Below are 57,671 nucleotides of genomic sequence, written 5' to 3' on the forward strand. Positions count from 1 at the left end.
ATCGCTGTACACGTGCAGCAAGGTGTACGCGAGCAGCTCGTCCGGCGCGAACGCGTGGCCGTATGCCGTGGCGAGGCGGGTCTGCAGCGCGGGTTCGCCCTGGTTGACGAATAGGCCGACGGCGACGAAGTCGTAGGCGCGGTCGCCGACCATGGCCGGTTCGAAGTCGAAGAGGCCGGTCAGTCGCCAACCATCCGCATCGACATCGACGAGCACGTGCTGGCGCATGACCTCGGTGTGCAGCAGGGAACGGCGCGGGGCCCGGGGCAGCGGGACCGAGTCCAGGAACTCCGGGATCTGCTCCAGCCAGGCCGCCGGCAGCCCGCGGGTGCGCTGCTGCTCCACGGCGCATTCGCGCCGGCGGTCCAGGAAGGCGCCCCAGTCCCCGGGGCCGAGCACGTCCTCCAGGGGGCCGGGATCGAGGGAGTGGAGCACGGCGAGCGCCTCGCCGATCCCGGCGACGAGCCGTTCGCGATCGGCCGGCGGTATGCGGTCCCAGCAGTGGGCCAGGCTCTCGCCGGGCAGCCGGGACATCAGGACGTACCGCCAGCCGTTCTCGTACGGGCCGCAGGCGCGCACGCGCGGCGTCGCGACGGGCAGCCGCCCTTCCACGTGCGACAGCACCCGCCCTTCGGCGACGCCGTCCCGGGCGGCGGCTCCGGGGAACAACTTGAGGACGTGCTCGTCGCCCACCGCATAGACCGGCTGCGTCCCTTCCGGGAACCGGACGAGCGGCGCGCCGGCCAGACCGAGGCGCCCGCAGAGGTCCTCCACCGCAGGCCGCATCACCGACTCGTCCGGCACGACCGCATCCCACTGTTCGTCTGTCTCCACCGGCGGCAGCATGGCCAGGACCGTACGGGGTGGGGCCGCGTGAGCACCATGGAATTTCGCCGGGCCCGGGCCCACCACGTGGATCCAGTGCTTCACCCAGCGAGACACCGCACCATTTGCCCCATGACCTCGGCCGGCAGGGATGGATTGGCCGCTGCGGTCTCGGCGGTCTCGCCGTCGCGCAGGAGCCGGCACAGGACGCGCGCGGGCAGGCGGGGGTGCAGCGCCGCCGCCCGGCGTACGGTCTCGCACGGGTCGTCGAGGAGCCACACCGCGGCTGCTGAGGTCAGGCGCGGATCTTCCGCCGCCCGCAGTCGCACCTCCTCGGCCTTGTCGCGGCTGAACCGTTCGACGAGTTCCGTGCTCGAGGCGGGGTCGTCGAGTGCCAGCCGGCGCGTGCGGGGATCCGGGTCGTCGACATACCGGAGGAGTCCATGACGGGGGAAGTTGGGGTGGCCGCGCGGCCGGTCGGGGTGGCTGAGGCTGCCGGTCCACCAGCGCCACACGCGCAGCAGCATGTCGGCTGGGGCGTCGTCGCAGGATTCGGCGAGGAAGAGCTGGACGACGCGGTCCTCGTCCCGGGCGAGCAGCGCCACGACGTCCTCGGGGAGCCGCTCGGCGCGGGCCACGCTTCTGCGCACGAGCGGGTGGGAGGAGGCGGCCAGGCGGCGCATGGCCTCGGGATCGTGGTGGAGCGCCACCACCCAGTCAAGGGCGTGGAACCGGGCACGCGGGTCGATTTCGATGCGGATGTCCGCCCGCTGTGCTTCGGTGAGGTCGGGCCGTAGGGAAACGCGGTACCGGACGTCGTCGTCGGGGTCGCGGGCGAGCAGGGCGGTGAGGTCCGGGTCCAGGTGGGGGTTGTCCGCGAGCATGCGGCGCTCGTCCGCGTGGCCCTGGCGGGCCAGAGTCTCGGCGAGGTCCCGGTCGAGGCGGCAGCGCCGCAGCGCCTCGGCCCCGAGGGCTGGGAGCTCCTCACTTTCGAAGGCTGCTCGGGTCAGTGGGTGTTCTTCATGATGTCGCTGCAGGGCTGCGGTGCGGGCTTCGGGGTTGGTGTCGTCGAGCAGACTCTGGCGGGCGGGGTCGTTCAGGTATGGCCAGGCCGGTCGGCAGGCCGATGCCCGGACGGTGGGCTCGGGGTCCGTGGCCAGGGCCGTCAGGAGATGGGCGGGCATGCCCTTGAGGCGGGCGGCTTCCGCGCGGGTCCGCGCGGCGGGGTCCGCGGCGAGCTGCTCGTATGCGGGGCCGGTGAGCTCTTCGCGGCGGTCCACTGCGAGCGTCGCGAGGATCCAGCGCCGCCTGGGGTCCTGTTCGATGAGGACGAGGCGCGTCCACTGCTCGGGCGTGACGGTGGGCCGGGCCTCCGCGAACAGGCCGCGCACCCGCCACTCCGGGTGCGCGAGCCCGGCGTCCACGACTGACGGCGGCAGGTCCCGGCGCCAGGGCAGGTGGTGCGAGTGGCCGAGCAGCCCCTGCAGAACGTCTTCGGAGGCCGCCGGGCTGCGGGAAAGGCCCAGCGCCCACAGCTGGGCAAGACGCTTCACGAGGCCGGGGCCAGGGCTGTTGAAGAGTGACGCCCAGGCCGCGTCCCGTTCCTGCGGAGTCTCCCGGGCCGCAGCCTCCGCGGCCGCCAGGCGTCGCCGACCGAGCCCCTCCACGGCGATGAGCCAGACCTCGTACTCCTCGGTCGTCACCCCCAGCAGGGTGTTCCTGTCGGCCGAGAGCGTGACGAACTCCGGCTGCCCGGGACGTTCGCCCAGCACTCCGGCCAGATCCCACCGCGCGGCGAGCCGGACGCGGGTCCAGCCATGAGCTGCGGGCCCTTGTCGGCTCCCCGCGACGTTGACCAGGAACGCACCATCGGTGCCGATGACGCCCCGCTCGGTCGCGAGCCGATGCCACTGGGCGTTGAGCTCCGCAACCAGGTCGGCGCGGTCCCGATGGACGGCGACGCTGGGAACGGCGTCCGCTGCGATGACGGGCCGCCAGGCGGCCCGGGGCCACAGGACGTCCTCGACGGGCTTTGCCTCCTCCGCCTCCAACCCGGCGCGGGCGAGCAACTGTGCGAATGTGGCGTCTTCTGTTCCCCCTGACATGGGAGGTCATTCTGCCTGAGGGCCGTGCAAGGCCCCGCACGGAAAATTCGTACGGACCGGGCGCCGCTGAATGGCAAGATCTCGTCGCATGCCCGAGATATTCGAGATATCCGCACTGTGGCCGCTTACATCGTCGAACGAAGCCGACTGGCTGGCTGAGCTGACCGGCGACGCGCACGGGGTGACCGGCTTCCACACGCCGGACCACCCCGACGGCGCATGGGTGCTGAACGCCATGTACGAGCACGAGCTCGGCCCCGGCAGCCTCTCCCACGACGAACTGCGCCGCATCGGTGAGGAAGCCCGCGGAGACACGGGTCCCGTCGTCATCGGCGGGCACGACCTGAGCTTCCTCCGGGGGCGGGGCGTGGCCACCGGCGGTGGCTTGGGGCACGCCGAGCGCCCGGGGCCGGAATACCGCCGGCTTCGCTGGGCGGAGCTCGCCCGGCGCACGGGCGGCCCGGTGGTCCGGGACGGATACCTCCCCTCGTACCGCAGCTCGCCGGACGGGCGGCTGCCGGACGGCAGCTGGCCCGTGGGCATCGAGCCGCCCACCGAAGGAGCCCTCGACCGGCCGACCTGGAACCGGCTGATCGAGCTCCTCGTCGACCACAGCCCGGCGGGCCCGGACACCGTGTGCTTCGCCTTCTACAACCCGCTGCTCACCGTGGAATACGACTTCGACAACCACCGGGTCCTTCGGGGCCGGCTGGGCGATGCGTGGCGCCTCTACGACCACCCGGACTACGAATCGACCCCGTCCAACCTCTGGCCGGAGGGACGGTCGTGGGCGACCTACACGGACTGGGATCTGTGGGGTACGAAGGTCTCGGGCCCGGCCGGGCTGATCGAGGCGCTGCTCGGCGACGAGGAGATCGAGGCGGTACGGCTCCCTTGGGACTCCTGAGGGCGGGGTTTACGCCTGAGCCGGGTTGTAGATGGTGAGGACGACCCCGCGCCCGGTCAGGTGTTCTTGGGGTCGCGGGCTCGCCGGCGAGTGGCTTCCGATCAGCAGACGGCGGCGTAGTTCGCGGGCGATATGCCGACGTCGTCGGGCAGGTCCGGGCCCGCTGCGGCGTGTGTGAGTACGGTGTGGGCCGGGTTTCAGGTACCGAGGATCGAGGCGCTCTCGCGGCGGAGCCAGTCCTTGCCGGTGTAGCGATGGGTGCAGGCTGCAGCGTATGGGGAGTCGGGTGGGGTCAGGGCGACGGCGTTGAGGTCGGGTCTGTGGTCGTCGCCGGGGCGGGTGTGGGCGTGCTTGGTGAACGGGCCGACCTTGATGGCGACGTCCCTGCCTTGGCTCGGTGCCCAGGGCTCGGGGTTCCTGAACGCGGTGAGTATGGTGCGGAGGTTGTTGACGGCGGCTTGGCGGCCATGGGCTGGCCCCGCGTCGGCGGGATATCGGCCCTACGGCAGGACTGTCGGTGATCCACAGGCGTTGTGTCGGTGGCCGCTGGAACTGTGGGTGTCGAGTTACCCAAGCAAACAGCCGCAGCCGCCTTCAACAGCAAGGGAGTCCCATCGCGATGTTGTCCATATCGCCCGCCCCACCTTGGAGTGTCCAACGGCTGCCCGGTGCCGATGGCCGCGTCTTCCTGGTCACCGGCGGCAACGCCGGCATCGGGTACTTCGTCGCGGAGCAGTTGTCGGCAACCGGAGCCACCGTCGTGCTCGGCAGCCGGAATCCCGCCAAGGCCGAAGTGGCCATGGCCTCGATCCGTGCGCGTGTCCCCGGTTCGCGGGTGCGGGCCTTACGGCTGGACCTCGCCGACCTCTCGTCGCTCGCAACAGCGGTGGAATCGCTGGAAGTGGAGCGCCTTGACGCGGTCGTCCTCAACGCAGGCGTCGCGCTCGACGACCCGCCGCGCAAGGAGACCGGGGACGGTCACGAGCTCATGTTCGGCACGAACCACCTCGGGCACTTCGCCTTGACCCAGTGGCTGATGCCGCTGCTGTCGGCCGCGCCGGCGGCCCGCGTTGTGACCATGGGCAGCTTCGCGGCGAAGTCCGAGCGGCTCGACCTGGACGACCTGCAGTCCCGGAAGGACTACCGACCCAAGCGCACCTACGGCCGCTCCAAGTTGGCACAGATGTACTTCGGCCTCGAACTCGACCGCCGCCTGCGCGCTGCCGGCAGTACGGTGGCCAGCGTGGTGGTCCATCCCGGCGGTGCGTTGGACTCCCTCACCCCGTCACGGCCACCGGTCCATGTGCGAACCGCTGGCGCACGGCTGAGCGCGGCACCCGCGGCCCTCCTCGTCCAGGGCAAGCACGCCGGCGCATGGCCCGCGGTCCGAGCGGTGCTCGACCCGGCCGTGCGTGGCGGCCAGCTGTGGGGTCCGCGCGTCTTCGGCCTGCGCGGCGAGCCCCGACGCGAACCGGTGTGGGACCACCTCGCCGATCCCTGCATCGCGGCGCGGTTGTGGGACGCGAGCTGCGATCTGACCGGCGCCGACCTCAGCACCATCTCCGGATAGCTCAGGCCCGCGTGTGTTGGTCAACAGCGTGGAAGGAGTGTGGATGCCAGTCGTCGAGACCGAGAACGTCACAGGTGACTGGGCTGCTGGGCCGTGCAGGCGATCGCGGACGTCCGGCTGGTGAGCTCGGCCATGAGGCGAGCACTCTCGCCGAGCCAGCCGTTGGAACGGGCCTCGGTGATGCGCTCACGGAGGTTGCGGATGATCTCGATGGGGCGGGGCCGCTGCTGCGGATCGAGCTGGAGCGCAGGGCAACAGGTGCGGGCGTGTTCGTGCCGGCAGGGGTCCCGTAGGGCTGCCGACCAGGTCCGCGCCCGCAGGTAGACGCCGGACAGCGAACGACGGCTGCGCCAACAGGGCTGGCGGCTCACAGAGCTGCGGGCTGTGGACGCCGAAGAGATCGCCTGGCTCAGGGGCCGATGTCGAGGAGCTGGTCGGCGCCCTGCACCAGTCAATGATGGAGAACCGGGTGCTGTGGCGGAAACTGTCCGAAGGCGCTGGTGTCATCCGGGTATTGCCGCAGCCGAGGAACGGCCACTCCACACAACCGGAGTCGTCCGCTTCAATCTGCTCGATGTCCGGGCTGTCGGAGGTGAGTTCGAGACTCGCCTTGCGCTGGGCGGCGGACAGGAACGCCATCGACTCCTGGAATGGATCAAGCCGCCAAGCGGGGCCGTCGGGGCCGCGCGCGGTGCTGTCGCCGGGAGCGGGGCCTGCGGTGTGACGGGCTGGAGTTGAGGAGCGTGCCTTGTGTATCGAGGGCGCGGCGGTGCAGTGCCGGTTGCGGCCGCGTGGGTATCACTGGGGTGTCGGTGGAGATTCCACGGGCGCACTGTCTCAAAAGGGGTTGACCATGCGTGTTCTGATCATCGGTGCCGGGCTGGCCGGCCCGTGTCTCGCTCATGGTCTGCGTCGGCACGGCCATGACGTCCGGCTCTTCGAGCGGGATGCCGCCATCGACGCCCGCGCGCAGGGTTACCGGATCCACATCAACGACGATGGCGATGCGGCGCTGCGCACGTGGTTGCCCGCGGAGGCGTACGAGCAGGCCGTTGCCACGTCCTGTGTGCCCGGTGGCGGAGTGAGTATGGCTGGGCCCGATCTGCGGGACATCGCTGAGATCGAACTTCCCCCGGGCGTCGCGGGCATCACTGTCGACCGGCTCACCCTCCGTCGGATCATGTTGCGGGATGTGATGGGCTCGACGCATTTCGGTGCCGGGTTCTCCCGCTACGAGCTGCTGGACGACGGAACCGTGCGGGTCTTCCTCACCGACGGCTCCACCGCCGAGGGTGATCTGCTGGTCGCGGCCGACGGGGTCAACTCCGGTGTCCGGCGGCAACTGTTGCCGGGCTTTCGGGTGACTGTGCAGGACAGTCGGCTGATCTACGGCCGTACGCCGCTGACCGCCCGGGCGCGGGAGTTGACGCCGCCGTCGGCGCTCGAAGGGTTCCTGGGCGTCATGGGCCCGGACGGCCGTCGCCTCGCGCTGGCCGCGCAGCGGTTCCGCCGCGACCCGGCCGGCTTCGGGCTGCCGGCGGCCGACGACTACGTCATGTGGGCCGTGACGGCACCGTCCCGAGTCTACGGTCCAGGGTTCTTCGGGCTCGATGCCGCGGACCTGCTGGAGTTGGCGGCGATAACCGTGGCGGACTGGCACCCCTCGCTGAGGGCACTGATCCGGTTGGGAGACCCCAGGTACGTCGTACCCGCGAGCATCCAGATCTCTGAACGCCCCGAGCTGTGGTCACCGGGGCCGGTGACCCTGGTCGGTGACGCGGCGCATCCGATGGCCCCCGCCGGCATCAGCGCAGGGGTTGCGATCCACGACGCGGGTCGGCTCGCTTCCCACTTAACCTCGGGCGCATCTCTGCTCGACGCCGTCCGGTCGTACGAGACGGAGATGCTTGACTACGGCTTCGCCGCGGTCGCCGCAGCCACCCGAAACCATGGAGGGTGACTCCTGAGTCGGCCGGCCCGCGTTCCGGGACAATGCCGCCGCCCTGCGCCCTCATCCATGTGGGGATCGGCCGTGCCCGTCCCGGCTCGAAGCACCACCTGGTCGTCGACCGCTACGGAACCCGCTCGCCGTCACGCTCACAAGTGGCGACCGGCACGACGTCACCCAGCTCCTGACGCTACTGGACGCCATCCCGCCGATCCGGGGCTGCGGGGACGCCCCCGCCACAAACCTCGGTGTCTGTACGCCGACCGGGGCTACGACTTCGACGTGTGCCGCCGCCTGCTGTGGAAACGCGGCATCAAACCCCTGATCACCCGACGAGACGTCGTCCACGGTTCCGGACTGGACAAGGTGCGCTGGTCGGTCGAGCGTATCTTCGCTTGGCCGCTCCAGTTCAAACGGCTCCGCACCCGCTACGAACGACTGCGCTGACCTCCACCACGGGCTGCTCGAACTGGCCTGCAGCCTGATATGTCTGCGCCGGTTCCAGCGGACAGCCAAACGCTGTGTCAATAGCGGAGGCGAGCCTCGGACCCATTGATACGCACCATGCAGTTCTTGAAGAGCTGCAACGGAGGCTGTCGACCGTCAACTGGAGCGAGGGCGAGCTCCAAGTCCTGCAACGGCTTGGCCAGGTCGACGAACCTGGCCCCATCCGGATCCGGGCCTCTGAAAGCTGCCCATGTCTCGTCCGGTCGAGGTCGCATCTTCGCAGCGCACACCCATCTGACCAAGCGTGTCATTCCGAAACGATCAGTTAATAGGCGCCGATCGACCAGAAGACGCCCACCTCGTTCTCGTTCACCGCGATCAGCCCCAGGTCGTCGAGCAGGTCGAGGCCGTTGAGGTATTCGCCGGTGAGAAAGCTGTGGGAGCGACTTCCCGAGAGACCCGACGTGAGGAAGTCCGGGGCCGGGCCGGAAGCGGCGGCCATGGCGTTGGTCCAGTAACACGCTGTGGGACCGTACCGGCCGAGAAGTGTCCGGGCATCCGCCAGCACGGCATCCCGGTCCGGACGTGAACGGACGGGCGCGGTTTCCGCCTGCCATTCCTCGGTCATGACGGCGAGCGCGGCGACCGCAGCCTCCTCGTCCAGGCGGTGCAGGATGTCGGGGAAATGCGAGGCGACCGGGGGATCGAAAGGGTAGGCGGGCATCGTGTGGCGGACGGTGTTGGTACGGTCCCAGTCGAGTCGTATCCACCCGCGGGGGTCGGGGGCTGACCGGTGCATGACGGCGAGTACGTCGTGCGCCCAGTCTTCGTGCCGGCGAGGACCGGTGGCCACAAAGGTGTAGTGGTCGTCGAGCAGCCGCAATGCCGCCGCGTTCCAGGGGCTGCGGCGGCTGCGGAACTCCGCCAGGAGGCTGCCGACCTCCAGCCGGAAGTCATCCTTCGGCTGGCGGGGGATGGTACGGAGCCGGCCGAGGGCCCAGGAAAGGAGTTCGTCGTCTTTTCCGTCGGCGTCTTCGCCGGTGGGAACGAGGGGCTCCGGGATGGGCAAGAGGGCATCCGTGCCGTCGCCGAGCGCGTCCGAGAGAGCCTCAAGGTAGGTATCGAGCAGGTCGAGTGGCGACTGGTCGGCATGCAGGATCATGGCGTCACTCTAGGCATCCGCGCTCTGGGCATCCGCCATGCCCTGATCGCTCGCGACCCGGGGAACGGGTCGGCCGAGCTTGCGTTTCGGGGCCCGGGAGTACGACGCGCCTCGAGTTGGAGCGGGGTCAGCTCTGGGCCGTGGGCCGGACGACGATCTCGTTCACGTCGACGGTCGCGGGCTGCTCGATGGCGAACGCGATGGCTCGGGCGATTGCCTCGGGCGGGATCGCGATCCGGTCCCGCATCTCCGTGATGCGTGCTCGGACCTGCGGGTTCGTCGATGCCTCGGCGAAGTCGGTCCCGACCGCGCCGGGCGAGACGGTGGTCACCCGCAGGGAGTCACCGGCCTCCTGGCGCAAGCCCTCGCAAATGGCACGGACAGCAAACTTCGTGCCTGCGTAGACTGCCATGGCTGGCACGATGCGAAACGCGGCAGTCGAAGCGATGGTGACGAAGTGACCCGTGCCCTGGGCCCGGAAGACCGGCAGCGCGGCGCCGATTCCATGCAGCACGCCCTTGACGTTGACGTCGACCATCCGGTCCCACTCGTCGACGCGTAGATCGTCCAGAGGCGAGATCGTGCCGAGCCCGGCGTTGCTGACCAGCACGTCGAGTCGGCCGAATCGCTCGCCGGCCAGTGCGACCAGGTTGTGCAGGTCATCCCGTCGTGTGACGTCCGTACGGGTCTGCACGGCCGTGCCACCCGACTTCTCGATCCGCGCCACCAGTTCCGCGAGGCGCTCGGACCGGCGCGCACCCAGGACGAGCCGCGCGCCTCGTTCGGCCAGCAGTAGCGCGGCCGCCTCGCCTATGCCACTGCTGGCTCCGGTGATCGCAACGACCTTGCCGTCGATTCCCGACATGATGTCTTCCTCATTTTCTTTCCGGATTACCGGTGGCCGGTGATGACGCAGGGCATCGGTGAAAGGCCGGGCCTCCCGCTCTGGATCCAGTCTGTGCAATGTTTAGCCTGGTATCCAGAGCCTGTTTATTCTGGAACCAGGAGTGCCATCCAGTGCCATCCACCATGCAGACGCAGCCGAATCGGCGCCGAGAGTTGGGCGCGTTCCTGCGCAGCCGCAGGGAGAGGATCACCCCTGACCAGGCCGGACTGCCGCACACCGGCCGACGGCGGACGCCGGGTCTGCGCCGGGAAGAGCTCGCGTTGCTCGCCGGGATCAGCGCCACCTGGTACACGTACCTTGAGCAGGGCCGGGACATCCGCGCCTCGGATCAGGTGCTCGACGCCCTCGCCTCGGCGCTGCGGCTCGACCGGCACGAGCGCCGTCATCTCTTCGAACTCGCCGGTCACACGGCCGCGGCCGAAACCGGAGAACCCGAGCAACTCGCCGCCGAAGTGGCAGCCGTACCTCTTCTGCTCCAGCCGCATCCGGCATACATCATCGATGGCAACTACGACGTACTCAGCCGCAATCAGGCGGCCGACGAACTGTTCCCGCACCTCACCACGGCGGTGGACCGGCCGGCGAATTTCGCCCGCTGGGTGTTCCTCGAACCTGCCGCCCGGACCGTGCTCGTCGACTGGGAGATCGAGGCACGCGGCCTGCTCGCGCGACTGAGAACGCTGGCCGGACGGCACTCGGGCGACCCCCGGTACACCCGGCTGATCGACGAGCTGAACGCAGGCAGCCCTGAAGCGCGTGCCTGGTGGCCGCAGTACGACGTGCAGGTCCGGCACGGCGGACGGAAACGGCTACGGCGCCCGGGACACGGGGTGACCGACTTCGCTTACACCGCCTTCCATCTGGCCGAACACCCGGAACAGACGCTGGTGGTCTACACGGACACGGACACGGACACCGTCACCGACCCCGACAACGGGAAATCGGCTGACTAAGCCATCGCCGGCCCCGGCGATATGTCTGCCGTGGGTCAACCGGCGGCCGGTCCGGCCCCCCAGCGGACGGCAGCAGCGGCATTGAGTACCGCGCGCTGGACGACATCACCTACCGGAGACAAGCTCGGCCAGGTGGCGCAGCGAATTGGTGAGATGCTCAGGGTCGAACGGCGGGAACTGGATGTACTCCCGGATGGACTGCGGCACTGCCGACCAGTCGTAAGTGAGTGTGACCTCGGTTTCGGACGGACCGAGCGGCACAAGGTCGTAACGCCAGATCCAGCCGCCGAACTCCAGCTGACCGTCGTCCTTCTCCTGTCCCGTCAGCCAGCCGATGGCGTGCGGCGGGTCGAGCACCTGAACCTTGTTGGCCACCTGGTAGTCACCGTTTGGGTGGTTGGCGTGGTACATGTTCATCCGGAAAATCTGCCCCACCTCGGTCAGCGGTGCCTGGTCGGCGGATTCCTGAATCCAGCCGGTGCCGTCGATCGCGGAATGGGTCGTCGGATCCGCCAGCACCGCGAACACCCCGGCGGCGGGCGCGGCGACAGTCAGGGTGGCTCTCACGTTCTCCTGGTCCACGGTGTGTGCTCCCTGTCGTCTCGTCTCGGGCTCCTCCCGTCGGCGCGGAAGGGCACGTCCCTAACATACGGACGACGCGGGCAGGTTCAAGGCGCGTGCGAGGGCCACGGTGACCGAGGCGGCGTGGTCGGGCAGGTACTGGGCGGCCCAGTCGGCAGCCAGTTGGAGGAAGTCGGCCATGTCGCGCTCCGCCGTGGCGAGCAGACGGCGCAGCTCGGAGAGGGGGAGTTCGATCACGGGGCTGTCGTCCTGCTCGGCGTCGACGGTCAGCCGGACCGTGTCGCCGAAGCGTTCGGCGAGCGGGGAGGGGTCGTGGCCGAAGGAGGCCCAGCCGTCGCCGTCGAGGATCTCAAGCCAGTCACGCCACTCTTCCAGCCCGTTGCAGCAGCCGGGCAGCAAGGTGGTGCCGGTGGTGGTGTCGGTGACCCGCAGGCCGCCGGGCGCGAAGAGGTCGTGCGTGGTGAGCAGTCCGTGCAAGAAGGATCCGAGCGGGTCGGCGGGCCGCGGCGGTCGGTCGTCGTCGGTCTCGACGTTGTTGCAGTCGGCGATGCGCATGATCGCCGTACCGAGCTCGGCCGGGCCGAGCGCGCCGCTGAGGGGCAAGAAGCCGTACGCCTCGAACTCGGCGACCGGCCAGAGGGCGAAGCCGTCGGGGGAACACATCTCCAGAACAGGTTGCAAAACGATCACCTGGCGAGTGTGCCGCAACCATCATGGGCACGGCCTCCTGATTATCCACGCGGCTTCGTGGGGAGGGTTGGCCGGAGTCGTTGGGCATGCGGTTTTCTGGTGTGGGTGGGCCCCCTTGATGCCGGCGCTCGCTGCCGATGCGGGCTGGGCCGCGTTTCCATTGGAAACGCGGCTCGGTGGGCGGGGCTGGGACCGTCCGGCCTTTTCGCGTGGCGCCCTGGCTACTTGACCTTCAGCTTGGTGAGTGCCGTGGTCCAGTCGGCGGCGATGGCCTGCTGGGCGTCGCGGAGCTGTACCTGGCCGGAGCAGATCGCGGTGTGGAGCTTCGACTCGACCTGGTCCTTCGGGTTGTTCGGGCCGCCGCCGGGCGTGTGCCCGGGGGAGGGCGGCTCGACCCAGAGGTTGCGGGGGTCGTTGGGGTCGCCGCCGAGCTCGAGGCTGATGAGGTGGTCGTACTCGGCGTCGTGCAGGGAGTCCTTGTCGCCGTAGGAGGCCGCGTTCGCGATCTTCTCCGGGCCGGTGACCGAGACCGGCGGGCGGATGCCCTTGGTGTACCCGGACGGGTTGCAGATCGTCTGCGCAAGGTTCGACTGCGTGACGGCCGGGCTCAGAGCGCCCGGCGTGCACGCCGGATCCGGCAGCGGCTCCTGGGCCTGGGTGTAGCGGAAGTGGCACGTGCCTGGCGCGGGCTGCTTCTGGACGGTGTATCGCGCTTGCGGTCCGGGGCCCGTCGGTATGCTCCCGTCGCTTGCCGCCGCAGTGTGGCCGGCGGGCTGAAGATTCGTTTCTGCGGATATGGCGGCGCTGGACGCGGGGCTGCTGGAGCAGCCGGCCAAGGCGAGTACGGCGAACGCGGCTGCCGGAATGTGACGACGAAGCATGGGTCCCCCCGTGAAGTGACTGATGCTGACGAAGCTATCCGTCCCACCTCGTCGAACTCGTGTCCGTGCGTGGAACTTGCACTGGGTTTGGCTTGAACTTTTATCCGGCTTGGTGCCCGAGCCCGAGCCCCGAGGGGGTCCGTTGCGCTCGGCACACATCACACGCATCACACGCATCAAGAGAGGAAGCCGTCAGCAGCGGACCAGGTCCTCAGTAGTCGAACGTCTCGAAGGTGACGACTGCGGTGTCCTCGCTTTCCCAGCGGACGTCCACCCTCACCTCATCGGCCTGAAGACTGCCCGGCGGCCTGAGGACGCCGAGGGCGAGTCCTTCCTTCCGTTCCACCGCGCTGTCGGATCCCGCCCCGCCCGGCCGATTCCGCTCTCCGGAGAGCGAAGCGAGCCAGGGGCGGGCATCGGCGCGCGCGATGCGAAAGGTGCCCGACTGCGTGTGGCCCGCAAGGCCGCCGCTGAGTTCGGTGCACCGTTGGTCGCTCGCGTGGTCGGGAAGCACCCAGCCCATGGCATACATGGCCTCCGAGCAGGCCATCGGGCGTTCTTGAAGACCCTCGTCGACGGTGTCCTCGACCCCGGTGATGGCGTATGTCAGGCCGCCCAGGGCCGCAGCCGCGGCCAAGGCGATGAGCCACAGCGCCTTGCGGCGCTTCGGGCGAGGGGCGGGCGCTGGGATCTCCGTGGCTATAGACACCGAGAAAGTATGACCTAATACTGCAATCACACTTGGGTGTGGTTGAGTTGACGTGTGACTGAGCTCGGGGTGGGGTTGGTTGAGGAGTGGGACGGGGTGCTGGCTGGGTTGCATGCCCGGTTTGCGTCGCGTTTCGCGAGGTCGGAGCCGCGGGGTCGGGCTCTTGCGTATATGCGGGGGCTGATCGCTCCGCTGGAGCGGAAGAACGGCTGGACGCTGGCGGAGCGGGCAGGGGACCGGTTGCCGATCGGGATGCAGCGCCTGCTGGGCGAGGCGGACTGGGACGCTGACGGGGTCCGTGACGACGTGCGCGGCTACGTCGTCGAGACGATCGGTGACAGGGACGCTGTCCTGATCGGCGACGACACCGGGTTCCTGAAGAAGGGCGTACGGTCTGCCGGCGTCCAGCGCCAATATTCCGGAACCGCCGGACGGACGGAGAACTGCCAGGTCGGCACCTTCCTGGCCTACGCCTCGTCGAAGGGGCGGGCTCTGATCGACCGGGAACTGTACGTGCCCGCCTCATGGACGGACGACCGTGAGCGGTGCCAGGACGCGGGGATCCCGGACGAGGTTCCCTTCGCGACGAAGACCGAACACTTCAAGGCCATGCTCAACCGTGCCATGGAGGCCGGGGTGCCGTTCGCGTGGGTCACCGCGGACGAGGCCTACGGGCAGTCGAAATCCCTGCGGTGGTGGATGGAACAGCGGGCGGTCCGCCACGTGATGTGCGTGAAGACCAGCGACACCGTCATCACGCGTGGCATGGGCGAACGGCGTGTCGACGAGCTGGTGGCCGGTCTCGCACCGCAGGCCTGGAAGCGTCTGTCCGCGGGAAAGGGATCCCACGGCGAGCGCATGTACCAGTGGGCGCGGATCCCGATCCGGATCTGGTGGGAGAACGGCCACGGCCACTGGGTCCTGGCCCGCCGCAGCCTCAAAGACCCGGCCGGTATCGCCTACTACGTCTGCTACGGACCTGTCGGCACCCGGTTGAAAGACCTGGTCAGGGTTGCCGGCGCCCGCTGGGCCGTCGAGGAGTGCTTCCAGACCGCGAAGGGCGAGTGCGGCCTGGACCACTACCAGGTCCGCCTCTACCACGCCTGGTACCGGCACATCACCCTCGCCATGGCCGCGCTCGCCGCACTCACCGCCGTCCGCGCCCACGAACTCTCAAAAGGGGAAACAGCGGTGGCCTGATACCGCTGTCCGTGGCAGAGATACGCCGCCTCATCGGCCATCTCCTCCACCCCGCCCACCTCACCATCCACCACCATCTGGACTGGTCACACTGGCGAAGACTCAGCCAGACACGCGCCCGCAACAGTCACTACAAACAACGCGGACACATCCCATAACTGTGATTGCAGTACTAATCGGTATGACCGCACTTCAACCCGGGGATGCGAAACCGACTTGCCACCTACTCGGACCGATCTACCTTCCATGAAGGGTGATCGATCCGGATACCTGGCAGGCTCAGACCGGCCACCGGTGTTGGTTGGTGATCTCGGGCCGGTCCGAAAGGTCCTCACCGGAGCCCCATCCGGGTCCCGGACGTACGCTCTTTTGCCGAACCTGGTGGCTCGGCCCGAGCACTTGAGCACGCTGATGGCTCGCTTGACCTCGTTCGTGCGGGTATACCGAGACCGGTTGAACACGGTGGCTGACCACCGTGACTGTCGCGCCGCTGTCGGTCGGCCCGCTGGTCCCGGCGCTCGGGGATCGTGTGCCGGGTCTGCCGCCGTCGCAGGTATTGCCTGTTGCGGCGGGAGCTTGTCGTCACGCCACCGCCGTGAGCCGCCGATTGCCTCGATTGCCTCGTCGGGGCGATGCCCCGCAGGAGAGTGGCGTCGCCCTGGTACCCGTGCTGGTTGGCGTCGGGTTCCAGCAGTATGCCCGTGCCAGGCAGTGCTGACTTTATGGTGAGCGAGGCACTCGGATCAGCGTTGGGTAAACGCGCAACACCGTGGGCCCGCGCTTCGCGGGCATCGCGGTGGAGGCGGTCCGAGCGAGGGGCCAGGCGTAGCCGAGGGACCTTCGGTGCTCCGGCTCGCATAATGGTTCGATGAGTCCGACCGCCCCACCTGTTCGTTTCCGGGACCCACGCCGCACGAAGTACGACTTCCTCGGGTCCGTCCTCGTGCGCTGCCCCAACTGTGACAAGGTCGCGCATGTCGTGCCGGTACCGGGTCCGACCGGTGCGCAAGATACGGGCCTCTTCGCATCGAGGCGTCTCGTCTGCCGGAGTTATGGGAGGGCGAGGGGGTGGAACCGTGGTTACGTGGCGTTCCACCGGGACCGGTACGGGCCGGCCACGGACCCGTACTTCGGTCTCCGTCTGTGGCTGCAGACCGAGACCAGGCACGGCAGGCTATGGGCCTACAACATGGAGCACCTGGCCCTGATCAAGAGATTCGTGGAGGCGCCGCTGCGAGAAGGGATCGCCTGGCACGACCACGGCCGGAAGATGACTGTCGTGGCCCGCCTGCCCGCGTGGATGCAGCAAGCCAAGAACCGCGACGAGGTGCTGCGTGCCATCGCCCGCATCCATGCGTCGCTGCTCCGTAGCCGATTCTGAACACTGAGCGAGGCCGCCAACCGCCCTACCGGTATGCCGCCGCGCTGGGTGGTGCTCCCGCCGCCGGGTACCGTCTGTAGCCTGCGGGCAAGTTGGGTATGGGGCGGGCTCGAAGTGACGGGGGCACGGGTGGGGACGGAGCCAGGAGGCGACGAGGGCCGGGTGGTGGCTGGGCGTTTTCTGTTGCTGGGACGGCTGGGCAGCGGCGGGATGGGCACTGTCTGGCGTGCGCGTGACCTGCAGTTGCAACGGGAGGTCGCGCTCAAGGAGGTCAGACATCCGGGGACGGACGGCGACGGTGACGCGGCACGCGTACGTGAGCGAGTGCTCCGCGAGGCGCGGGCACTGGCACGCCTCCAGCACCCCAACGTGGTGACCATCCATCAGGTTCTCGACGACGAGCCCGTGCCGTGGCTGGTGATGGAGCTCGTCGCGGGCACCTCCCTCCAGGAGCTGTTGGAATCGGGCCCACTGCCGCCGGACCGTGCCGCCAGGATCGGGTGCGATGTGCTGGCCGCTCTGCGAGCCGCTCACGAGGCCGGGGTGGAGCACCGGGATGTGAAGCCGGCCAACGTCATAGTGAGACCGGACGGCACGTCGGTGCTGACGGACTTCGGGATCGCCGCGATGGAGGGGCTGCCGGGACTGACCGTCGAGGGCGGTGTCGTCGGGACACCGGAGTTCGTCGCACCCGAGCGGGCGGCGGGCGAGCGCGGCGGGCCCGCGGCCGACCTCTGGTCTCTCGGGATGCTCCTCTACACGGCGGTCGAGGGCGTCAGCCCGCTGCGGCGTGACTCCCCGCTGGCGACCCTGGCCGCCGTACGGGAGGTCCCCCTCCCGGCACCACGCCGTGCCGGCCCGCTCGAGCCCGTCCTCCGGTCGGTGCTGGCCAGGGTCCCCGCGGAGCGTCCCGCCGCGCCGGCACTCGCCGGGATGCTGGCCGCCGTCGCACGAGGGGACGGTTTTGACGGGGATACGGCGGTGCCTCATGTGCCTCGTGCGCTTCATGTGCCGACGATGGTGGATGCGCGCGCAGCCGGGCCCGCGAGCGAGCCGACATGGGATGGGGCTCTGGGTACCACTGCGGTGCCCGGGGGCACCGGGAGCGCCCGGGGGCGAGTCCGACGCGGCGTCATCGTCCTCGCTTGCCTCGTGACAGGTGCGGTCGCGGCTGCCCTGTGTGTCAGGGCCGTGAATGACAGCAGCGCCACGGCCTCGGGCACGTCCGCGGCCCCGGCTCCCACCGTCTCCGCGCCGCTCGCGAGCAAGCCGGCGCCGGCACGCGGCCCCGCACCGGATGCGGTCGGCCTGCCCACCGGCCCGGGCTCGGACTCGGGTCTCTCATCCGCCTCCCCGTCACCGTCGGCCGAGGAGGGGGAGGCACCGGCCGGGGGATGGCTGGCCCAGCTGGCCTCGGTCAGCGTCTCCGACGGCACCGGAGCCCGCGACCGGGAACTGGCCGCCGTCCGGAGACAGGTGCCGGGAGCCCAGGTCCTGCGCAGCGACTCCTACGCGTCCCTTCGCCCGGGCTACTGGGTGGTCTACGCGCCGGGATCGTTCCCCGACGGCCGTTCCGCCGTGGCCTTCTGCACCTCTATCGGCCGGACGACCGATAACGAATGTGTGGGCCGGTACCTCAGTCACCGCGCCTCCGACATCGATCTCGTCTGCCTCCACGCCCCGGGAGGCGGAACCGCCGGCCGCTGCGAGCGGGACGGGGTCGGCTGACCTGTCTGCGACGAGGACCGCTCGGCGTTCCTCGCCTCGTGCCGCCGCGAGTCGATGCGGGCGGTCGGCGAGCCGGGTGTGCGGGCGGACGGGCGCCTTCCCGGCGATGTTCAGGGGCACTACGGTCGGTCGGTGGAGGACGGTGCGCGACACCGCGGTGGTATCGGGGCGTTGCAGCCGTCGCCCTGGCCGACGACGGAGTGCTCGATGGGATCACACCGCCGCTGACGGCTCCCCGCGCGCTGGGCTTCGGTGACGTCGCTGAAACCTCAGCCGCGTCACCGGACGGACCGTCACCCGAGTCGTCATGGACGACGACGAGTGGATATTCACAGAGGTCGCCGGCGGGATGCCGCGGTCGGCCGCGGAGTTCGCGCTGATGATGTTCGCCGCATCGCGCAACGGCGAGTTCAACGCCACCGACCCCACACTGGAGGCCGTCGTCGGCCACCCTGTGAAGACCGTCCGGGAGGTCTTGGAGGCCGTCGGCATCGATTGTCCGCGACGCGAGGGACGCGGCGTTGGCGGGGCGCGCTGGTGGAGTCCCGCGCCGCCCACGGGCACCGTGCTGCTGCTCGTCGTCGGCTTCTGCCTCGTGCGCCGGACGTGCTTCGGGTCGGGGCGAAAGGATGCTGCAGTCGGTACGCGGTGGCTTTGCGGGAGGGGTGGGCGGATATGGGCGGACGGTTCTCGTGGGGGCGGAGGCTCGGGTGCGTGGTGGCGGGGGCGCTGGCCGCGCTGGTGCACGTGGCGCCCGACGCGTCGGCGCACGCCTCGCACGCTGCCGATGCCGCTGCCGTGAGTTGCGCGGGGAGCAACACCATCTCGTTCTCGCCCGGCCTGTCGCTGACGGCGCGGCGGACCCGGATCGGCGGCGACGGTGCGTACACGTGTCTTTCCAGCGATCCGGCGCTGCGGTCCGGGGTGTCCTCGATCAGCGGTGGCGGGTGGAACGGCTGCTTCTTCTCCGATGCGACCACCGTCGAGCGGATCACCTGGAACACCGGGGAGCAGACGACGGTCGTCTATCGCCTGGGGAATGTGCAGCAGGTGGCCGGGCATGCGGTCGTCATGGTTGTGGGCCGGGTGGTGAAAGGGAAGTTCACGGGACACACGGTGGCCTCACCGGGGCTTCAGCTCACATTCGATCCGCTGCAGTGCGCGTCGAGGGGCGGGGTGGAGCTGATCACTGGGCCGTCGACGCTGGTGATCGTCTGACCGGGCGGCCGTTCCAGGTCAGATGTCGCGGCCGTAGCGGGTGACCAGGTCCAGTACGTACGCGACGTCGGCGCGCGTGCTGGTGGGGTTGATGGTGCACATGCGCAGCACGGTGGCTCCGCGCACCGTGGTGGTGAGGAGGACGGCTCCGCCGTCGGCGCACACCCGCTGGCTGATGTGCGCCTGCGCCGCGTCGGCGTCCCATGTCGCGGGCGCGTCCCGGGGCCGGTAGCGGAAGGTGAGGATGGCGAGGCTCGGCGGCGTGACCAGCTCCAGCTCGGGGTGGGCCTCGACGAGCCCGGCGGCGTACTCGGCGAGGTCCGCGCCCTGCTCGATGGCCCGGCGGAAGGCTCCGGCGCCGAACGTCTTCAGGGAGAGCCAGAGCTTCAGGGCGCGCAGACCCCGGCTCTGCTGCGGGCCGTAGTCGGAGAGGTTGACCTCCTCGCCTGCCGGGGCGGCCGGATGGGCCGGCCGGAGATAGCCCTGGTCCAGGGCGTGGCGTGCCACACCGAAGGTCTCCGGGAGCAGTTCGGGACGCCGTAGCAGGACACAGCCGATCTCGTAGGGCTGGAACAGCCATTTGTGCGGGTCGACGGTGAGGGAGTCGGCCCGGCCGAGGGCGTTCCGCAGATGGTGACCGCGTGGGGTGCCGGCGACGGCCGCGCCGTGGGCACCGTCGACATGCAGCCACAGGCCTTCCTCCTGGCACACATCGGCCACGCGGTCGAGCGGGTCGACGGTCCCGGTGCCGGTCGTGCCGAGCGTGGCGACGACGGCGAAGGGGCGCAGCCCCGCGCGACGGTCACCGCCGATGCGCCGCGCCAGGGCGTCGGCGTCCAGACGCAGGTCGTCGTCCGGGGGCAGGACGGTGAGCTGTTCGCGGGTGAGGCCCAGGAGGTGCGCCGCCTGTGCGACGGAGGGGTGGGCCTGGGAGGAACAGTACAGCCGGGCGTGCGGCTGCGGCCGGCCGTCGAGTCGGTGGTCGCGGGCTACGGCCAGGCACGTGAGGTTGGCCGTGGAGCCGCCGCTGACGAACAGGCCGCCGTGGCCGTCCGGGAGGCCCAGGAATGTCTTCAGCCAGCGCAGCGTGGTCAGTTCGATCTGGGTGGGGCCCGCTCCGACGAGCCAGGCGCCGGGGACGGAGAGGTACGCGGAGGCCAGCGCGTCGGCGAGCACGGCCGGGAAGTTGCCGGTGGAGGGCACGAAGGCGAAGCAGCGCGAGTGGTCCAGCCGGGTCGCCTCGGCGAGTGCCCGCTCGGTGACGTGGTCGAGGAGGCCGGGCAGGTCGCGTGTGCCGTGCTCGGGGAGGGGCTCGTCGAGGGCGACCCGGAGAGTGCCGGGGGAGGGGGCGTGGCAGGGTGGGCGGGAGCCGGGAGTCGTCATCCGGTCGATGACGAGGTCGATGGCGTGGCGGCCTGCCTCGCGCATCCGCCGCTCGTCCAGGCGCAGGGGCGGCAGCTCGTCCTCGGTGCGCCGGTCGTCGTCCTGCCTGGCGCTTCGGTCGTCCTTCCAGGCGTTCCGGTCGTGCCAGCACTCCTCTTCCTCGGCGTTCCGGTCGTTCTTCTCGGTGCACCCGTCGCCCTCCTCCGCGTCCGGGGCGAGGGCCGCGATCCAGGCTGAGGCGTCGGGCCGCAGCCGTGGGCGGGGCAGCAGTTCCGCGACCGGCCCCGGGAACTGGACGAGCGCCAGCTCCTGGCCCGCGGTGACCGGCCCGGAGTGGGCGACGGCCCACCACAGCGCCTCGTCATCGGCCAGCCGGGACACCACGGGCGGCCCGTCGAGCGGTCCCGTCACCGCGCCGCCGAGCCTGCGGTAGCGGCCCGTCAGGGGCGGGCGGCGCACCACGGAGTCCGTACGGGCGTGCACCACGAGCTGGCTGGGGCGCAGGCTGGCCGGCAACCGTCCGGCCGCCGGAGGGGGCAGGGCGGGGAGGAGGAAGGACAGGACGTGCAGGCCCAGGGACGGCAGCAGGCCCGTCGCGCCCTCGGCGGTCTGGACCAGCGACACCACCGTCTGGAAGCGCGGGTTGACCTCGACGGCCCGCAGCCGGCCGCCGTCCTCCACCAGGTCCAGGCCGAAGACACCGCGGAAACCGCGTCCCCGCAGGACTTCGCCCACGTGGTACGCGGCCGCCCGTGCCTGCCCGTACAGCCCCTCGGGCAGGTCGTCCGGGCCGACGAGCTGGTTGCCGCAGTGCGCGCCCCAGGAGGCGGCCAGTTCGGGCAGTCCGACGAGCTGGTGGGAGACCGCCGAGACGACGGTCCGGTCCGGCCCGGCGCACGCGGTGACGGTCAGGGAGATCCCGGGGGAGAAGCGGCTGAGCTTGACGGGTTCGTCCGGCCAGGCTTCCAGGCGGGCCCGCAGCCCCGACGGCCCGTCGACGGGGACGGTCCCGCGGCCGAGGAGGTTGTTCTCCGCCCGCTGGGCGACGGCACGCGGCCACCGGCCGTTCCAGTACGCCTCCGCAGGCTCGCGGCCCGTCGCGGGGATCACCACGAAGGGCGGGACGGGGATATCGGCCTCGGCGAACAGTCGCGTGGCGCTGACCTTGTCGGCGGCCCACGCCGTGACGCCGGCGTCCGGGGCCAGCAGCCGGTAGCCGTGCGTACGGGCCCAGATACGGGCGTTGTCCCCGTGCTCGGGAGCGAAGGACACACAGACGCGGCGAGGATCGGGCGGCGGGCACGGCTGCCGGCCGGGTTGGGGTTCCGGGGGTTCCGGCAACGGCTGCCAGGCGGAGACCGGCTCGTGCCGGAGCCAGGGAGGCGTCGGCTGGAAGGACGCGCTCACGGCGGGGCAGTGGTCGAGCCACACGACCTCGTCGACCAGGCCGGCCAGCAGCCGCAGACCGGTGTGTGCGTCGATGCCCTCGATATCCCCCACGGCCTGCGGGGCAGGACTCACGCGCTCACTCATCTGTCGCACGGTCGCTCCTGTCCCGGGTGGTGTGCTGACGCAGGAGCGAGGCGCCGTCCGGCACGCAGCGCTCACAGATCTCGGCGTGCGCCTTCCGGTTCCGCCGCTGTGCCGCCCGCAGCAGAGCCGCCTCGTGGTGGATCATGGCGAGGGAAGGCGTCAGCGGCGACAGGCCCCCGAGCGCGGCCGTGAGGGCGCGCGCCCGCTCGGTCATGACCTGGTGCTCCTGATTGAGCATTCCGGAGAAGCCCGGTGGGGCGAACGGCGGCTCCATCGTGGGCCGTACGTCGTTCGCGTAGACGGAGGCGGGGAAGTCCGAGGCGTAGGCCATGGTGGCGGTGGCCGCGTCGTACAGCGCCCGCAACCGCCCCAGGCCGTGGGGAACGGAACCCCACCGTGCCGCGCCCACGGTGGCCAGGGTGTCGTCGAGGGTGCTGTTCATGGTGGTCAGGAGGAGATGGAAGAGCTGATGGCCGAGTTTCCAGCGGCGCAGTGCGTCGCCCGGTCCGTCGGTGGGACCGTCCGGTGCGGATCCCGGCACGGATCCCGGCACCGACGGCAGCCACGCGGCCAGTGTGGCGTGGGAGGCGTGCACCAGGCCGGTCAGGACAGCGGCACGCTGGGAGTCGTTGAGACCGGTGTGCGGAAGGTCGGCGAGGACGGCTGACTGGAGTCGTAGCACGCCGCGGGTCCAGGACGTCAGGTCCGGCGCGTGACGCGCGATGTGGAAGTACCGGTCGTAATCGGCGGTCGTGGCATCGGCCACCGCCCGGACGGGGATGCGCGAGTCTGTGGCCAGGGGCAGCGGGACCGGCGGCATATCGCTGTTCATCGGCCGCGCCTCCGAGGAGCAGTCCAGGACGCCTTGGCCAGCTGCTCCACCCGCTGGTGCAGCCGCTCCAGATACAGCTCGCTCTCCGGTTTCATCAGCACGCTGCGCAGCACGTGGGTGTCGTCGGCGTCCGCGACGGCATCGGCGCGGCGGGCGGTGAACGCGTCGGCGCTGACACGGGCGACGCTGAGGAAGACGGGGTCCTCCTTGGCGTTCATCCCCCGGTGCATCACCTCCTCGCTCGCCACGCCGACACGGGACAGGCGAGGTGGCGAACTCACCGGAGAGGCCGGGTAGTACGTCACGATGTCGAGTTCGGGAGGCTGGTACGGCTCCAGGTACGGAGAGGCGTTGATCAGCTCGGACCAGCGGACGGCGGCCCGCCGCCCGGCGGCGAGCACCGCCCCGAGTCCATCCGGGATGAGCGGCAGCAGCTTCAGCGTCAGCCACAGAGCGGCGGCGGCCGCGCCGGAGCGGGAGCATTCGAGGCTGATCTCCCCCAGGTGGGGCCGGCGGGACGTGAAGTAGGTGTAGGGCGAGTCGTGCCGGAAGAACCGGGCGACGTCCGGGTCCCCGAACAGCACCGCTCCACAACCGTACGGCTGCAGCCCGTGCTTGTGCGGATCGATCGCCACAGAATCGCACTGCGCTATCGCCCGCAGAGCGGCGGCGGTCTCCGGCGCGAGGGACGCCCGCCGCCCGTCGGCTCTTCCGTCGGTTCTTCCGTTGGTTCTCCCGTCCGTTCTTCCGTCGGCCAGCAGTCGGAAGAAGCCGCCGTAGGCGGCGTCGGCATGGACGCGCACCCCGTACCGGCGCGCCAGCGGGACGACGCGGTGCAGCGGATCGACGGCACCCAGCGCCGTCGTACCCGTGGTGACGACGACCGTCCCGGCGACCCCGGTGGACAGCAGCCGGTCCAGCTCGCCCATGTCCATGCGCCCACGGGCGTCCACCGGCACCGTCTGTACGGGGACGCCCAGCAGGTGGCACATCCGGGCGTGGGTGTAGTGCGCCTCGGCGCTGACGGCGACCGCCGTGCCGGGGCGGCTCTCACGGGCGACGAACAGGGCTTCGAGGTTCGCCTGGGTGCCGCTGCTGGTCAGGTGCCCCAGGTGGGCCGTGAACCCGGCCATCCCCGCGAGCTGCTCCACCACCTCCTCCTCCATGGCGGAGGTCGCCGGACCGCCGTCCAACGCGTGGTTGTTGGAGTTGACCAGCATGGCGGCCGCGTAACCGGCGATCGCCACCGGATGCGGCGGTTTGAGCATCTGCCCCGCGTAGCAGGGGTGGAAGAACGGGTAACTGCCGCGCAGCCGGGCGGTCAGCTCCTCGAACGCCACCTCACAGGCCGCTTCGTCGACCGCCATCGAGGTATGCGTCGCGAACTCGCCGTACGCGCTCGCCCACTCCCGGAAAGCGTCGACTCCCCGCCCGAGCCAGTACTCCAGCTCCATACCCACCCCCGGTGCCGGCCCCCACTGACCCGATCACCGTAGCGGCGGAAAATCACCCCATCACGACAATCAGTGGTTATCACCTGAAAGAAGTGGATCCCCGTCGGTGGAACCGCGAAGCGGTCAGAACCAGTGCAGGCAGTGCGGGGCGCGGTCGGAGCGGAAGAGGGTGTCGGCGAGGGCGGCCGCGTCCGGGTGGTGGGCGTGGATGTGCCCGGCGCGTACGAGCGTGCTCGGGGCGGTGCCGCCGAGGTAGACGGAGCCCAGGTCCCTCACGTCCAGGGACAGGTCGGGCTCCCGGTCCGTCGGGACGCAGTCGGCCTTGCCGTTCCGGACCGTCAGCAGGTAGCGGCCGCGTTCCGCGGAGGAGGGGCCGCCGAGGAACGGGTCGTCGACGTCGAGGACGAGCTCGCCGTCCGCGAACCAGCCGCGCGCGGTCAACGCGCGCGGGACGTCCAGCAGCCGCACCCAGAGCCAGTCGGTGTCGTCGCTCACCTGGCCGGCCCGGAAGTCCGCGAGCTGCCAGCGCAGCGGGTGCTCGGGCGGGAAGTGCTTGAACTCGACCCGAGTGACCAGGTCGTGTCCGAGGACGAACCGGGCCAGGGCCGTGACGACGGCATCGTCGGTGGCGATGGTCTCGTCGACCTTCAGGATGCCGGAATCGACCCAGTAGCTGGCGTAACCGTCCGGGACGCCGTCGGCGTCCCGGTGGAGGGCGATGTGACGCGGCGTCGGCGCGATCGGGGGCTGCCCCGCGCGCAGGTCCCACCAGCGACGCGGCCGGGACAGCGCGCCGGGCCGGGCGCGGCGGTACCGGTCGTAGACCTCTTCCAGGATCTCGCCGCACTCGGAACTCCGCAGCAGCTCGACCGAGCCCGTGAGCGCGTCAGAGCCGGTGTCCGAGCCGGCGGTCCCGCGTGCCCGGGGGAGGGCGAAGGCGGCCTGCCCACGCGCCACTGTCAGCTGCCGCGTGTACGTCGCCGGTCCATAGCCGAACCTGCCGTAGATCGGGAACTCGGAGGCCAGCAGCACGGAGAGATACTCCCCGCGCGCCCGGAGCCCGTCGAGCTGATGCCGCATCATCGCGCTGAGGACGCCCCGGCGCCGGTGCGAGGGCAGGACGCCGACGAAGCTCACCCCGGCGGCCGGGGCGAGGGTCCCACCGGGCAGGGTGAGCTCGAAGGAGTACGCGCCGGCGGTGCCTATGGGCCGGCCGTCCGGCGTCAGGGCGAGCAGGCAGCGGTCCGTTTCGAGCGCCGACCACCAGAGCCCGCCGCCACCGTCGGCCGGGGTTTGCGGGAAGTCCCCGAACGCGGCGTGCAGGGTGTCGACGAAGACGTCGAGATCCTTGTCGGTCGTGGGACGGATCTCCATCGGTGCCGCCGCCTCCCCGTGATACCGGCACCACGACGCGTGGTGCCCCGCTCACAGTGCAGCGTCGGCCTGTCGCCCGGTCAAACGGATTACGGCCGGGCCCGCGGCAGACCTCGGCCGAGGTCCCCGGAAGTGGCTGGTTATGATCGGCACCCACTCCGAATTGACCGGCCGTGTTTGACGAGGACTGATGACCCCCACAGGATCCGAGGACCCGGGCGAGCCGGTACCGAGAAGCCGCCGCCGACGGCCCGTGCGCCTGCGTACCCTGCTCGTCTGGCTCGCGGTGGTGCCCACCGTGGCGATGGGCGTCCAGGTCGTCATCAGCTCCGACCGGTCGGTGCAGGAGTCCCGGCACCTGCGCAAGGACGTGGTGGCCGGCCGGCAGACCGGCGTACCCCTGTACCGGCTCATGACCACTCTGCAGGCCGAGCGCGCGGTCACCGCCGCGTGGTGGTCGGGCATGCCCGTCTCCGGGGCCGATCTGCGCGGGCGCCGGGACGACACCGACCGGGCCGTGGCCGTGTTCCTGAAGTCCTCGGACCCCGACCAGCTCCACACCGACCGGGCGAAGGACCGCCTCCGCGACGTCACGCGGCGACTGGCCGACCTGGGAGCCCAGCGCGAACGCGCCGACGCGCGCCACGGCAGCCCGGACGACGCCGTCGACTTCTACACCGACGTCATCAGCGGAACGATTCGCTGCTACGGAGATTTCAGCCACGTCGACGACGGCGGGCTCACCCAGGAGACGACATCGCTCGTGGGCCTGTTCTCGGCGGCGGAGGTGGTGGCCCGCGAGGACGCCATCCTCGCGCTGGCGGGCCCCTCCGGAAAGCTGACGTCCGCCAGGTTCGGCGAATTCGTCGAAGCCGTCGGCGCGAGCGACTACTTGTACGACACGATCGCCCAGGATCTGCCCCTCGACGACCAGGACGCCCTCCAGCGGATCCTCACCTCGAACGCCTGGCAGATCAAGTCCCGCATCGAGAAGGCGGTCGTCTCCGACCACCGGGACGTCTCCTCCGGCGTCGTGCTGCCGCCGGACGTCGGCGACTGGCGGGCCGCCTACAGCACCTTCTCCGCCCAGTTGTCCACCCTCGACGAGAGCGAGCTGCAGGAGCTGCTCGCCCACGCCGACGACCGGGCGGCGCAGCTGGAGGACCAGGTCGTCCTTCTGGTGGCCGCCGGCGGCGCCGCCCTCCTGCTGGTCGTCGCCGTCGTGGTCTTCACCACGCGTTCGGTCCTGCGCCGCCTGCGCTCTCTCCACGACCGCACGGTGACGGTCGCCGAGAAGACCCTGCCGGACATCGTGGACCGCCTCCAGCGTGGGGAGGACGTCGGCACCGACGCGCTGCCGCGCCCGAGGGGCGAACAGGACGAGGTCGGACGGGTCAGCGACGCCTTCGCCCGCGTCGTCGCCGTGTCCGTCGAGGGCCACCGGAAGCTCGCCGACGAGCGGCACGGCTTCAGCGTGTTCGCCTCCGGCATCGCCGCGCGGACCGGGAACCTGGTCAGCCGGCAGCTCGCCCTCACTGAGCACATCCAGGACGCCTACGGCCAGGACGAGGCGCTCCTCGCCGACCTCATGAGGTCCGATCAGCTCACGGTGGGCATGCGGCGGCAGATCGAGAACCTGCTCATCCTGGCCGGAGGCGAGATCCCCGACCCCCACATGGAGCCCATGCGCGTCGCCGACCTGCTCCGGGAGGCGGCCGCCGAGGTCGAGGACTTCCGGCGCATCGACCGGCACGCCATGGACGAGACCAGTGTCGAGGCCGAGGTGATCAGCCAGCTCAGCCACCTCCTGGCGGAGCTGCTGGACAACGCCACCCGCTTCTCCCCGCCGACGGCCAGGGTCGCCATCCGGGCCGAACTGGTCGGCGACGGCCTCTGCGTCGAGATCGAGGACCGCGGCCCGCGCGTGACCGCCGAGAGGTACGAGGAGATGAACGGCCGGCTGCACTCGGCCCCGCCGTACTCCGTGCTGGCCCGCAACGCGCACCGGCTCGGCCTCTTCGTGGTCGGCCACCTCGCCGACCAGCTCGGTGCGACGGTCACGCTGCGCCGGTCGGCGTTCGGCGGAACGTCCGCCGTGGTGATCGTCCCGGGTGAGCACCTCGTGCCGACCCGGGAGGGCGCCCTGGTCCCCGGGCCGGTCGAGGTGTCCGGCCCCGTCGAGGTGCCCGAGCCGGCTGGGGAGCGCGCGCCCGCGCCACGACCCGCCGACGAGCGGCGGCCGAGGCTCGTCGCGCCGCGAGGGACCGATGACCCGGATCCGGCGGACGGGCCCGCGCCCGGCACCCCGGGACTGCCGCGTCGCGTACGCAAGGAGCAGGTGCGGCCGGCCGGGAACACGGCGCCGGAGGCCCCGGCCCGCTCCGGCGCCGAGGGCGCCACCGGCTCCGGGGACGTCCCCGGCCGGCCGGCCCTCCCCGAGCGCGTCCCGCAGACCCACCTGGCCCGGCGGCTCCGCGAGCCGCGTACGGCCGAACCGGCGGGCCAGGACGCCGCCACGCCCGAAGAGGTGGCCGACGCCTGGGCGGACTACGAAGACAGCACCAGGCAAGTGGAACTCGAGCTCCGACAGGACCAGCCATGACGACGACGCACATGACGACGACACAGAACGATGCGATCTACAGCATCCTCGACAACAACCTGAGCAGGATCGCGGGGATACAGGGAGCCGTGCTCCTCTCCAACGACGGGCTCAAGCTCAGCGCCTACATGCTGGAGCGGGACCAGGCCGAACGGGTGGCCGCGGCGGCCTCCGGCATCGCGTCCACCATGAAGGCCATCTCGCGGGAGATCGACGGCGGGGGAGTGATCCGCCAGCTCGTCGAGATGGACGACCGCTACCTGTGCATCGTCGGCTGCGGATCGGGCAGCACGCTGATCGTGGTGGCCTCCCGCAAGGCGCGGCTCGGGGAACTGGGCGGCGAGACGGTCCGCGCCGCGCAGGCGCTCGGCGAGTGGCTGGGTACCCCCGAGCGCGCACAGACGCCCACGGCCTGATGGCGGCCGACCCCCGGCCCGGACGGCGCCGCCGGACGCGGCTGTACGCCCTCACCGACGGGCGTACGGCCGCGTCCCGCCACGGCCTGACGATGGACACCGTGATCACGGCGGCCGCCGACGCCGGCCACGGTCACGGCAGCCTGCCCACGGAGTGGCAGGAGATCCTCACCATGTGCCCGTCGCCGAACGGGCGGGCGGTCGCCGAGATCGCCGCCCGGATGCGGATGCGGCTGACCCCCATGGTGGTCCTGCTCGGCGAGCTGCTGGAGCGCGGCCTGATCCGCCACCGGCCACCGCTGGACGCCTCCGAGACCTCCAACGTTCACCTGCTCATGAAAATCAGGGACAACCTTGCTCGGCTTTGACACCGACGACGACACCACCGCCGCTCCGGAAGCGTCCCCCGTCAAGATCCTCGTGGCCGGGGGCTTCGGGGTCGGCAAGACGACCCTGGTCGAAGCCATATCCGAGATCGATCCGCTGCGCACCGAGGAACGGCTGACGTCCGCGGGCGTCGGGGTCGACGACCTCGACGGCATCGAGAACAAGACGGCGACCACGGTCGCCATGGACTTCGGCCGCATCACCCTCACCGACGCCGGAGTGGCCCTGTACCTCTTCGGCACACCGGGCCAGGAACGCTTCTGGTTCATGTGGGACGACCTGCTGCGCGGGGCGCTCGGGGCGATCGTCCTGGTCGACACCCGGAGGCTGGACCGCGGCTTCCCCGCCATCGACTTCTTCGAGAACCGCGGACTGCCGTTCGTCGTCGGCGCGAACTGCTTCGACGGCGAGCAGCCGTATACAGCAGAGGAGATCAAGGCGGCCCTGCACCTGACGGATCCCGACACCCCCGTCCTCCTGCTCGACGCCCGCTCCCGGGAGGACGTCCGAGGCTGCCTGCTCTCGCTGCTGGAACGACTCATCACCCAGGCGCGCGTCCCCGCGCCCGTCTGATCGCGCTCCTCCGAGGCCGACGGCGAGGTGTCATCGTGGCCCTGTTGCCTGTTGACCCCTCGTCGGCCCGCCCCCTAGCCTTGCTCGGGTGTGTCGAAACCGAATTCGGCCAACATCTGTGCCCGGCGCGGCAGTTCGACCGCGTTCGAGACCCCGGCACTGAACGCGCGCGATGATCCACTCCCGGTGACTGTCCCAGGCCGTGGCCCGCGGCGGCCTCTCGCGACAGCGCCGCCCCCACCGCCGAAGGAGAATCGGCATGGACGCTGAGCCCATCGCATTAGTAGGGATCGGATGCACGCTGCCCGGGAACGTCCACGGGCTGGAGGACATCCACACCGTTCTGCGTGAAGGACGGGACTGCATCGAGGAGATCCCGCCCAGCCGGTGGGATGTCGACGAGCTCTACGACTCCGACCCCCTGACCCCGGGGAAGACGTACGTCCGCCACGGCGGGTTCGTCGACGACCCCGACCGGTTCGACGCGGCGTTCTTCGGGATCTCGGACGCCGAGGCGGTCCGGATGGACCCGCAGCAGCGGCTGCTCCTGCAGACCGTGTGGCACGCCCTGGAGCACGCCGGGCAGAACCCCGAGGACATCCGGGGAAGCGACACCGGCGTCTTCGTGGCGATGATGAACAGCAACAACTACGGAGTGCTCAAGCACGACATCGGCGGCCTCGCCGGTGTCACGGCCTATGACTCGATGGCCGACGAGATCAGCATCAGCGCCGGCCGTATCGCCCACTTCCTCGACCTGAAGGGGCCGTGCCTCACGGTCGACACCGCCTGCTCCGGGTCGCTGACCGCCCTCCACCTGGCCCGGCAGTCCATTCTCACCGGCGAGTGCGACTCCGCCATCGTCGCCGGCATCAATCTGATCCTCACGCCCGAAGTGCACATCTCCTTCTGCAAGCTGGGCCTGTTCTCCCGCAGCGGTGAGTGCCGGGCGTTCGACGCGAAGGCGGACGGCTACGTCCGCAGCGAGGGCTGTGTGGCCGCGCTGGTGCGCCGCCAGTCGCTCGCCGAGGAGCGCGGCGACCCCATCCTGGCCAGCGTCGTCGGCACGGCGATCAACCACGACGGACGCACCCCCGCGCTGACCGCGCCCAACGGCCGGACCCAGGAGCAGGTGATCCGCAACGTCCTCTCCCGCACCGGCGTCGACCCCGCCCAGGTCGACTACGTCGAGGCGCACGGCACCGGGACGCCCGTCGGCGACCCCATCGAGATGAACGCCATCGCCGGCGCCTACGGCCACGCCCACACCCCGGACCGGCCCCTCTACGTCGGCTCGGTGAAGACCAACTTCGGGCACACCGAGGCCGCCGCGGGACTTCTCGGCGTCGTCAAGGCCGCCCTCTCCCTCCACCACGAGACCATCTACCCCAGCATTCACCTCGACCGGCTCAACCCCAAGATCGCCCTGAACGGCGCCGCGGTGGAGATCCCCGGGGAGCCCGTGCCCTGGCCCCGGGGGAGCGCCCCACGCCTGGCCGCCGTCAACTCCTTCGGCTACAGCGGCACCAACGCCCACGCGATCCTGCGCGAGGCGCCGCGCCCCACGCCGCGTACCGAGGAGACCGGGCCGCGCCCCGCCGAGCTGCTGGTCCTGTCGGCCAAGTCCCCCGAGAGCCTGGACGGCCTCGCGGAGCGCTGGGCCGAGCACCTCTCCCGCAGTGACCACAGCGCCCTGCCGGCAGCCGTGTTCACCGCCGCCGCCGGGCGCGCCACGCTCCGCCACCGCCTCGCGGTCACCGGACGGGGCCCCGTCGGCATCGCCAACGACCTCCGGCTGTGGCGCACCCGCCGGACGCCCCCGTCGGTCACCAGCGGCCATCCCGCCAAGCCCGCCAAGACGGCCTTCGTCTTCACCGGCCAGGGCGTGCAGTACCCCGGCATGGCCCGCGAACTGTACGCGCACGAACCGGAGTTCGCCGCCGCGATCGACCGCTGCGCCGAAGTGCTCGACGAGGAACTGCCCGTGCCGCTGCTGCGGCTCCTCTTCGAGGACCAGGCCCCGGAGGCCCTCGACGACACCCGCCTGGCCCAGCCGGCGCTCTTCGCCGTCGAGTACGCGCTCGCCACCCTGCTGCGCTCCTGGGGAGTCGTCCCGGACGCGGTCGTCGGGCACAGCATCGGTGAGATCGTCGCCGCGTGCGTCGCCGGCATGCTCCCGCTCGAGGACGCGGCCCGCTTCAGCGCGCTGCGCGGACGCCTCATGGGCGAACTGCCGCGCGACGGCCTGATGCTGGCCGTCGCCGCCGACCCGGAGACCGTCCGGGGCTGGCTGTCGGGACGGGAGGACGACGTCTCCGTCGCCGCGGTCAACGGCCCGCGCGCCGTGGTCGTCTCCGGCGGCGCGGAGGCCGTGGACGAGGTGGCGCGTCTCGCCGGGGCCCAGGGCGTCCGGACGACCCGGCTGCGCACCTCGCACGCCTTCCACTCGCCGCTGATGGACCCGGTCCTGCCCGAGCTGGGGAAGGCCGCCGCCGCCCTCCGCACGGCCGCCCCCACCGTGCCGGTGATCTCCAATGTGACGGGAGAGGCGCTGACCGGGGCCGAGGGACCCGAGTACTGGGGCCAGCAGGTCCGGCGTCCGGTCCGGTTCCACGACGCCATGCGCGCGGTGGCCGCGCTGGGCTGCACCGCGGTCGTCGAGATCGGCCCGCACCCCGCCCTGGCGGCGTACATCCCGGAGGCGTTCGGCACCACCGACGTGACGGTGATCCCGACCCTGCGGCGGGACGGGCGGGACGTGCGCAACGTTCTCGCCGCCGCGGGCTCCCTGTTCACGGCGGGCGCCACCGTCGACCTGCCCGCGCTGTACCGCGGCCCGGGCCACCGCCGTACCTCGTCCGCCCCGCAGTACCCCTTCCGCAAGGACCGGTACTGGGTGACGCCCGCGCCGGACGCCGGCCGCGACGAGCCGAGGGCCCCGGAACGGAACCGTCGGACACCGGCATCGGCACCGGCCCCCGCCGAGCCGCGGCCCGCCACCCGGACCGTCCACCGGCACGAGGTACGACCGGGCACACCGTGGGCGGACCACCGCATCCTCGGCTCGACCGTCTTCCCCGCCACCGGCTACCTGGAGCTGGCCGTCGACGCCTACGCCGACGGCCACGGCTCCGCGCCCGTCGAGCTGACCGGCGTCGACTTCGTCCGGCCGCTCCTCCTGGCCCCGGCCCGGCCCACCGGCGTCCAGGTGGAACTGGAGGACGACGGGCCCGCCACCGGCGGCCGTTTCCGGTTCACCGTGGCCGGATCCGACGGCGACGGCCCGCCCCGGTACTGCCGGGGGAACGTCGGCCCGGCTCCCGGGCGGGCCCGGCCGGGAACGCCCCCGGAAGAGCTGCGCGCGGCCATGCCCACGACGCTCGCGCCCGGCCGGCTCTACGGGCTGCTGCGCGAGGACGGCATGGAGTACGGCGCGAGCTTCTCCACCGTCCGCGAGGTGTGGCTCGACGAAGCGGGCGGCCAGGCGCTCGGCCGGATCACCGCCACGCCCGACGGGACGTCCCGCGTCGGTCACGAGCACAGCTTCGCCACCATGCTCGACGGCTGCCTCCACCTGACCGCCGCCGCGGCCCGCGACGGCGCGCCCCGGGGCACCTACATCCCGGTCGGCATCGGCCGGATGGTGTTGCGCGGGCCCCTGCCCGAGCGGATCTGGGGCCACGTCCGCCTGCGCCCCAACGACACCGGGACGGCCTTCACGGCCCACCTGAGCGTCCTCGACGACACCGGGAACGTCCTCGCGGACCTGGAGGACGTGGAGTTCCGGCGGATCGCCTCGCTCACCGACACCTCGGCGGTCCCGGCCGCGCCGGCCGACCGCTCCCAGGACGGCGACTCGCGGCGGGAACTGCGGGAGCGCGTGGAGTCCCTGCCCGCCGAGGAGCGCCGGCAGGCGGTCATCGGCTGGCTCACCGACGAGATCACCGACACCCTCGGGCGGATGTCGGTCGAGCTGGAGATCGACATCGACAGTCTCGACCCCTCCCTGGCCCTGCTGGAGGTCGGCCTGGACTCCCTGAGCATCACCGAACTCCAGCGGCGGATCCAGGAGAAGCTCGACTTCCGCTTCAAGGCGATGGAGGCACTGGAGTACCAGAGCATCGAGGAACTGGCGGACTACCTCCTCCACCAGGTGATCCTCGCGGACCCCACGGGCTCCTGACCCAGATCCCACTCAGAGGGGAAGTGTCAGCGACGTGTTATCCCCCGACTACGTCAACAACTACATCGACACCCACTTGGGCGAACGACAGGTCAACAAGATCCAGCACAGCTTCCCGTCGCCGCGGTTCTGGAACGAGACGGACGTGCCGCTCGACGAGATCGGCGAGGACCGCCGCCGGCTGCGCGAAGCGGCCGGCACGGCACCGGTGTTCCTGTACATCGGCGTCCCGTACTGCATCAAGACCGACCCCGGAAAGTGCGGGTACTGCCTGTTCCCCGTGGAGGAGTTCCAGGGCAACGCCGCGCTCGAGAACTACTACGGCTACGTGGAACGCGAAGCCGAGATGTACCGGGAGCAGATGGAGGGAAGCCTCCTCGTCGGCGCGTACTTCGGCGGGGGTACCTCGAACCTCTACAAGGCCCCCGTCTACCACCGCATCATGGACACGGTGCGCCGCCTCTTCCCCGAGATCTCGAAGGAGGCGGACCTCACCCTGGAGGGCATCCCGCAGCTCTTCACCCGGGAGAAGATGCAGGCCATCCGCGACTCCGGGATGAACCGCGTCAGCATGGGCGTCCAGCAGATCAATGAACGCCTCAACAGCTTCAGCGGACGCAAGCAGACCACCAAACACGTCATCCAGAGCCTGGAGTGGGCCCGCGAACTCGGCCTGTCCGCCAACGTCGACCTCATCTTCGGCTGGCCCCAGCAGACCGTCGACACCCTGCTGGAGGACCTGGAGACCCTGGTCTCCTGGGACGTGTACGACATCACCCACTACGAGCTGAACGTCGGCGGCCCGACCGACTTCGCGCTCAACCGCTACCACGAGCTGCCCAGCACCCTGGCCAACCTGGAGCTGTACCGTGCGGGACGGGACTTCCTCCTCGACCACGGCTACGAGCAGCTCTCGACGTACAACTTCCGCCGCCCCGGCGACCCCACCGCCCGGGACTTCCGCGAGGGATACACCACCCGCTTCGACCACGTGGACTCCCTCGGCCTCGGCTACGCGGCGATCACCTTCTTCGGCAACCCCATGCTCGAGCCCGGCCGGTCCTGGTCGTTCATCAACCAGCGCAGCCTCGCCCAGTACAAGGCGGCGGTCGACAACGGCCGGTTCCCCGTCGAACGGGGCTTCCGGCACAGCCCCGAGGACTGGCTGCTCATGGTGCTCTTCCGCAGCCTCATCAGCACCGAGATCGACCGGGTCCAGTACCGCGCCGCCTTCTCTCTCGACATCTACGAGAAGTTCGCCACCATCTGGGACGCCCTGGCCGAGCGGGGCTACGCCGAGATCACACCCGAACGCATCAAGCTGGTCGGCGACGGCGCGTTCTACGCCCCCATGATCTCCGCCCTGATCGCCGAGGAACGCTACCGGGAGCTGCGCGAGGAGGCCGCGCGGCGCAAGAAGGAGTCCCGTCCGACCCTGCCGCTGGTCCGGAGCGACCAGTGACGGACGACCTTCCCCTGGCGGACAGGGGGCTCGTCGTCACCGGCGGTTCGCGCGGCATCGGAGCCGCGGTGGTGAGGCTGGCGCTGGCGCAGGGCGCCGACGTCGTCTTCGGCTACCACAGCGACGAGAAACGGGCCCAGGCCCTGGCCGACGAGCTGAGCGCCGCCCACCCGGGGCGGCGCTGCGTCCCGCTCCGGGCCGACGTCTCCGACACCGTGGAGGCCCGGCGCTTCGCCACCGAGGCCCTGGGCCACCTGGAGCGCTTCGACGTCCTGGTCAACAACGCCGGAGTCACCCGCGACACACTGTTCGCCCGCATGGCCCCGGAGCAGTGGCACGAGGTCATCGGCACCAACCTCGACAGCATGTACACCGTCACCAAGCCGCTGCTCATGCCGCTCGTGAAGCAGCGCGGCGGCGCCATCATCAACATCGCCTCGACCTCCGGGCTGCACGGCATCCCCGGCCAGACGGCCTACTCGGCCGCCAAGGCCGGGATCATCGGCTTCACCAAGGCGCTGGCCAAGGAGATCGGCGCCCGGGGCGTGACCGTCAACGCGGTCGCCCCCGGGCTCATCGAGACCGACATGACCGCCGAGATGCCGCAGGACAAGGCCGAGTTCCTCAAATCGCTGATCCCCGGCCACGCCTTCGGCACTCCCGAGGACGTCGCCCACCTGGTGTGCTTCCTCGCGTCCGACCGGGCGCGCTACATCACCGGACAGGCCATCGAGATCTCCGGGGGGCTGGTGGTCTAGATATGCAGGACCGGAGGCGCGGCCCCTCAACCGGTCGCGCCCCGCTCGGCGGCCACCCGCAGCAGGCCCTCCTGGGCGAGGGTGGCCACCAGGGTCCCGTCACGGGTGAACACACTGCCCAGCACCAGCCCCCGCCCACCGGAGGCCACAGGCGTCCGGTGGGCGCACAACAGCCAGTCGTCCGCGCGGAAAGGGCGATGGATCCACACCGTGTAGTCGACGCTCCGGGCACTGGCGTGGAACCACGAGACGCCGTGCCGCACCACGACCGTCTCCAGCATGGTGACGTCGCAGACGTACACCAGCAGGCAGGCGTGGAGCAGCCGTTCGTGACCGGCGCCCGCCACGTCCGGCAGCTCGCCCCTGGCCCGCACCCACACCAGGGTGCTGGGGGAGACCAGCGCCGGGTCCTTTTCCGCGTCGAAGCTCAACGGCCCCACGAAGCGCAGGTCGTACGGCATCCCCAGGGGCTGCATCACCTCGCCGAACGCCGTCGTCAGCCGCTCCTCGTAGGTCGGCAGCTCCTCCGGGCCGGGGACGGACGGCATCGGGTCCTGGTGGTCGAGGCCCGGCTCCGGGCGGTGGAAGGAGGCGGTCATGGCGAACACCTCCCGGCCGCGCTGGTCCGCCCGGACCCGGCGGAGCGCGAACGCGGTGCTGTCCTTCACCCGCTCCACCCGGTGGCCGAACGGCACGGCCGGCACGGCGGGCCGGACGAAGGAACAGTGCACGGAGTGCACGGGCAGCCCCTCGGCGACCGTGCGCCCGGCTGCGGCCAGCGCCTGCGCGGCCAGATGCCCCCCGTACACCGGGGAGGACAGCTCCAGGGGAGGCCGCCCGAGGAAGAGCTCCCCGTCGCCCGGACCGGCCGCCGGGTCGAGAGCGAACAGCTCCCGCAGTGCGTGTCGCTGATCCATGGGCCCCACTTCGCCTCGGGTCACCGCGTAAGGGCCAAGTATCACCACCACCGCCCCGGGCCATCAACCGGACCGCCCTGAAACAAGGCGGAGTTGTAGTGGTGACAGGAATCGGCTCCGTACGGTACTCCGGAACCTCACCGGCCAGGGAGGCCCCTCATGTCCGACCGCCTCAGCGCCTCGCTGTACCGGCGGCGCGCCGCCGTGCTGTGGGTGAGCGCCGTCGCCCTCGTCCTGGCCGGCATCGGCGGGCTGGGCGTCGAGAACCGGCTGGTCCACGGCGGGTTCTCCGACCCCGGCGCGCAATCCTCCCACGCCGCGCGCCTGGTGGCCGAGCACTTCCCCACCGCCGGCGACGACCTCGTGCTGCTCCTGCGCGGCGCCGACCCGGTCGACACACCGACGACGACCACCCTCGGCACGGAACTGACCCGCCGCGCCGAACGGTCCCCGGGCGTGCGGGCCGCCACCTCCTACTGGACGGCGGGCCGGGCCCCTTCGTTACGTTCCCGGGACAGCACTATCGGGCTCGTCACCCTCTCCCTGAGCGGGGACGAGGACGACCGGGCGCGGACCGCCGAGCGGCTGGTCCCGGACATCCGGCGGCACGCCGGGGGCCTGACGGTGATGGCGGCCGGACCCGCGCAGGTGCAGTCGGAGGTCGGTGAGCAGACCGCGCACGATCTCCTGCTGGCCGAGGCGGTCGCCATGCCGATCACCCTCGTCCTCCTCCTGCTGGTCTTCGGCAGCGCGGTGGCCGCCACCCTGCCCCTGGTCATCGCGCTGTTGTCGGTCCTGGCGACCCGGACTGTCCTCAACGCCTTGGCGGGCACCGTGTCCATATCCGTGTACTCGATGAACTCCACCACCGCCCTCGGCCTCGGACTCGCCATCGACTACAGCCTGTTCATCCTCGCCCGCTTCCGGGAGGAGCTGCGCACCGGCGCCACCGTGCGCGAGGCCCTGGTCCCCACCGTACGCAGGGCCGGGCGGACGGTCGCGTTCTCCGCGCTCACGGTGGCCCTGTCCCTCGTCGCCCTCCTGGTCTTCCCCCAGTTCTTCCTCAGGTCCTTCGCGTACGGCGGGATCGTGGTGGTCCTCACCGCGGCGGCGGGCGCGGCCTTCGTCCTGCCCGCGCTGCTGGCCGTCCTCGGCCACCGGGTCGACCGCTACGACGTATTCGCCCGGCTCCGCTCGCCCGAGCGGCGCGCGGCCGCCCCGGAGAACGGCCGCTGGTACCGGTTCGCCACGGCGGTGATGCGCCGCCCGGCACTCTACGGCGGGGGAGTGATCGTCCTGCTGCTGCTCCTCGCGTCCCCGTTCACCCGGGTCTCCTCCGGCCTCTTCGACGACCGCTCACTGCCCGCCGACTCCCAGGTGCACCGCGCCACGCAGTTGCTGCGCGACCGGTTCGACGCCGGCGCGCTGGGCACCGTCCCGGTGGTGGTCCGGGGCGCGGGCCGCGACCTGGACGCCTACGCCCGCACGCTGTCCTCGGTCCACGACGTCCGGCAGGTGACCGCGGCCACCGGCTCCTACGCCGCCGGACGCAAGGTCCAGGACCCCGGCCCGGCCACTCTGATGGATGGCGACACCGCGCTGCTCTCCGTGGTCTCCGCCGTCGAACAGGACTCGTCCTCCGGCACCGCGCTCGTCCGCGCGCTGCGGAAGGCCGACCCGCCGGACGGGGCCACGGTGTGGGTGGGCGGACGGGCCGCCGAGGTCGAGGACAGCACCGCCGCCATCGCCCGTGCCACCCCGGCCGCGATCGGCATCGTGGTGGGCTCCTCCCTGGTGCTGCTGTTCCTGTTCACCGGGAGCGTGCTGATGCCGGTGAAGGCGCTGGTACTCAACACCCTCAGCCTCAGCGCCACCTTCGGGGCCATGGTCTTCGTCTTCCAGGAAGGCCACCTGGCGTCGCTGGTGGGCAGCCCGCTGCACACCGGCACACTCGACGCGACCATCCCGATCCTGACCTTCTGCGTGGCCTTCGGGCTCTCCATGGACTACGAGGTGTTCCTCCTCTCCCGGATCCGCGAACGCTACCTGCGCACCGGCGACAACACCGAGTCGGTGGCCTTCGGCCTCCAGCACACCGGCCGGATCATCACGGCCGCCGCCGTGCTGGTCGCCGTGGTCCTGTTCGTCTTCGCCATCTCCGGCGTGACGCTGCTGAAACTGCTGGGCGTCGGCCTCGCGCTGGCGGTGGTCCTGGACGCGACCCTGGTGCGCGCCGTGCTGGTCCCCTCGTTCATGCGCCTGGCGGGCCGGGCCAACTGGTGGGCACCCGGGCCGCTGCGCCGTCTCCACGACCGGGTCGGGCTGCGCGAGTGACGGGGGCCCGTACCCGCCTCCGCCGGGGGTCTCCACCACGAGCACGTCGCCGGGCCGTACGTCGACCGAGTCGCAGCCGGCCATCGGCGTGGTGCTCCCGTCGGCCCGCTCCACGCGGTTCGAGCCGAGGGCGCCCGGCCGGCCGCCCGCCATGCCGTAGGGCGGGATCCGGCGGTGGCCGGAGAGGGTGCTCACCGTCATGGGCTCGCGGAAGCGGAGCCGGCGGACGACCCCGTCGCCGCCACGCCGGCGGCCGTCGCCCCCGCTGCCGGTGCGGACCGCGAACTCCTCCAGCAGGACGGGGAGGCGCCACTCGAGCACCTCCGGGTCGGTGAGGCGCGAGTTCGTCATATGGGTCTGGACCGCGGAGGTGCCGTCGAAGTCCGGGCCGGCGCCCGATCCGGACGCGACGGTCTCGTAGTACTGGTGGCGGTCGTTGCCGAAGGTGACGTTGTTCATGGTGCCGCTCCCCTCCGCCTGGGCCCCGAGGGCGGCGTAGAGGGCGCCGACGAGGGCCTGGGAGGTCTCGACGTTGCCGGCGACGATGGCGGCCGGGTAGGAGGGGGCGAGCATCGAACCCGGTGGGACGACGATGCGCAAGGGGCGCAGACAGCCGTCGTTGAGGGGGATGTCCTCGGCGATGAGGGTGCGGAAGACGTACAGCACCGCCGCGTTCACCACGGCCGTGGGCGCGTTGAAGTTGGACTCCAGTTGCGGGGAGGTGCCCGTGAAGTCGATCGTGGCCGACCGCTGCCGGCGGTCGACCGTGACGCGCACGGCGATGACCGCGCCGGAGTCCGTCTCGTAGCGGCAGTGACCGTCGGAGAGGCCGGTGACGGCCTGCCGGACGGCCTCCTCGGCGTTGTCCTGGACGTGACGCATATACGCCCGCACCACGTCCAGGCCGAAGTGGTCGATCATCTTGCCGACCTCCTCGACGCCCTTGCGATTGGCGGCGATCTGGGCGCGCAGGTCGGCCAGATTGGTCGCCGGATCGCGGGAGGGGAACGGCGCCGACGTGAGGAGTTCCAGGGTCTCGTCCTCCCGGAGCCGTCCGTTCTCGACGAGGAGCCAGTTGTCGAAGAGGACGCCTTCCTCGTGGATCTCGTGGCTGTTCGCCGGCATGGACCCCGGGGTGAGCCCGCCGATCTCCGCGTGGTGGCCACGGGATGCGACGAAGAAGAGGAGCGCCGGGTCGTGCCCGTCCGGCCGTTCGTCGAAGACCGGGGTGACCACGGTGACGTCGGGAAGGTGGGTGCCGCCGTGGTACGGGTCGTTGACGGCGTAGGACTCGCCGGGCCGCATGGTCCCGGAGCGGCGGTGGACGACCTCCCTGACGGCGGTGCCCATGGAGCCGAGGTGTACGGGGATGTGCGGGGCGTTGGCGACGAGACCGCCTCCGGGGTCGAACAGCGCGCAGGAGAAGTCGAGCCGCTCCTTGATGTTGACCGATTGCGCGGTCGACGCCAGGCGCGCCCCCATCTGCTCGGCGATGGACACGAAGAGACTGTTGAAGATCTCGAGCATGACCGGGTCCGCCCTGGTCGCCACGTCGGCTTCCAGGGGCGCGGCGGCCCGCTGGACGAGCAGGTGCCCGCCCTCTGTCACCTCGGCCCGCCAGCCCGGTTCCACGACGGTCGTCGCGTCGGCCTCGGTGATGACGGCCGGGCCGGTCACCGTGGTGCCGGGAGCCAGGCGTTCACGTTCCCGGAGCGGTACGTCGCGCCACGCGCCGTCCGTGTGAAGCCGGACGGTGCCGGAGCCGCCGCCTCGCGCGAAGGGCGTGCCGAGGGGGGTGAGGTCGGGCTGCGGGGTGAGGCCGGTGGCCTCGACGGAGAGCGCCTCGACGACGACGGGACGGTCCAGCAGGAACGAGTACAGCGACCGGTGGCTCGACTCGAACTCCTCCAGCATGGCGTTCCGTTCGCCCATATCCACGGTGACGGCGGTGTCCGTACCGTCGTAGCGCAGTCGCGCGCGCCGGGTCACCCGGACCCGGTCCGCCGGGACGTCCTCGTCGTGGAGCACGGCACGGGTGGCGGCCTCCAACTCGTCGGCGGTGGTGCGGATCCGGCCCATGCTCGCCTCTTCGAGGGGCAGCTCCACCGACCGCTCCCGCAGGGTGGTGGTGTCGGCCAGGCCGATGCCCAGCGCGGAGAGCACCCCGGCCATGGGCGGTACGAGGACGGTGCGGATGCCCAGCGAGTCGGCGACCGCGCAGGCGTGCTGGCCGCCGGCGCCGCCGAACGTGGTCAGCGCGTACGCGGTGACGTCACGGCCCTGCTGGACGGAGATGCGCTTGACGGCGGCCGCCATGCCGGCCACCGCCACCCGCAGGAAGCCCTCGGCGACCTGCTCCGGGGTGCGCCGGTCACCGGTGCTCTCGTGGATCTCCTCGGCGAGCTCGGCGAAGCGGCGGCGGACGACGTCCCGGTCCAGCGGCTGGTCGCCGTTCGGTCCGAACACGTGCGGGAAGTGGGCGGGCTGGACGCGGCCGAGCATCACATTGGCGTCCGTGACGGTCAGGGGACCCCCGGCGCGGTAGCAGGCGGGGCCGGGGTGTGCCCCGGCCGAGCCGGGGCCGACCCGGTAACGACCGCCGTCGAAGCGCAGTACGGAGCCCCCTCCGGCCGCGACGGTGTGGATGTCCAGCATCGGCGCCTGCAGCCGGACCCCCGCGACCTGGGAGGTGACCACCCGCTCGTAGGCGCCGGCGAAGTGCGACACGTCGGTGGAGGTGCCGCCCATGTCGAAACCGATGACCTTCTCGAAGCCGGCCAGTTCCGACATCCGGGCCATGCCGACGATGCCGCCCGCCGGCCCGGACAGGATGGCGTCCTTGCCGCGGAAATGGCCGGCCTCGGCCAGGCCGCCGTTGGACTGCATGAACATCAGACGCACGCCGGGCAGCCGGTCCGCCACCCGCTCCACGTAGCGGCGCAGGACGGGGGACAGGTAGGCGTCGACGACGGCCGTGTCGCCGCGCGGCACCAGTTTCATCAGGCGGCTGACCTCGCTCGACAGCGAGATCTGCGGAAAGCCGATCGACTCGGCCAGCTCCCCGATCGCCTCCTCGTGCCCGGGGTGGAGATGGCTGTGCACGCACACGACGGCGACGGCACGGATGCCGTCGTCGAAGGCGCGGCGCAGGTCGGCGGCGAGGGCGCGCAGGTCGGGCGGGCACAGGACCTCCCCCTCGGCCGTCACGCGCTCGGACACCTCGACGACCCGCTCGTACAGGGCCTCCGGGAGGACGATCTCGCGGTCGAAGAGGTGGGGGCGGTTCTGGTAGCCGATGCGCAGCGCGTCCCGGAACCCCCGGGTGATCACGAGCGCCGTCCGTTCGCCCTCGCGCTCCAGGAGGGCGTTGGTCGCCACCGTCGTGCCCATGCGCACCGCTTCGACGGTGCCCACGGGAATGTCCTGGCCGTCGCGCAGGCCGAGCAGTCCGCGGATTCCCTCGACGGCCGCGTCGTCGTAGCGCGCCGGATCCTCCGAGAGGAGTTTGCGGGTCAGCAGACGCCCGTCCGGGGCCTGGGCGACGATGTCCGTGAACGTCCCGCCACGGTCGACCCAGAACTGCCAGCCACGCCGCGATGCGCTCATGACGCCGGGGCCGTCTCCCGGAAGAGGGCCATGTGCAGGGCCACGGAGGCGGCCCGTTGCGCGGACTCGACGTAGCACCGGCTGAGCACCGACACGTCCACGGCGTCGACGACGTCGAGCGACGCGCTTCCCGACAGCAGCACGCGGCACAGCCGGACGTGCTGAGCGCCGATATCCGCCAGTTGAGCGTCCGTGACCGGTGCGGCTGCGGGGGAGGCGACGGCGTCCTGTGCGCCGCCGACCAGCGCGAGGCAGTCCTCCCCGATGCCGCGCACGGCCTCCCGTACGGGGCCGGGAAGGGGTGGCTTCGTCTGGCGTGCCCATGCGATGTCACCCACCTGGCGGGCCAGCACGCCCATGCGCCCCACGTCCTCCCCGACGTACATGTCGGTGATGACGGTGCGGATGTCGCCGTTCTGGTCGGCGCCCGTGGCCAGGCCCGCCGAGGCGAGGTCCTCCGCTTCCTGCCAGAGTTCCCCGAGCGCCCTGTCCACGGCGGCCATCTTCTTCTCGCCCTTGGCGGTGGGCTGGAACAGCACGGTCGTGGCCTGGCTCAGCGCGGTGCGGGCCAGGCGGAGCAGACCGGCCACGCGCTCGAAGACGTCACCCGTGCCACCACCCGCGCCTTCCGCGCTCACTCCGGCTCCGGGGCGGGCGCGTGCGGGACGGTGATGACGGGACACCGCGCGTGGTGCAGCACGCCCTGGCTGACGGAGCCGAGGAGCATGCCGGTGAAGCCGCCGTGGCCCCGGGTGCCCACCACCAGCCCCAGGGCATGGGCGGACGCCTTGGTGAGCACCTCGACGGGGTGCCCGGCCAGGAGCTCGTGGCGCACCTCCACCCCGGGGTGCGCCGGGGTCAGGCCGGCCACGGTCTCGGACAGCAGGCGCCGGCACTCCTCCCGCGCGGCCTGCTCGTCCCGTACGTCGAAGTGCCCCGGCCACCACGCGTACACGGCCCGGAGCACGGCGCCGTGCAGGGCGGCCTCCTCAAGGGCGAAGTCGACGGCCGCGGCGGAGTGGGGGCTGCCGTCCACCCCGACGACGAAGTACGGCTCGTGCGTGATGTGCTCCGGCTCGGGTACGACCACCACCGGGCAGGACGCGTGAGCCATCAGGGGCAGCGCGACCGAGGCGGAGCCGAGGACCTCCTTCACCCGGCTCAGCCGCTGGGATCCCACCACCACGGCGGTGGCGTCCCGCGCCTGCTCCCGCAGCACCCACACCGGGTCCCCCTCGGCCAGCAGCCCCGACACCTCCACCTTCGGCTGCCGGGCCTCGCCGAACGCCGCCGCCTCCTGGAGCACGTGCTCCCCGGCCGAGTGAAGCGCCTCGTTCCACTCCTCCCAGGACGGCCGGACCTCGCGCCTGCGGTAGCCGCGGGTGGGCGTTCCCTCCGCGTGGACCAGGCGCAGCGGCACCCCGCGCCGGGCCGCCTCGTCGGCGGCCCAGGCCAGCGCCATCCGCCTGGCGGGATCGGGGTCGACGCCGACGACGACCGGTCGGCGGTCCGTGGACGCGACCATGGCCACCTCCCAGCCGATCGTGCTTTCCGGGACCATCACCCATACTGGTGCAGTGGCGTGGCCCCTGCATGCCGGGTGGAAGAGGCCAGGTCAGAGGCCGTCCGCCGGGTAAGGGAACCTCTCGTGCGGGAGGAGCAGGCGTGATCACTCGAGTACGGCTGCCGCACCGGCACCTGGCCCCTCCGGCGCGGCCCCGACCGCCGGGGGAGCCGGCGAAGCCGCGCCCTCGGCCCCCGACGCCTCCCACGCCTCCCGCCTCTCCGTGGCGGCGCTGGATGCTGCCCCTGGTCCTGCTGAACCTCTTCCTGGTGGTCCTGCTGGCCCGGGGGCTCTCCGCCCCTACCGCCGCGCAGCTCTCGTACAGCGACTTCGTCGGCAAGGTGGACGCCGGCCAGGTGAAGACGGTGGACATCGGCGACAAGGGAACCGTCGACGGCACCCTCACCAACGGAAAGAAGTTCACCACGCAACTTCCCACGGCCCTGGGCACCGGCGGCCTCGAACAGCGCCTCCAGGACCGCCACGTGACCATCTCCGCCACGCGCGGCGGCGGCAGCGTCTGGACGTCCGTGCTCGTGGGCGTGCTGCCCTTCATCGTCCTGATGGGCATCCTCCTGTGGAGCATCCGCAGGACGGCGGGATCCCTCAGCGGCGGCATCAGCGCCATCGGCCGCTCACGAGCGAAGATCATCGAGGCCGAGCGGCCCACCACCCGCTTCGACGACGTCGCCGGGTACGACGGCGTGAAACAGGAGATCGGCGAGGTCGTCGACTTCCTGCGCAACCCCGGGCGCTACGCCGCCGCCGGGGCCAAGGGGCCGCGCGGCGTCATCATGGTCGGGCCCCCGGGCAGCGGCAAGACGCTGTTCGCCCGCGCCGTGGCGGGCGAGGCGGACGTGCCGTTCCTGTCGGTGACCGGCTCCGCCTTCGTCGAGATGTTCGTGGGAGTCGGCGCCTCGCGCGTCCGCGACCTCTTCGACGAGGCCCGCAAACGAGCGCCGTCGATCATCTTCATCGACGAGATCGACGCCGTCGGCGGCCGCCGCGGCGGCGGCACCCGGCTCGGCGGCAACGACGAACGGGAACAGACCCTCAACCAGCTGCTCGCCGAGATGGACGGCTTCGACCAGAGCAGCGGCATCGTCGTCCTGGCCGCCACCAACCGCCCCGACGCCCTCGACCCCGCCCTGCTGCGCCCCGGCCGCTTCGACCGGCAGGTGACCGTCCCCCTGCCCAACCAGAACGAACGCGCCGCCATCCTCGCGGTGCACGCACGCGGCAAGACGCTCGCCCAGGACGTCGACCTGGACGCCGTCGCCCGCGCCACCCCCGGATTCTCCGGAGCGGACCTCGCCAACCTCGTCAACGAGGCGGCCATCAACGCCGTACGCGCGGACCGCGCCGTCATCACGGCCCACGACGTCGACACCGCGCGGGACCGGGTACTGCTGGGCCGCCGCGAGACGTCCAACGCCCTCCTCCCCGAGGAACGGCACTCGGTGGCGGTCCACGAATCCGGGCACGCCCTCGTCGCCGCTCTGTGCGAACACGCCGACCCGGTCGCCAAGGTGACCATCCTGCCCGCCGGAGTGACCCTCGGCGTCACCGAACAGCTCCCCGAGGCCGAGCGGCACCTCTACAGCGAGAGCTACCTCACCGACCTCCTGGCCGTCCGGCTCGGCGGCCGGGCAGCCGAACTCGTCGTCTTCGGCGAGGGCTCCACAGGCGCGGCGAACGACCTGGCGGGCGCCACCCAGATCGCCACCCGCATGGTCAGGGAGTTCGGCCTCTCCCCGGCCTTCGGCCCCGTCGGCTACGCCTCGGGGACGCCGCAGTTCCTCGGCGACACCCCACCGGAGGACCTGCTGCGCCGGCCCTACTCCGAACAGACGCAGCGGATCGTCGACGAGGAGGTGTCCCGGATGGTCCGGCGCTCCGAGGACCGGGCGCTGGCCCTGCTACGCGACCACCGGCCCGCCCTGGACCGGCTGGCCTCGCTGCTCGTCACCCATGAGACGGTCGACGGGGCCGTGGTACTGGACGTCCTCCGCGAGGAGGACGGTCGGTGAGGCGGCGACCGCCCCCTCCACGCACAACGCACAACCGTGGCGCTTCACCGGCTCTGGACGGTCCGCCCGGTGACCTGGCCGGGGCGGACGCGGATCCACAGGTCGCGCGTGCCACCGGCCCAGGGCCGCGCTCCGGGGCGGGTGGTGAGGGCTTCGACGACGTCCGGGTCGGTGATGTGTTCCGCCGTACCCGTGATGAGGACGCTCCAGCCACGGCTGACGTGCGCGTCGATGTGGTCGGCCTCGAACGCGAGCGGACCCCCGTCGTCCGCCGCCGTGGCGCCTCCCACCTCGGTCCGGTAGACGACGGTGCGGCCGTCGACCAGGAAGTTCACGGGCAGGACGACAGGAGTGGGCCCGACGGTCAGGCCGACCCTGCCGATGCCGTGGGTGCCGAGCCTCCGCCAGCAGTCGTCCTCGGAGAGGCGCGTCAGCAGATGGCTGGCACCGGCGGGCTGCTGCCCGGGCGCCGCCTCTCGTGGGCCCTCGGTGAGTTCGTCATAGGGCATCTCCAGAGCGGCGGCGAGGCGCATGAGGGCGGCGGGGTCGAAATCCCCGCTGAACGTCTCGAGCTGGCTCAGATAGGGGACGGACATACCGGCGAGGCGCGCCACTTCCTCACGGCTCAGCCCCAGCTGCTCGCGGCGCACCGCACACCGCGTGGCCACCGTGTCCTCACCCGGGTCGTGCATCGTCCCAGCCTCCACGTGGCCGCCTCGGCAGGCCGGCCGCCCTCCCAGGGGAACAGAACGTGACGGCTCGTGCCAGCGCTGCGCCGCCGAGCGGGCACGGCGCGCGCGGACGGCCTCACCGGTGCGGCACCACCGCGACGGGGCAGGCGGCCCGGTGCAGGGCCGTGTGGCTGACCCGCCCGAGCTGCAGGCCGGGCCGGCCCTGTTGCCTGGTGGCGCCGAGTACCAGCAGATCGGCGTCGGCGGCCGGGCCGAGCAGCATCCGGTGCGCGGGTCCTTCCAGCACGGTGCGGGTGACGGACACCCCCGGGTGCTCGGCCATGGCCTCCTCCAGCACCTCGGCCAGGACGGCGGTGGCCTGCTCCTCGTAGGCCCGGGCGGTGGCATCGAGCACGGTCAAGGGGTCCACCGACGGCGGGGGAGCACGCCAGGTCCGTACGGCCTCGAGCCCGCAGCCGCGCGCCTCGGCCTCGCACAGGGCGAACCGTACGGCGGCAGCGGCCTCGTCCGCCTCGCCCACGCCGACGACGACCCGGTCGCTCATGCCCTTGACGTTGCGCTCCTCGCCGCGCACGACGACGACCGGGCAGTGGGCACGGCCTGCCACCGCGAGGCTCACGGAGCCCAGTAGGAACGCCTTGACAGCGCCCCGCCCGGACGAACCGGTCACCAGAACCGCCGCACCGAGCGACTCCTGCACCAGTGCCGCCACGGCCTCGTCGGGCAAGGCCACGGCGTCCACCGGCAGTTCGGGGGAGAGCCGGCGGGCCCGCTCCTCGGAGGAGGCGATGATGTGCTGTTCCGCCAGCTCCTCCGCCTGCCGTTCCCCGGTGAACGAGGGCACCGACCCTTCGTAGCGCTCCCACAGTGACGCGTGGACCACGCGCAGGGGGAGCCGGAGGCGGGCCGCTTCCGCCACGGCCCAGTCCAGGGCGGCGAGAGAGCCGTCCGACCCGTCGACGCCCACGACCACGGGACGCTCCATCGTGCTCACCGCCTCCCGGAGTCGCGCAGGCGCGCGGCGGACAGCGCTTCCCGCTCGAAGTAGTCCGCGCACGGCGTGATCAGATCCAGGCCGCTCAATGCCTGCATGAAGAGAAACTGGCCTTGAGGATTGACCTCCAGCCAGATGGGCGTTCCATTGCTGTCCATCTTCATGTCGACCACTCCCATTCTCAGCCCAAGGCGCCTGAGTACCTCCACCAGACCGCCGGAAGTGGCGTCATCGACGTTCGCGGTCCGGAAGCTTCCGGGCAGGTTCCCTCTCCAGTCCAGATCGTGACTGTGGATCGTCACCGCGTGGACCTCGTTTCCCAGGACCAGTGCCCGAAGATGGTCCTGCCCCGGAACGCATTCCTGGTAGACGGCCGGGGCCAAGCGCATCGACGCTTCCTCCCCGAGGAGGGCATCGGTCACTTCGCGCGTGAACGTCGGCGCGCCGGTACAGCCCCGAACGCTTTTCACGACCACGTCGCCCTCGGCCGAGCGGCAGAACTCCCTGATGACTTTCGGGTCCTGGCTCACGAGAGTGCGTGGCACCGGCAGGCCGACCGCCCGCGCCGCGCGCAGCTGAACGAGTTTGTTCTCGGCCGTCGCGGTCGCGTGCGGGTCGCTGATCCATGTGCCCCGAAAGTCATTCCACAGCATTCCGGCCAGCGTCGTACGACAGTCGTTGTTGATGATCTCGACGTCCGCGCGATTCGTGATGTGCGGCGGGATCCTTTGAAAGTTGTTGCCGCGCCGCCACCAGATGACATCGAGGTCCCCGACGTCCACGGGCTCCCCGCCCTTGGCCGACACGAGGCTCTCGGTGTCGGACCAGCTCAACCCGCCGCGTTCGCAGAGGCTGTCCGTCTCGATCACGTCGCAGGCGATTCTTCCACGCGCCCTCAGCACATGCCGCATGAGCAGCGCGTGGAGATCCGCGGAATCCGTGAGGATCGCCAGACGGCCCGTCTTCACCTTCGGCTCCGGATCCTCCACATGCCGGATCCCTCACATGAGGGTGTAGTCCACCTTGGAGTCGTCCGCCTCGGGCGGGTTCCCGCTCACGGAGAAGGCGCAGGAGCCGCCGGAACCCTCCTGGATGTCTTCCCTGAGCTCCGCGTAGCGGATGACAGCCGCTTCCCATTCCCTGAGCTCCGGGGGCACCGTGGTCGCGGCGTCACCCTGCGGTGTGCCAAGGAATACGATCGGCCGTGACTTCCCGGTTTCTCGAGTCATGACGCGATTCCCGTCTTCCGCGATCGATCGGTCGGAAATGACGCGCGGCGGCCACGGTTGTCCGATACCGGTATCGCGCATCGATCGCACCAACTCCTCCCATGGGATCATCGCGTGTCGGGCGTGTCAAAGCGATCTCTTCCGGACGGTGACTTGTGCCGGTGGTGGGGGGAAGACTGTGGAATTTTCTGTGCTGGGAGCCGTGGGCGTCCGCGACGGTGAGGCCGTCGTGCCGTGCGGGCCGCCGCAACAGCAGGCGGCCCTCGTGATGCTGGCGCTCCGGCGCGGTCACGCCGTGCCGCTGCACGAGCTGGTGAGCGGGGTGTGGGGCGACACGGCGCCGGACTCGGCGGTGATGATCGTGCGCACCTATGTGTGGCGGCTGCGCAAGCTGCTGACGGCGGCCGGCTGCGACGCGCAGGTGCTGGCCAGGGTGGGCGACGGCTACCGGCTCGCGGAGGAGCCGCTGTCGGTGGACGCCTTCCGGGCCGAGCACCTGGCGGCGGAGGCGGCGCGGGCGCGCGGGGCCGGGAAGCACGACGAGTGCGCCGCTCTGCTGACGGAGGCGGTGTCCCTGTGGCGGGGCGAGCCCCTGGCGGGGGTGCCCGGGCCGTTCGCCGACCGGCAGCGCTCCCGGCTGTCCGAGCTGCGGCTGACCCTGCTGGAGGAGCGCTTCGACCTGGACCTGCTGCTGGGCCGGCACGCCCAGGCGGTCCCGGAGCTGACCGCGTTCATCCGGGAACAGCCGCTGCGGGAGCGGTCGTACGGATTCCTCATGCGGGCGCTCTACGCCGCCGGACGGCAGGCCGACGCCCTGGCGGTGTTCGGCAAGGCCCGCGAGGTGCTGGCGCTGGAGCTCGGCCTGGATCCCGGGCCCGAGCTGCGTTCCCTCCACGAGCGGATCCTGGCCTGCGACCCGGAGCTCGCCCCGTCCTCGGGCGGGCCGGCGGCGGAGCGCCCGCCGAGGGAGGGCGGCGCCTCGGCGCCCCCCGCCCGCCCCGCCCAGCTCCCGGCCGACATCTCCGACTTCAGCGGCCGCGACGAGGCGGTCGCCGAGCTGTGCCGGGCCCTGGCCGACCCGGAGCGCACCGCGCTCGCCGTCGCCTCCGTCAGCGGGATGGGCGGCATCGGCAAGAGCACCCTGGCCCTCCGGGTGGCCCACCAGATCAAGGGGGAGTACCCGGACGGTCAGCTCTACGCCGACCTGCGCGGCTCGGGGACGGACGCGGCCGACCCCGGCACCATTCTGGTGAGCTTCCTGACCGCGCTGGGCGTCTCCCGGCGGAAGATCCCCGGCTCCCTGGAGGACCGGTCCCGGCTGTTCCGCACCCTTCTCGACGACCGCAAGGTGCTGCTGCTGCTCGACAACGCCCGCGACGCCGCCCAGGTCAGACCGTTGCTGCCGGGAGCGGCCCACTGCGCGGTGGTGGTCACCAGCCGGGCGCGCCTGGTGGGTGTGCCCTCCGGCGCCCATGTCCGGCTGGAGGAGTTCAGCACGGCCGAGGCGCTCTGTCTGGTGCGGCGCATCGTGGGCGAATCCCGGGTCGCCCCGGAGGAGGAGGCCGCGCTGGCGCTGGTCGTCGCCTGCGCGTGCCTGCCCCTGGCGGTGCGGATCGTGGCCACCCGTCTGTCGTCCCGGCCGGGCTGGACGGTGGCGCACCTGGTGGCCCGGCTCGCCGACGAGCGGCGCCGGCTGGCCGAGCTGCGCGCCGACGACCTCGCCGTGGCCGCCGCCTTCGAGCTCGGCTACCGCCAGCTGACCGACCCGCAGGCGAGGGTGTTCCGGTCGCTGGCCTCGGTCGCCTGGCCGCACATCGGGCTGGGCGCGGCCGCCGCCGCGCTGGGCCTGGCCGAGGCGGACGCGGAGGACCTGCTGGAGCCGTTGGTCGACGCCGCGTTGCTCGAGTCACCGGCACCGGGCCGCTACCGGTACCACGATCTCGTGCGGGACTTCGCCCGGCAGCTGCCCCCGGCCGACGAGGACCTCGCGGACTCCGACGTGGAGCGCCGGCTGCTCGACCACCTGCTGGAGATGGCGGGGGAGGCGTTCAGGTGGATGGTGCCCGGCGACCCGGTGCACAGCACCATCGCCGCCGGCGCCGTGCGGCGGGACGGCCCGCGCTTCACGGACCTGGCCGAGGCCCGTGAATGGGTGATCACCGAGTTCGACTGCGCGCTCCACACCGTCCAGTTGCTCGTCAGACGGTGGGAGGCCGCCGAACAGGAGCCGCTGACGGCGGCCGCCGACCTGCTGGTGGCCCTGAGTTCGTTCGGCCAGGACGTCCCGTACGCGCAGATGGCCCTCGCCGCCGAGGCGCTGGCGGAAGCCGCCGCCCTGGCGGGCAACCACCGCGCGGCCGGCCGCGCCCACTTCATCTGCGGCAACGCCGCGATCCAGGAGACCCGGCTGACGCGGGCCCGTTCCCACGCCCAGCTGGCCGCCGGGTTCTGCCGGCGGGCCGGCGACCGAGCGATCCTGCAGCAGGCGTGCAACGACCTCGGCGTGATAGCCCAGTTCGAGCAGCGCTACGACGACGCGGCCGAGTTCTTCGACGAGGCGCTCGTCCTGGCCCGTGAGTGGGGGCAGCGGTCGGGCGAGCTGATCACCACGCTCAACGCGGCGCTGGCCCGCATCCGCGGCCGCCGGGCCGAGGAGGCGCTGCCCGCCTGCGAGGAGGCACTGGCCGCCCTGCGCGAGATGGCGGACCGGCACGGCGTGGCCCACGCGCTGTGCGTGCGCGGGCAGGCCCTCCACGAACTGGGCCGGTACCCGGAGGCGCTGGCCGGCTACCGCGAATGCCTGGACCTCTGCGCGACGGAGGGGATCCCGGGCCAGCAGGCGCAGGCGTGGTACCGGTACGCCGAGACCCTGCGCGTCATGGGCGACGCCGAGGAGGCGCTGGAGGCGGCGGACCGGGCGGTGGCCTACTACCGGACGGTGCCCGGCCGCGACCGTGACCGGGGCTACGCGCTGTGGACGCGGGCCCGGGTCTCGCACAGCGCCGGCCACCACGGACGGGCGCTGGAGCAGGCGGGCGAGGCGCTGGAGGTCTTCACCCGCACCGGGCTGCCCGAGGCCGCGCAGGTGCGTGCGCTCATCGACGACATCCACGGCATCGACAGCCTCGACGGCGTGCGGCCCGCGCCGGCGTAGCGCGGGCCGGGGGCGACGGCCCCTCAGGCCTTGGTGTTGTACTCGGTCTGGTCGTGGTTGCCGCGGCCGTTGCCGTTGTGCCCGTCCGTGACGGTGAAGTGGGTGACGGGGGAGTCGGCGGAGGTCCGTGCGGCACCGCCGGAGCCGGTGACGGACGACAGGGGACCGGCGGTGACCAGCAAGGCGGCCAGGGCGGCCGGGACGAGAACGGCGGTACGGCGCTTGCGGGACACGGAGGTGCGCGACACGGGAGGGTCCTGTCTCTCGGTGGAGCGGTTTCGATGCGGTGATTCTGCGCGCCGCCCATCTACGTTCGATATATGGGCACTCGACACCGGAGCTCAGACGCCCTCTCCACGGCCCTCCCAGGGTGCCTCGGGCTCCAGGGAGCCGGCCAGCCGGATCCTCGCCGCCTCGATCATCCCCAGCGCACCCCAGCTACTGGTGCCGGTGTACATGTAGCGCAGGGCCGGGCCGTTCTCGGTGAGGCACTCGACGATCACGACCGCGCGCATGGCGTGGTGGTCCGAGGGGAGCGGGGGCAGGCCGAGCCCGTACACGTCGTCGTTCATGGGTTTCCCTCCGCCGGCGCCGGGGCGGCCGGGCGGGCCGTGCCCAGGTGCGCGGCCAGCGCGGCGATGCCCGGGCCGGAGCCGAGGCCGGGGATCGCGCCCTCGGCGAGTTGCGCGCGGCGGGCGTGTTCCACCACGGCAGCGGCGGTCAGCTCCGGCAGCCGGGCGCGGAACCGGTCGAGCAGCAGTTCGGCGGCCGCGTGGAGGTCGTCGTCGGCCGGCGGGCGGCTCGGCAGCGGCAGGGAGCCGAGCAGCAGGCGTTGCAGCGAGGTGAACAGCTGCTGCGTGCCGACCTCGCGGATCGTGAGCGAGAGGTGGGAGGAGAGGCCCTCGCCGCCCACCGCCTCGTGGGCGAAGCCGCGCGGGATGTAGAGCACTTCCCCGGGGCGCAGGGTGTCGGTCAGCAGGGCCGGGCCGCCGTCGGCGACCGCGCCGGGCTTCCAGTCGGCGTCGCCGGGGCCGCCGCGCACGGTCCAGTGCTTGCTGCCGGTGTGCTGGAGCAGCAGGACGTCGGCGTCGTCGCGGTGCAGCTCGAGCCCTTGTGCCCCGGGCGGCGTGACGAAGAAGAACGCCTCGACGCGGCGGCCGAGTTCGCCCTCCAGCGCGCGGGTCAGCGCGCGGGTGGCCGGGTGCCAGTGCTCGACGTTGCGCAGCACCAGGGAGGCGCCCTCGGCGAGCAGCTCGCGTACCCGGTCCGGGTCGGCGTACCCGGGGGTCGTGACGCCCGCGACGGTGCGTGAGCGGGTGTAGCGGGAGGAGTGCACCGGGTCGCCCGCCCGGGCGATCTCCAGGTGGGGAACGCGCAACAACCCCCCGGCCACCGCGGTGTCGATCTCCTCCAGCGTGAGGGGCGCGGCCGGCCCGCCGCCGGGACCGGGCCGGAAGACGGCCGGCGTGGTGCGCCAGCAGCGGTCCAGGAAGGCGTCCGTGTCGCCCACCCAGCGGGTGAGTTCCTCCCGGTGCATGCGGTCTCTTCTCTCTGTCGGGTTCCGTCTGGCTGCCGGGTTCCGGCTGGTCGGGTTCCGGCTGTTCATCAGGCCAGCAGCAGCGCGCGGTCCCAGCGGGTGGCGGGCGCGGTGTCCGTGGCGAAGGTGTGGAGGGCGAGCGCCGCGCCGGCCGCGCCGGTGAGGAAACCGCCCGGATGCTCCTCGGGCGGCCGTTCGCCCGGGGCGTCGGCGAAGCCGAACGGCCGCTCCCCGTCGACGAGGTCCAGCAGACGGGCCGCCAGCCCCGGCAGGTGGCCGGCGAGTTCCGCGTCGCCGCTGTCGCGGGCGACGCGCCAGGTGGTCTGGAGCAGACCGGCCACCCCGTGGCAGAGCCCGGCCTCGGCCGACGGCTCCGCCTCCGCCGACGCGGCACGGCTCAGCGCGGCCCGCAGCGCCTCCACGCCGGCCTCCTGCCAGCGGGGGACGCCCAGGGCGAGGCCCGCGAGCTGGAGGGCACGGGCGATGCCCGGGGTGCCGTAGCACCAGGACGGCGGCCCCGCCCCGGGTCGCGCGGGGCCCGAGGCCAGCTGACCCGGCCACCAGGATCCCGCGCCGTCCGTCCGGCGTCGCACGAGGAGCCATTCGGCGAAACCGGTGATCGCGGCCCGCTGGCCGGGCACCCGCACCCCCTGCCGCCAGGCGAGGGCCAGCAGGGCGAGGGGGCCCGGGAGGCCGTGGGCCATGCCCAGGTTGGCGTGCCCCTCCGCCGGGTCCACCGGCCGGTACGAGTCCCCGGCGAGCGCCACCCACCAGCCGGGCAGCAGCCAGCCGTCCACGCGCACCGGCCGGGCCAGCGACGTCAGCGCCCGCACCAGGCGCGCGACGGCGGCCTCGGCCGGGCCGCCGAGCTCCAGCAGGTGCGCGCCCAGTCCGGCCTGCCCGCTGATCACGTCGTACGCGGTGAAGTCGGCGCAGCCGAGGCGCTCGGCGACGCGCCGTTCCTCACGCCCGGCCCGGGCGCCCGCGATCCCGGCGACCTGCCGCGCGAGATGGTCCCGGGCCGCGGGACCCGCCGCCGCCCGGTGGAGGGCGAACGACAGGGCGGCCACGGGCCCGTACAGCCCCTGCGGCCCGGGAGCCGTCGCCCGTGCGGCGAGCGCGGCGCCGTGCCGCAACCACGCCTGGGCGGCGGTCCGGTGCGCCGGATCGGTGCGGGCCAGCTCGGCGTGGAGCAGGGCGATGCCCGGCGCGCCGTCGCCGAGGCTCGCCGCGCGGAAGGCGGACACGTCCCGGGCCGCTTCGACGGCGGGGTCGGCCAGCCGCCGCGCGACGGTCGCCACGACGTCGGCGGCCCGTCGGCGCAGCGCGTCCACCGGCGCGCCTATCGGCACGTCCATCGGCACCCCCACCCGCGCTTTCACCGGGCCGCCCGGAGGCGTTCCCGGCGGCTGCGCAGCGCCGCGGCGGCCAGGGCGAAGGAGCGCTCCTCGGCAGGACGGTCGATGCCGGTGAGCCGGTTGTGGTGCATGTGCAGGAGGGAGCCCAACGGTCCGGTGCCCGCGCCGAGTTCCCGGAGGAGCGTTCCGTACGCGGTCAGTGCGGGGGCGCGGCGCTCCCAGCACGCGAGCAGCGCCGGGCCGCCGGGCAGCGCGCGCAGCCGCTGCCAGCCGCCGAACGGGTCGATCAGTTCCCGCGCCAGGTCCTTGGCGGCGCGCGAGGGCTCGGCGTCGGGCACCGGGCGGTCGAGCAGGTACCGGACGCCCTCCGTGGTGCCCGCGACACGGCAGGCCAGGTCGACGTGGCCGAGCGCGCTGAGCACCGTCCTGTCCAGGGACAGCGCACGGCTGTCGAGCAGCTCGACCTGCTCCCGGCAGGCCAGGCTGTCGGCGTGGAAGGCCAGTTCGGCGGCGGCTGCCGCGGCGGGTCCTCCGTAGCGTTCGAGTTCCGGGTCGTAGGTGTCCAGCACCAGCCTGTCCCCGAGCCCCTCGGCGGCCAGCCCGTCGCACCAGTCCCGCAGCCGGGGCAGCAGGGAGCCGGTGAGGACGGCGGGCTCGCCGTGGAAACGCAGCCTCAGATGGGGGTCCGGGTCGCGGTAACGGAGGTAGAACCAGCGGTCGACCTCACCGGGCAGCCCCTCCAGCAGCCGGGGCAGCCGCCGGGCGAGGATCTCGTCCTGGCGCTCGGCCGAGCAGTACACCTTGGCGTACAGCCACCGCGAGCCGGGGGCGTGGGCGGCGCGGACACGGCGGGGCTCGGGCACGGGCACGGGCCGGAGGGCGGACGCGCCCGCGCCGCCGGGCGCGGGGGCCGACCGGAGCATCGGGAACGCGATCTCGTTGACCCGGCCGGACCGCTCGCCGCCGTCGGTCAGCCAGCCGAAGCCGTGGCCGCAGTCCGTCGGCGGTTCCTGGAGGAAGCCGCCCGGGCGGCGCAGCCACTCGTCGCGCAGCAGCGCGCGGTGGAACGGGCGCCGCAGGTCGAGGGCGACGCGGTTGTCCCCGTTGACGCTCTCCACCCGGTCCGGCACCCGCCAGCGGGAGCGCCAGGCGTCGAAGAGCCGCTCCCAGTCGGCGGGCGCGGTGGCCCGCTCCGAGAGCGCCGGGTCCGTCGGACGCCAGCGGGCCAGGGCGAGCACCGTGCGCCCGCGCCGGACCCTGGGCAGGTACGGCAGGTCGTCCGCGGCCCCCCAGCGCCAGCGCGGCCACGCCGGGAAGCCGTGCTGGGTCACCTCGTGCAGGAACCGGGCGGCGTTCGGCGCGTGCCACACCGTCGCGAGCATGCTGGGGACGACCGGCACGACCTCCTTGCCGAGCCGGGGCGCCACCACGGCGAGCCGGTGGACGTCGGCGACGACGGCCAGGTCGGACACGCCGAGCTCCGTCCCGTCGGTACGGTCGGCGAACGCGCCGAGCGTGATGGTGTGCGTCAGACGGCGCGGCACCAGCGCCACGTTGGTGGTAGCGCCGAGCGGCGGCGGGAACATCAACTGCGCGGGGACGGCGCCGGGCGCGGCCCCGGGTACCCGCCGCACCACCTCGGTGACCCGGTCGTCGTCGGCGCCCAGCACGAACCCGAAGCGCCCCGCGTGCGCTCCCGCCGTACGCGCCCCACCGGTGACCACCAGCCGGAAGTCACCGCCGGCCAGCGCCTCGGGCGAGTCGGCGAGCAACTGCGCCAGCATCTCGAACGACGGCGGGGCCGGCGCTTCTTCGTCACCGGCGGTGAGCCGCTCCACGAGGGCGTCGTCCAGGACGACCTCCCGCTCGCCGTTGACGGACGCTTCCTGGGCGAGCTCGGTCAGCAGCCGGTCCTGGCCCCGCTCCCGCTGCTCCCGGGCGTCCGCCGGACTCCCTTGGGCGGTCCGCGCGGTGGCGGGGAGCCGGTACCCGGCGGGGCCGCCGAGGCCGATGTCCGGATCGAGGAGTTCCGTCAGCGGTACGGCGCGCCCGGCACCATACCGTTCGAGGAAATCGACGTGGTACT

43 protein-coding genes and 2 pseudogenes (2 of these 45 cut by a window edge) are annotated in these 57,671 nt (G+C 71.9%); 19 read left to right on the forward strand and 26 right to left on the reverse strand.

The window, feature by feature from the left end:
- Together EKH77_RS31420 and EKH77_RS31425 are read right to left on the reverse strand one after the other, a co-directional pair.
- Positions 1-846: the 5' portion of an aminoglycoside phosphotransferase family protein gene (locus EKH77_RS31420; protein ID WP_126917569.1), read on the reverse strand. Its footprint begins 84 nt before the window's first position; 846 of the gene's 930 nt are visible here — the first part of the coding sequence; its start codon is at positions 844-846; its stop codon lies off the left edge, out of view.
- A gap of 80 nt (positions 847-926) precedes the next feature.
- On the reverse strand, positions 927-2,930 hold the full coding sequence (locus tag EKH77_RS31425; RefSeq protein WP_126917570.1) for a PE-PGRS family protein: 2,004 nt from the start codon (positions 2,928-2,930) through the stop codon (positions 927-929).
- A gap of 88 nt (positions 2,931-3,018) precedes the next feature.
- Between EKH77_RS31425 and EKH77_RS31430 the strand changes: the two genes are divergently transcribed.
- Together EKH77_RS31430 and EKH77_RS31435 are read left to right on the forward strand one after the other, a co-directional pair.
- Positions 3,019-3,837 (forward strand): hypothetical protein, encoded by an 819-nt coding sequence (locus EKH77_RS31430; protein WP_126917571.1) that lies wholly within the window; start codon positions 3,019-3,021, stop codon positions 3,835-3,837.
- Positions 3,838-4,456: 619 nt separating this feature from the next.
- Complete coding sequence (locus EKH77_RS31435) at positions 4,457-5,407, forward strand: SDR family NAD(P)-dependent oxidoreductase (protein ID WP_126917572.1); 951 nt, start codon at positions 4,457-4,459, stop codon at positions 5,405-5,407.
- A 68-nt stretch (positions 5,408-5,475) separates the two neighbouring features.
- On the opposite strand, the gene EKH77_RS31440 is transcribed toward EKH77_RS31435, so the two are convergent.
- On the reverse strand, positions 5,476-5,778 hold the full coding sequence (locus EKH77_RS31440) for a hypothetical protein (protein WP_126917573.1): 303 nt from the start codon (positions 5,776-5,778) through the stop codon (positions 5,476-5,478).
- Positions 5,779-6,260: 482 nt separating this feature from the next.
- On the opposite strand from EKH77_RS31440, the gene EKH77_RS31445 reads away from it, so the two are divergent.
- A complete protein-coding gene (locus EKH77_RS31445; protein WP_126917574.1) occupies positions 6,261-7,367 on the forward strand; it encodes an FAD-dependent oxidoreductase in 1,107 nt (368 codons plus the stop codon).
- A gap of 65 nt (positions 7,368-7,432) precedes the next feature.
- Positions 7,433-7,911, forward strand: a pseudogene (locus EKH77_RS31450) (IS5 family transposase); the annotation flags it as partial.
- Between the two features lie 216 nt (positions 7,912-8,127).
- Here EKH77_RS31450 and EKH77_RS31460 read toward each other — a convergent pair.
- On the reverse strand, positions 8,128-8,964 hold the full coding sequence (locus EKH77_RS31460; protein WP_240667643.1) for a hypothetical protein: 837 nt from the start codon (positions 8,962-8,964) through the stop codon (positions 8,128-8,130).
- Between the two features lie 127 nt (positions 8,965-9,091).
- The gene (locus tag EKH77_RS31465) at positions 9,092-9,829 is read right to left on the reverse strand and encodes an SDR family oxidoreductase (RefSeq protein WP_126917575.1); all 738 of its coding nucleotides are present in this window, start codon (positions 9,827-9,829) and stop codon (positions 9,092-9,094) included.
- A 164-nt stretch (positions 9,830-9,993) separates the two neighbouring features.
- On the opposite strand from EKH77_RS31465, the gene EKH77_RS31470 reads away from it, so the two are divergent.
- Positions 9,994-10,824, forward strand: a complete 831-nt coding sequence (locus EKH77_RS31470; protein WP_126918414.1) for a helix-turn-helix transcriptional regulator — start codon at positions 9,994-9,996, stop codon at positions 10,822-10,824.
- Positions 10,825-10,929: 105 nt separating this feature from the next.
- Here EKH77_RS31470 and EKH77_RS31475 read toward each other — a convergent pair whose 3' ends face one another.
- The 4 genes from EKH77_RS31475 to EKH77_RS31490 form a co-directional block, all read right to left on the reverse strand.
- Entirely contained in the window at positions 10,930-11,406 is a 477-nt protein-coding gene (locus EKH77_RS31475) for a polyketide cyclase (protein WP_126917576.1), read from the reverse strand.
- 60 nt (positions 11,407-11,466) lie between these two features.
- On the reverse strand, positions 11,467-12,096 hold the full coding sequence (locus EKH77_RS31480; RefSeq protein WP_126917577.1) for a hypothetical protein: 630 nt from the start codon (positions 12,094-12,096) through the stop codon (positions 11,467-11,469).
- Between the two features lie 221 nt (positions 12,097-12,317).
- Complete coding sequence (locus EKH77_RS31485; protein ID WP_126917578.1) at positions 12,318-12,977, reverse strand: hypothetical protein; 660 nt, start codon at positions 12,975-12,977, stop codon at positions 12,318-12,320.
- A gap of 211 nt (positions 12,978-13,188) precedes the next feature.
- The gene (locus EKH77_RS31490) at positions 13,189-13,686 is read right to left on the reverse strand and encodes a hypothetical protein (RefSeq protein WP_126917579.1); all 498 of its coding nucleotides are present in this window, start codon (positions 13,684-13,686) and stop codon (positions 13,189-13,191) included.
- 69 nt (positions 13,687-13,755) lie between these two features.
- On the opposite strand from EKH77_RS31490, the gene EKH77_RS31495 reads away from it, so the two are divergent.
- The 4 genes from EKH77_RS31495 to EKH77_RS31510 all read left to right on the forward strand — a co-directional run bounded on the left by EKH77_RS31495 (position 13,756) and on the right by EKH77_RS31510 (position 19,213).
- Complete coding sequence (locus tag EKH77_RS31495) at positions 13,756-14,886, forward strand: IS701 family transposase (RefSeq protein ID WP_430981041.1); 1,131 nt, start codon at positions 13,756-13,758, stop codon at positions 14,884-14,886.
- An 868-nt stretch (positions 14,887-15,754) separates the two neighbouring features.
- On the forward strand, positions 15,755-16,267 hold the full coding sequence (locus EKH77_RS31500) for a hypothetical protein (protein ID WP_126917580.1): 513 nt from the start codon (positions 15,755-15,757) through the stop codon (positions 16,265-16,267).
- A 165-nt stretch (positions 16,268-16,432) separates the two neighbouring features.
- Positions 16,433-17,995 carry a serine/threonine-protein kinase gene (locus EKH77_RS31505; protein WP_240667644.1) on the forward strand — a complete coding sequence of 521 codons (1,563 nt, stop codon included), beginning with the start codon at positions 16,433-16,435 and terminating at the stop codon, positions 17,993-17,995.
- Between the two features lie 714 nt (positions 17,996-18,709).
- A complete protein-coding gene (locus tag EKH77_RS31510; RefSeq protein WP_126917582.1) occupies positions 18,710-19,213 on the forward strand; it encodes a hypothetical protein in 504 nt (167 codons plus the stop codon).
- Positions 19,214-19,231: 18 nt separating this feature from the next.
- On the opposite strand, the gene EKH77_RS34195 is transcribed toward EKH77_RS31510, so the two are convergent.
- From EKH77_RS34195 to EKH77_RS31530, 4 genes are all read right to left on the reverse strand, one after another.
- On the reverse strand, positions 19,232-22,129 hold the full coding sequence (locus tag EKH77_RS34195) for an aminotransferase class V-fold PLP-dependent enzyme (RefSeq protein ID WP_240667645.1): 2,898 nt from the start codon (positions 22,127-22,129) through the stop codon (positions 19,232-19,234).
- Positions 22,122-22,961 carry a hypothetical protein gene (locus tag EKH77_RS31520; RefSeq protein ID WP_126917583.1) on the reverse strand — a complete coding sequence of 280 codons (840 nt, stop codon included), beginning with the start codon at positions 22,959-22,961 and terminating at the stop codon, positions 22,122-22,124. The genes EKH77_RS34195 and EKH77_RS31520 overlap by 8 nt, the downstream gene beginning before the upstream one ends.
- The gene (locus EKH77_RS31525; protein ID WP_126917584.1) at positions 22,958-24,415 is read right to left on the reverse strand and encodes a pyridoxal phosphate-dependent decarboxylase family protein; all 1,458 of its coding nucleotides are present in this window, start codon (positions 24,413-24,415) and stop codon (positions 22,958-22,960) included. The genes EKH77_RS31520 and EKH77_RS31525 overlap by 4 nt, the downstream gene beginning before the upstream one ends.
- Positions 24,416-24,538: 123 nt before the next feature.
- A complete protein-coding gene (locus EKH77_RS31530) occupies positions 24,539-25,789 on the reverse strand; it encodes a GNAT family N-acetyltransferase (RefSeq protein WP_126917585.1) in 1,251 nt (416 codons plus the stop codon).
- A gap of 190 nt (positions 25,790-25,979) precedes the next feature.
- On the opposite strand from EKH77_RS31530, the gene EKH77_RS31535 reads away from it, so the two are divergent.
- The 7 genes from EKH77_RS31535 (at position 25,980) to EKH77_RS31565 (ending at position 36,170) form a co-directional block, all read left to right on the forward strand.
- The gene (locus tag EKH77_RS31535; RefSeq protein WP_126917586.1) at positions 25,980-28,391 is read left to right on the forward strand and encodes a sensor histidine kinase; all 2,412 of its coding nucleotides are present in this window, start codon (positions 25,980-25,982) and stop codon (positions 28,389-28,391) included.
- Positions 28,388-28,807, forward strand: a complete 420-nt coding sequence (locus tag EKH77_RS31540) for a roadblock/LC7 domain-containing protein (RefSeq protein ID WP_240667646.1) — start codon at positions 28,388-28,390, stop codon at positions 28,805-28,807. Before EKH77_RS31535 ends, EKH77_RS31540 begins: the two co-directional genes overlap by 4 nt.
- The gene (locus EKH77_RS31545; protein WP_126917587.1) at positions 28,807-29,175 is read left to right on the forward strand and encodes a DUF742 domain-containing protein; all 369 of its coding nucleotides are present in this window, start codon (positions 28,807-28,809) and stop codon (positions 29,173-29,175) included. Before EKH77_RS31540 ends, EKH77_RS31545 begins: the two co-directional genes overlap by 1 nt.
- A complete protein-coding gene (locus tag EKH77_RS31550; protein ID WP_126917588.1) occupies positions 29,162-29,767 on the forward strand; it encodes a GTP-binding protein in 606 nt (201 codons plus the stop codon). Before EKH77_RS31545 ends, EKH77_RS31550 begins: the two co-directional genes overlap by 14 nt.
- Before the next feature lie 259 nt (positions 29,768-30,026).
- Positions 30,027-33,950 (forward strand): type I polyketide synthase, encoded by a 3,924-nt coding sequence (locus EKH77_RS31555; RefSeq protein WP_126917589.1) that lies wholly within the window; start codon positions 30,027-30,029, stop codon positions 33,948-33,950.
- A 34-nt stretch (positions 33,951-33,984) separates the two neighbouring features.
- A complete protein-coding gene (locus EKH77_RS31560; protein ID WP_126917590.1) occupies positions 33,985-35,412 on the forward strand; it encodes a coproporphyrinogen-III oxidase family protein in 1,428 nt (475 codons plus the stop codon).
- On the forward strand, positions 35,409-36,170 hold the full coding sequence (locus EKH77_RS31565; RefSeq protein ID WP_126917591.1) for an SDR family oxidoreductase: 762 nt from the start codon (positions 35,409-35,411) through the stop codon (positions 36,168-36,170). Before EKH77_RS31560 ends, EKH77_RS31565 begins: the two co-directional genes overlap by 4 nt.
- A 26-nt stretch (positions 36,171-36,196) precedes the next feature.
- On the opposite strand, the gene EKH77_RS31570 is transcribed toward EKH77_RS31565, so the two are convergent.
- A complete protein-coding gene (locus EKH77_RS31570) occupies positions 36,197-37,087 on the reverse strand; it encodes an acyl-CoA thioesterase (RefSeq protein ID WP_126917592.1) in 891 nt (296 codons plus the stop codon).
- Between the two features lie 159 nt (positions 37,088-37,246).
- On the opposite strand from EKH77_RS31570, the gene EKH77_RS31575 reads away from it, so the two are divergent.
- Complete coding sequence (locus EKH77_RS31575) at positions 37,247-39,421, forward strand: MMPL family transporter (protein ID WP_126917593.1); 2,175 nt, start codon at positions 37,247-37,249, stop codon at positions 39,419-39,421.
- Here the strand turns inward: EKH77_RS31575 and EKH77_RS31580 are convergent.
- From EKH77_RS31580 to EKH77_RS31590, 3 genes and pseudogenes are all read right to left on the reverse strand, one after another.
- A pseudogene (locus EKH77_RS31580) lies at positions 39,401-43,027 on the reverse strand (hydantoinase B/oxoprolinase family protein); the annotation flags it as partial. The gene EKH77_RS31575 and the pseudogene EKH77_RS31580 sit on opposite strands and share 21 nt — an antisense overlap.
- Positions 43,024-43,665, reverse strand: a complete 642-nt coding sequence (locus EKH77_RS31585; protein ID WP_126917594.1) for a hypothetical protein — start codon at positions 43,663-43,665, stop codon at positions 43,024-43,026. The pseudogene EKH77_RS31580 and the gene EKH77_RS31585, both read right to left, overlap by 4 nt.
- Entirely contained in the window at positions 43,662-44,552 is an 891-nt protein-coding gene (locus EKH77_RS31590; RefSeq protein ID WP_126917595.1) for a universal stress protein, read from the reverse strand. The genes EKH77_RS31585 and EKH77_RS31590 overlap by 4 nt, the downstream gene beginning before the upstream one ends.
- A gap of 275 nt (positions 44,553-44,827) precedes the next feature.
- Here EKH77_RS31590 and ftsH point away from each other — a divergent pair, with 275 nt between their 5' ends.
- Positions 44,828-46,621 (forward strand): ATP-dependent zinc metalloprotease FtsH, encoded by a 1,794-nt coding sequence (ftsH, locus tag EKH77_RS31595; protein ID WP_126917596.1) that lies wholly within the window; start codon positions 44,828-44,830, stop codon positions 46,619-46,621.
- Between the two features lie 44 nt (positions 46,622-46,665).
- Here ftsH and EKH77_RS31600 read toward each other — a convergent pair whose 3' ends face one another.
- The 4 genes from EKH77_RS31600 to EKH77_RS33260 form a co-directional block, all read right to left on the reverse strand.
- Positions 46,666-47,313 (reverse strand): pyridoxamine 5'-phosphate oxidase family protein, encoded by a 648-nt coding sequence (locus EKH77_RS31600; RefSeq protein ID WP_126917597.1) that lies wholly within the window; start codon positions 47,311-47,313, stop codon positions 46,666-46,668.
- 115 nt (positions 47,314-47,428) lie between these two features.
- Complete coding sequence (locus EKH77_RS31605; RefSeq protein ID WP_126918418.1) at positions 47,429-48,298, reverse strand: universal stress protein; 870 nt, start codon at positions 48,296-48,298, stop codon at positions 47,429-47,431.
- A 5-nt stretch (positions 48,299-48,303) separates the two neighbouring features.
- A complete protein-coding gene (locus EKH77_RS31610) occupies positions 48,304-49,296 on the reverse strand; it encodes an ATP-grasp domain-containing protein (RefSeq protein ID WP_126917598.1) in 993 nt (330 codons plus the stop codon).
- 12 nt (positions 49,297-49,308) lie between these two features.
- A complete protein-coding gene (locus tag EKH77_RS33260; protein WP_164737671.1) occupies positions 49,309-49,617 on the reverse strand; it encodes a hypothetical protein in 309 nt (102 codons plus the stop codon).
- Positions 49,618-49,726: 109 nt separating this feature from the next.
- Between EKH77_RS33260 and EKH77_RS31615 the strand changes: the two genes are divergently transcribed.
- Complete coding sequence (locus tag EKH77_RS31615) at positions 49,727-52,690, forward strand: AfsR/SARP family transcriptional regulator (RefSeq protein ID WP_240667647.1); 2,964 nt, start codon at positions 49,727-49,729, stop codon at positions 52,688-52,690.
- A 23-nt stretch (positions 52,691-52,713) separates the two neighbouring features.
- Here EKH77_RS31615 and EKH77_RS31620 read toward each other — a convergent pair whose 3' ends face one another.
- The 5 genes from EKH77_RS31620 to EKH77_RS31640 form a co-directional block, all read right to left on the reverse strand.
- Complete coding sequence (locus EKH77_RS31620; RefSeq protein ID WP_126917599.1) at positions 52,714-52,938, reverse strand: hypothetical protein; 225 nt, start codon at positions 52,936-52,938, stop codon at positions 52,714-52,716.
- A gap of 93 nt (positions 52,939-53,031) precedes the next feature.
- Positions 53,032-53,262, reverse strand: a complete 231-nt coding sequence (locus EKH77_RS31625) for a hypothetical protein (protein ID WP_126917600.1) — start codon at positions 53,260-53,262, stop codon at positions 53,032-53,034.
- Positions 53,259-54,227, reverse strand: a complete 969-nt coding sequence (locus tag EKH77_RS31630) for a JmjC domain-containing protein (RefSeq protein WP_164737927.1) — start codon at positions 54,225-54,227, stop codon at positions 53,259-53,261. The genes EKH77_RS31625 and EKH77_RS31630 overlap by 4 nt, the downstream gene beginning before the upstream one ends.
- A gap of 68 nt (positions 54,228-54,295) precedes the next feature.
- Positions 54,296-55,585 (reverse strand): lanthionine synthetase C family protein, encoded by a 1,290-nt coding sequence (locus EKH77_RS31635; protein ID WP_126917602.1) that lies wholly within the window; start codon positions 55,583-55,585, stop codon positions 54,296-54,298.
- 20 nt (positions 55,586-55,605) lie between these two features.
- A protein-coding gene (locus EKH77_RS31640) for a lantibiotic dehydratase (RefSeq protein ID WP_126917603.1) crosses the window boundary here: on the reverse strand, positions 55,606-57,671 show its 3' portion. It continues 1,132 nt past the right edge of the window; the window shows 2,066 of its 3,198 coding nt (coding positions 1,133-3,198); its start codon lies beyond the right edge, outside the window; it ends in the stop codon at positions 55,606-55,608.

The organism is Streptomyces luteoverticillatus, from assembly GCF_003970715.1.
GTDB lineage: Bacteria > Actinomycetota > Actinomycetes > Streptomycetales > Streptomycetaceae > Streptomyces > Streptomyces abikoensis.

Bases quoted from the DNA above. Each gene is read 5' to 3' on its own strand.
- EKH77_RS31520 (WP_126917583.1), bottom strand. From the start codon at position 22,961: ATGAACAGCGATATGCCGCCGGTCCCGCTGCCCCTGGCCACAGACTCG.
- EKH77_RS31470 (WP_126918414.1), top strand. From the start codon at position 9,994: ATGCAGACGCAGCCGAATCGGCGCCGAGAGTTGGGCGCGTTCCTGCGC.
- EKH77_RS31545 (WP_126917587.1), top strand. From the start codon at position 28,807: ATGGCGGCCGACCCCCGGCCCGGACGGCGCCGCCGGACGCGGCTGTAC.
- EKH77_RS31630 (WP_164737927.1), bottom strand. From the start codon at position 54,227: ATGCACCGGGAGGAACTCACCCGCTGGGTGGGCGACACGGACGCCTTC.
- EKH77_RS31590 (WP_126917595.1), bottom strand. From the start codon at position 44,552: ATGGTCGCGTCCACGGACCGCCGACCGGTCGTCGTCGGCGTCGACCCC.
- EKH77_RS31625 (WP_126917600.1), bottom strand. From the start codon at position 53,262: ATGAACGACGACGTGTACGGGCTCGGCCTGCCCCCGCTCCCCTCGGAC.
- EKH77_RS31465 (WP_126917575.1), bottom strand. From the start codon at position 9,829: ATGTCGGGAATCGACGGCAAGGTCGTTGCGATCACCGGAGCCAGCAGT.
- EKH77_RS31535 (WP_126917586.1), top strand. From the start codon at position 25,980: ATGACCCCCACAGGATCCGAGGACCCGGGCGAGCCGGTACCGAGAAGC.
- EKH77_RS31600 (WP_126917597.1), bottom strand. From the start codon at position 47,313: ATGCACGACCCGGGTGAGGACACGGTGGCCACGCGGTGTGCGGTGCGC.
- EKH77_RS31425 (WP_126917570.1), bottom strand. From the start codon at position 2,930: ATGTCAGGGGGAACAGAAGACGCCACATTCGCACAGTTGCTCGCCCGC.
- EKH77_RS33260 (WP_164737671.1), bottom strand. From the start codon at position 49,617: ATGCGCGATACCGGTATCGGACAACCGTGGCCGCCGCGCGTCATTTCC.
- EKH77_RS31635 (WP_126917602.1), bottom strand. From the start codon at position 55,585: ATGGACGTGCCGATAGGCGCGCCGGTGGACGCGCTGCGCCGACGGGCC.
- EKH77_RS34195 (WP_240667645.1), bottom strand. From the start codon at position 22,129: ATGAGTGAGCGCGTGAGTCCTGCCCCGCAGGCCGTGGGGGATATCGAG.
- EKH77_RS31555 (WP_126917589.1), top strand. From the start codon at position 30,027: ATGGACGCTGAGCCCATCGCATTAGTAGGGATCGGATGCACGCTGCCC.
- EKH77_RS31500 (WP_126917580.1), top strand. From the start codon at position 15,755: ATGAGTCCGACCGCCCCACCTGTTCGTTTCCGGGACCCACGCCGCACG.
- EKH77_RS31485 (WP_126917578.1), bottom strand. From the start codon at position 12,977: ATGCTTCGTCGTCACATTCCGGCAGCCGCGTTCGCCGTACTCGCCTTG.
- EKH77_RS31575 (WP_126917593.1), top strand. From the start codon at position 37,247: ATGTCCGACCGCCTCAGCGCCTCGCTGTACCGGCGGCGCGCCGCCGTG.
- ftsH (WP_126917596.1), top strand. From the start codon at position 44,828: ATGCTGCCCCTGGTCCTGCTGAACCTCTTCCTGGTGGTCCTGCTGGCC.
- EKH77_RS31430 (WP_126917571.1), top strand. From the start codon at position 3,019: ATGCCCGAGATATTCGAGATATCCGCACTGTGGCCGCTTACATCGTCG.
- EKH77_RS31605 (WP_126918418.1), bottom strand. From the start codon at position 48,298: ATGGAGCGTCCCGTGGTCGTGGGCGTCGACGGGTCGGACGGCTCTCTC.
- EKH77_RS31435 (WP_126917572.1), top strand. From the start codon at position 4,457: ATGTTGTCCATATCGCCCGCCCCACCTTGGAGTGTCCAACGGCTGCCC.
- EKH77_RS31525 (WP_126917584.1), bottom strand. From the start codon at position 24,415: ATGGAGCTGGAGTACTGGCTCGGGCGGGGAGTCGACGCTTTCCGGGAG.
- EKH77_RS31445 (WP_126917574.1), top strand. From the start codon at position 6,261: ATGCGTGTTCTGATCATCGGTGCCGGGCTGGCCGGCCCGTGTCTCGCT.
- EKH77_RS31570 (WP_126917592.1), bottom strand. From the start codon at position 37,087: ATGGATCAGCGACACGCACTGCGGGAGCTGTTCGCTCTCGACCCGGCG.
- EKH77_RS31540 (WP_240667646.1), top strand. From the start codon at position 28,388: ATGACGACGACGCACATGACGACGACACAGAACGATGCGATCTACAGC.
- EKH77_RS31530 (WP_126917585.1), bottom strand. From the start codon at position 25,789: ATGGAGATCCGTCCCACGACCGACAAGGATCTCGACGTCTTCGTCGAC.
- EKH77_RS31460 (WP_240667643.1), bottom strand. From the start codon at position 8,964: ATGATCCTGCATGCCGACCAGTCGCCACTCGACCTGCTCGATACCTAC.